This is a genomic window from Streptomyces sp. NPDC007983 (assembly GCF_042958345.1).
In the GTDB taxonomy this organism is placed as follows: Bacteria; Actinomycetota; Actinomycetes; order Streptomycetales; family Streptomycetaceae; genus Streptomyces.
Genome location: NZ_JBIBJI010000022.1, coordinates 57,672 through 108,051 on the forward strand (window position 1 = coordinate 57,672; position 50,380 = coordinate 108,051).

The following is a 50,380-nucleotide window of genomic DNA, read 5'->3' on the forward strand; positions in this document are numbered from 1 at the left end:
TCGAGGGCAGCGATGTCACCTGTCTCCTCAGCATCGACGACCAGATCTGCCGCATGTTCCAGCGGGTCGCTCCACGGGTCGTATCCGGTCTCATCGGCGAGCCGGGGCCACAGCTCACGCGGCACCCGTCGGTGATCGACCAGGTAAAGCAGACCGAATACACTGATCGCCGTCTCGAGGTCCCGGGCAGCGAAGGTGCCGCCCTCGTGCGCCAGGGACCGGGCCCAATAGAACGCGGCAATGGTGTGAAGGGCATCGGGGTCGGCTTCTTCGGGTCGCCCACCCACCGACGCGAAGAGTTCCGCCGCAACAGCCAAGGCGTCGTCTTCGAGTACGCGCCGCGGATCTCCGCCTTCGCCGAACTCCCGTACACGAGCGGCCAGCTCGCTAAGACGCGCATCCTCCACGAATCCCCTCCGTCCGTTGGAGTGCTCATCGTAGTGAAGGCGACACGAGCGACCGGACGAGGTTCGAAGCTTGTTGCCGGTGCCGGGATGGCTTGAGGGCAGGGGCGGGCAGCCGGAGGGCTACTGCCACCGGCAGATGATCGACGCCATCCGTTACCTCGTGGCCGGCGGCATCACGTGGCGGGCGATGCCGAGCGATTTCCCCGCGTGGGACCGCGTCTACGTCTTCTGGCGGCGCTGGGGGACAAGGGCTGGGCGCGCGAACTGCACGACCGACTTCGCGACCGGGTCCGCAAGGCCGAGGGACGGGACGCGGAGCCGACGGTCGCGGTCATCGACGCGCAGTCGGTGAAGGCCGCCGCATCGGTGCCTGTGGGTGTCGAAAACGGTGTCACCCTATGCGACCTGCGTGTATTCGTGGATGAGGCCGCCGAGTCGATCGAGTCGAAGGACGCGAGTGTGGTCGGTGGCGGTAGGTGGTCCGGGTTCGGTGAGTCGGTCCGGCGCCTGTTGTCCGAGGGATTGGTGTGGCCGGTGTTGGTTGTAGTGCTTCGCGTACTCATCGATGACGAGGCGTAGGTGGCGCTCTCCTGTGATCAGGATGCGGTCGGTCGCCTCGCGTCGGCATGATCCGATCCAGCGTTCCGCGATGGCGTTCATGCGCGGTACTCGGGGCAGTGTTGGAAGGACGTGCGCGCCGATCGCCTCGAAGACGGCGTCGAAGCTGTCGGTGAAGTAGGCGCCGCGATCCCGGATGAGGAACTTGATCGACTCGGCATGGTCGCCGAGGTCCATGAGGTAGTTCCGTGCTTGCTGGGTGATCCAGGGGCCGGTCGGGTGTCGGGTGATGCCGGCGATGTGCACCCGCCGGGTGCCGTGGTCGATGAAGAACAGCACGAACCAGCGCTGCAGGAGGACCGTATCGATGTGCGCCTTCATGGCCCGGACCGCCTCGGGGTCGTCCTCGTCGGCCACGGTGAAGTCGCGATCTATGCGCAGCACCGGAGCGTCCCCGGGCCCGCTCAGCAGCGCGACCTTCTCCCGGCCGTGCCGGGTGTCCGCGGGGGTGCTGTGCGACGGATCGGGATGGATGGTGAACCGCTTCTGCGCCAGGACGCGCACGACGTCCTGCGGCAGCGACGCGGGATCCGCGCACGACAAGGTCGTGGGAATGTCACCGCGGTCGCGCAGGCAGAACAGCCCGACGTGGTCGGCCCTGTTCTCCGAGAACGCGTCCTCCGTGTGCCACCCCAGCTCCCGTTCGCTGCTGGCGCTGACCAGGCTGTGTTCCAGCCCGCGCACCGGCAGCCCATCGGTGACGATCCTGCCGTCCTGCTGGGTCCGCCATCCGATCGGGTCGCCGAGCAGGGCCGCGTACAGCACGAGCAGAAAGCCGTACGGGCCGCTGGCCACGGTGTCCGCATCCCGCCAGAACGCCGGCGTGGGCTCCAGCCACGGTTCGACGGTGTTGCCGGACACGACGAACGCGTGCTTGCGGTCGTCGAGCCGTGCGGCGTTCGCCGCCCGGCGGACGGAGGGCGGCAGGTCGTGCGCCAGCACCGGCGCATCGGCGAGAAACCCTTCGTCGTGCGCGTTCGGGTAGGCCTCGGCACAGGCCTTCGCCAGCGCGAACGCCCCGGCCGCCTCGTCCGGGGTGAGACGGTGCCGCACGACACGGCCCCGGTCGGCGGACGGTCCGGACCGTCCGACGATGACGTCGAGTCCTCCGTGCCCCGGTCCTCAAAGACATCGACATGACTCACCATCTGGCAACTCCTCGGCTCGGCTGACACGGGCGCAGCCAGCGTGGCGACGGCGACTATCGATGTCCCTTCCGGCGCACATCGAACCGCCACCACGCAGGCCGGGCCGAGTACGGTCAGTAGGCTCGTGGTGCTGCTGATCGGTTCGAGCTGTGGGGGGCGGATGCGGGACCTGCTCTACTTTTCTCCGTTGAAACTCAGGCATTTCCACGGCGGCGGCCGACCGCGTCTCCTCGGGGGCCGCCCCGTCGAGGTCGAGACGACGGCGTTCGGCGCCTCGGCCCGTGTGGCGCTCGGCGGGGCCGAACCGCCCGGCACCGTTGAGCCCGAAGGCCCGGATCTGGAAACGGCCATCGCGCACCTGGAGAAGACCTGCACCGCACACACGGCGGTCCCGGCCTCGTGCCGCTCCGTCGGAATGGACGAGTGGGTGGAGTTCTCGGGCCCCTTCTACCGAGGACCCCGCCTCCGTGACTGGGGCCTGCACGACAAGGGCGTGTATACCTTCACCTCCCACGAAAGCCCCCTGCTCTGCCCCCGGTTCACCGAGGGAACCGAGTGTTCGGGCGTCGAGGTGCTGCTGTGCGGTTCCGCCCGGCACGTCATCGGTCAGGAGGACCAGCCCCCGACCCGGATGGGGTCCGGGTCGGACTGGCTGCACGACATGGCCGCCGAGCTGGTGGCCCTGGAGGAGCGTGGCGAGACCACGCTCCCCGAATCCCTCGTACGCACACGGCGCGGGATGCAGGAGTACGCGGCCCGAGTGGCCCACGACATGATGATCTCCTGGCGCCAGGGCCCCGCCCATGTGCACGGCCACGCCCGGGTCCTGTGCAATTTCGAACCGGTGGACGGACAGCACCGCCTGATCGTGGCGAGCCCGCTGTACGTCGAGACCGCCCCGCCGCCGAGGGAGGGAGCCCTGACCCCGCAGCCGACGCGGCGCCGGCGGCCCTGGAACTTCCGGGTCTACCCGCCGGCGCGCTGATCCACCCCGAGCCGGGCCACGAGCGCCCGGTGGCCGGGACGCGCGAAGCGGCTCCTGAAGGGTGTCTTTATTGCCGTAGGGTGGTTGACCTGGGGCTTTGCGATCGTCCAAGTATGGGCATGATCATTGATCGTGGGTCTGCGACTGCTCTACCTCGTCTTCTGCCGACTACTGGGCTGCCTCCTCTTGCTGGGCCGGTCGGTCGCCGCGAGAACGCCGAGATCCTCGTTCTCCGTCACGAGGTCGCTGTGCTGCGCCGGCAGATCGAGCGCCCGCGGCTCTCATGGGCTGATCGAGCCGTGCTCTCGGCTCTCGCACGGCACCTGCCACCCGCATTACGCCGCCATCGGCTGGTCACTCCAGGCACACTGCTGACCTGGCACCGCCGTCTGGTGCGCTGGAAATGGCGCCAAACCCCAACCGGGCCTGGCCGGCCACCGCTGGCGGAGAAGACTGCGGCGCTCATCCAGCGCCTGGCGCGAGAGAACCCCGCCTGGGGATACGTCAGAATCCAAGGCGAGCTCCGACGGCTCGGGCATAGGGTTGCCGCCGCCACGACCCGGCGCGTCCTGCGCCGTTCCGGTCTACCGCCCGCACCGCAGCGCGCCTCCCAGCAGACCTGGCGTTCCTTCTTGCGCTCCCAGGCCCACACGCTGCTCGCCGGCGACTTCATCCATGTGGAGACGGTCCTCCGCAAGCGTCTCTACGTCTTCTTCGCTATGGAGATTGCCACCCGGCGCGTCCATGTCCTGGGCGTCACCGCACGCCCTACCGGCGCATGGGTCACCCAACTCGCCCGCAACCTGCTCATGGACTTGGAGGACAGAGCCGGGCGTTTCCGGTTCCTCACCCGTGACCGGGACAGCAAGTTCACCGCCGCGTTCGACGGCGTCTTGGCCGGTTCACCAGGGTCGTCCAGGCTCGGAGCCGCACCCGAATCTGCGGATGTGCGGGGGAGACCACTCAGCGAAGGCAGCTGCGGCGGGTGCGTTTATGGGAGCACCGCGTTAACGCTTGACGACTGCCCTGTACGGCGTCGTAAGGAGCTTGACAGCGCGCCAGGGTCTGCGAGAGTATTAAAAAGGAGCATAAGAGGAAAATTGCCGCGCGACTGGGGGTCAAGGGGTCGCAGGTTCAAATCCTGTCGTCCCGACGGTGTTTACGCAGGTCAGAGCCGGTTTCCGTGGAAGTGGAAACCGGCTCGATCTATTTGTGGGGCGTGTTTTCTGGTCCCCAGCGTGGCGTCGATCGTGCTGCTCTCTCTTCAATCCTTTGGGCATGGCGGCAATGCCTCATGCTTTCAAAGGCGTTTCGCTCGTCTGCTCGGCGGAATCTATGCCTGGATGGTGCTGGTCCCATCGGTGAACGGTCAAGTGCGTTTGGGGCCGGTCAAGTGGGTTACGGCAGGCGATCCAGGGGATTCTCGGTGCGGGGTTGCGTGCTTTCTCGGCGGCGTTTCGTTGTGGGGTTTCCACAGCAGGGAGGGCGATCGGGGGCATGGTGACGTGTGGTCAGGTGATGGGCGAGTGTGGAGCTGGCGCGGGTGAGGTGGCGGATGTCCGGGTGGAGGTAGCGCTGGGTGGTGGTGATCTGGCGGTGTCCGGCGATGTGTTGGAGGACGTGGAGGGGGATTCCGGCATCGGCCATCCAGGTCAGTCCGGTGTGGCGGAGGTCGTGGCGGCGTAGGTGTTCGTAGCCGAGCTGGGCGACGACGTCGTTCCAGTGGGTGGCGTCGCGCAGGACGGCGGTGGTGATGCGGCCGCCGCGTGGTCCGGTGAAGAGCCAGGCGTGTGGATCGCCTCGGGCTGCCCGGAGGTGCCTGGTAACCAGGGGACGTAGTGGGGGAATGATGGGGACCTGGCGAGCGCGCCCGCCTTTGGTGTGTTTGTCGGTGAGGCCGCCGGGGGCGGGGGTGGTCTGGCGGCGGATGGTCCAAATCCACTGGTGGGTGTCGATGTCGCAGGTGCGGGCGGCGGAGACTTCGCCGATGCGGGCTGCGGTGCAGGCGTTGTAGATCACGGCAGCGCCCCAGCCGGGGTAGTGGTCGTGAGAGGCGTCGACGAGGGCTGCGGAGAGCTCGGTCAGGGCGGCCCAGTCGGGCAGGGCGAGGGCGCGGGGATCGTCGAGTTCGTCCTCGGCGGTCTGGTATTCGCGCTGCCAGTTGGTGATGTGGGCGGGGTTGTGGTCGAGGATGGCGTCGCGGACGGCTTGATCAAGAGTGCGGGTGAGCATGGCGAGGGTGTTCTTGACGGTGGATCGGCTGCAGCCGTCGGCGATCCAGCTGTGGACGGTCCGGTCGATGGTGCCGGTGGTGATCATGCTGAGGGGGAGGTGGCCGAGGTCAGGCACGACGCGCAGTCGCCATCCGGCGAGATAGGGGGCGTGGGTGGTGGTCTCCAGGCCGCGCAGGATGACAGCCATGTTTTGGTTGCCGTAATCAACCAGGTGAGTGGAGGCCAGGGCTGGGCGCAGGGTGCTGCCAGTTGCGTCGGCAAGCAGGTCCAGCCGATGGGCGACCAGAGCGGGATCGATCCCGTTGCGGGTCGCGTCCACCAGTAGAGAGGCCCACCTTTGCGCCTGCTCCGCCGTTGCCGGGGCAGAGGAGTGGCCCGGCTGGCTGCGAGAGGTGTGCGGGCGAGGTGGTCGCGCGTAGGAGGCTATGGATGGGAGGGAAGGGGACTCGGCGTCGCGGGTCATGTCGAGTGCGTCGCGAGGAGAAGTCGTCGACGGAAGGGTTCTGTAGTCTTCGGGAAAGAGCGGATATCTCACTGTTGCGCTATTCATGCCCTGGATATTCCCGCTCGGTGAAGCTATGCGTGGTCCACCCCTCCGCGGCACCCCCTTGGCCTGGATCCCTTATCGCGGCAATGAGCGAGGAGAGGGAAGCCGGTCCTTCGGTGATCGATGTCGAAAATAGTGTGCCAAGCAGCACTTACGCTCTGGCGACATCAAGCTAGCTTGCGTCATCGTTCCGATCATGCTGCTGAGCTGGGTGTTTCTAGTGGATGATGAGGCGGTTGGGTGGCGTGCAGTGGTACTCGTTGAGCAGTCCACCGAGTACCTGCTGTCGTCTGGCTGTGCTAGAGGCGACGTTCGAGGCGCCCTCTGGGGTCTGTAGGTGAGGCTGCGGTGGGCTCGTCTGTTGTTGTAGTGCTCGGCGTACCGTCTGCTGGGATGCACGCCGCGGTGCGGGCGGTAGACCAGGGCGACATGTGACGCGCCGGATCTCACGTTCCGTGAGCATGTCCATGCCTGAGTCATTGCAAAGTGCCTGGTCAGCCACTCTGCGATAGTAAAGAAGCCCTTCAGGGATTGAGGTACGACCCGAGCGCGGGGCGACAACCGGCCCGGCAGCGGCCAGCCCATCCCGCACTCCTTGGTCGGGAGTAAATTGACCGAGTCAACGCGTAGGCTTCGCTCGCCAGGTGCATCGCGCATCGGGTGCGTTGTTACCCCGCCCTACCCGGCCACACCATCCTTGAGACGAGACACCATGGAGCAGCAGGACGAACCGGTCACGCTCAGCCTTGCAGGGATCGCACGGCTCGCCGGGGTCGGTCGTGCCGCCGTGAGTAACTGGAGGCGGCGCCACAGCGACTTCCCGGATCCTGTTGGCGGCACAGATGCCAGCCCTCTGTTTTCCCTGACGGATGCGGAGTCCTGGCTGCTACGGCATGGCAAGATCGACGAGTCCTCCAGTGGCTGGGACCGTCTTTGGCCACGGATCGAGGACCTCGGTGACCGGGACGGGATGGCCCATCTGGTGGCCTCGGCGGGGGAGCGTCTGGCAATCCCGACGATGGAGCCGCTGCCCGGAGCCCCGGAACTCGGCACTGCCGATCGGAGGCTTGCGGACGAGGTCGTGCGGCTGGCCCGGCGTCAGTCACCTGAGGAAGCCTTCTCCGTGCTGCTGGATCGTTGGCACGCCGCCCACGTACGCCAGTTGACCGTCAGCCCTCGCCGATTGGCTGACACCATGGTGGCCCTGGCCACCGAGCTACGTGACGGCAGCGCGCCGGTACGTCGAGTGTTGGACCCTGCATGCGGGATGGGCTCGCTGCTGGCCGCGTCCGGTCGGCAGTGGTCGGGGCAGGTACCTCCCCCTGTGCTGACAGGCGTTGACAACGACGCCGCCGTGGCCCGCCTGGCCCGGGCCAGGCTGGCTCTGGAGTTCCCGGACTGTGAGCGCCGTGTGCAGTCCGCGGATACGCTGCGTGACGCACCCCTGAGGCACGCCTCCCGCGCCGATGTCGTTCTGAGCTATCCACCGTCCAACGAACGTTCCTGGGGTCACAGCGAGCTGGCGACCGACCCTCGCTGGGTGTACGGCGTGCCACCGCGGACCGAGCCTGAGCTGGCGTGGGTGCAGCACTGTCTGTCCGTACTGGAACCTGGGGGCGTTGCAGTGCTGGTCCTACCGCCCGGCGTCGCTTCGCGACGGGCCGGACGGCGAATCCGGGCGGGGCTGGTGCGCGCCGGAGCTGTCCGCGCCGTAATTGGGCTGCCGCCCGGGAGCGCGCCGCCGCACGGGGTGGGGCTGCACCTGTGGTTGCTGGCAAGGCCCCGTGAACTCCCCGGGGACGAGGTGACCTTTGTCGACGCTGCAGGCTGCCGGACGACCGCGCTCACCGGCCGGGGCACGGCTGTCGACTGGGATGGTCTGCGTGAGCGCACCGTGGCGGCCTTGCGCGGCAGTGACGTACCAGGCGTCACGCGGGTGTCGGCCATGGAACTGCTCAGCGACGAGACCGAACTGACGCCCTCTCGGCACACCGTGACTGAGCGGCCCGTGGGGCCAGTGGAACTGCGCCGTGCCTGGACTGGCTGGGATAAGGCGGTGATGGACGTGGAGGACGCAGCCAAGGCCGTTCGCGAACACGAGGCGGGTGCCGCGGCGCCGGACGAGTTCGGCTACACCTTCGTGGGTGACTTGGAACGTTCCGGTGCTCTGGACGTGACGGCCGGAAAGGCCCTCGCCGACGATCTAATTCAGCAGGGAGGGCGGGCCGAGGACGCCCTGTACGTCGTTACCCCTTGGGCCGTCCGGGGCGAGGAACTCTGGGTTCCCGCGGCGCAGGCCGCCGGGCTGGAGGCTGAGGGGCAGGGGGTTCTGACATCGTTCGGTGATGTCGTGGTCGTGACCGCAGCCGGCGGCTTCGACGTCTGGGTCGAGACGGCCAGCCCGCGCCTGCTCGGTTCCCACACTGTCCGGCTGCGGACCGACCCTGCACTGCTCGACCCGTTCTTCCTCGCCGCGTGTCTGGGGGCGCCAGGGAACGACCAGCGAGCTGGAACCCGCGCCTCCTCCGCCTCTCGGGTCGACGTACGCCGGCTGCGCGTCCTGCGCGCGCCAACGGTGCAGCAGCGGCGGATCGGGGAGATCTACCGGCAGCTCGTCCGGTTCCGAGAGGCGGTGGCCGACCTGGGCAGGCACGGTGAACAGCTCTCCGCCATGCTGTCAGGGCCGCTGGCCCAGGGCAGGTTGACGGGTAAGTGAGGGGAGGGGCTCGGCAGGGGGCAGGGCTCCAGTCCCAGCCGGGCTCGTCAAGCCGGCCCAGGCAGGCGGGCCAGTAGCTTGCGGATCGCTACGGGCAGCCCCGAGGCCACTTCTCCCGGCCCCCCATCCAAAGCGAGTTCCTCCACCTCGACGCCCACGTCCCGGCAGAGTTCCACGGTCTGACGGGATGGACCCGGCCCAGGCCAGGACGTGAGTCCCTCGGCCAGCTCCAGCCAGACGTCGGCCACCGCCTGGACCGAGCTCCCCTCCGCAGCCATCACCTGAACCGCCCCGAGCTGTGCCCGGACCAGCAGTTCACCCGTCTCCGTGCCCGCCGGTGCGTCCGCGAGCCGCCTGGCGACATCCCGGCAGGTGCGGCCGACGGCGGCCGTCTCCCCGCGCAGCAGCTGAGCACGGGCCACGATGAGGCGTGCGCCTTGCACTTCACGAACCGCCCCAGGTAGGCACTGCTCGGCGCGCACCAGCATCGTGTTCAGCTCGTCGACGGCCTTATCCGGCTCGCCGCGTTCGACTTCGAGTTCGGCCTGGGTGCACAGATTCCGCAGAGCGGACCGGGTGGGGCCGCCGACGGGACGGCGATGCACCCGAGGGCGGCGCACGCCCGCAGGCGGCACAGCTGCGCGCAGGGCCGCAGTGGCGTCCGGGCCGCGGTGGGGCAGTGTTGGGTCAGGGTCGAGGGCGGGACGCGGGGCCGGATCGCCCAGCTCGGGCAGCAATAGCCGCCAGATTCCGAGGGCCAGCTCCAAAGGTGGCCGGTCGGCCGGCGACTTGGCGAGCATGCGGTCTGTGATGTCCACGACCTCGGACGGCAGCCCGGGGATATCGTCGCTGAGCAGCGGCGGCCGCTCCTCGCAGTGCAGGCGTGCCAGGTCGTAGTCGGAGTGGTCGGCCTCGAAAACCAGCCGCCCGGTCACCATCTGGAACGCGATGCAGGCGACGCCGTAGAGGTCGGCCTCCGGGCCCGGGTTACGTTCGCCGCGGTGGATCTCCGGGGCCATGTAGCCGATGGTGCCCGGCGTCCGGCCGTTGGTGTATCGGGTAGCCGCGGGATCTGTGGGCAGGGCGATGCCGAAGTCGGTGAGGTACAGGATGCCGTCTCGCCGTGCCAGCAGGACATTGGCAGGCTTGACGTCCCGGTGCACTACGCCCGCTCCGTGCACCCGCCCGAGTACCTCCAGCAGCGGGACAACCACACACGCCGCAGCCGACAGCGTGGGTCTGTTCCGAGTGAGGAAAGCATGCAGGTCATCGCCATCGACGTACTCCGTGACGATGTACGGGCGCGGCGGGGAGAGATCCGCATGGACGAAGGTCGGCACGCCCTGGCCGCCGAAGCGCTGGTGCATTTCGCACTCGCGGTCGAAACGCTGTAGCTCCTGGGGGGTCGGCGCCCGATACCCGCGCAGGGCAGCCTCCGGGTCTCGCGGCCACAGGAACTTCACTGCGACCGCCCGCCCGGCGTGGCTGTCATCGGTCGCCCGGTAGACGACGCCCATGCCGCCCCAAGCCCCTTCCCCAGCCCGGCTGAATCTGCCCGCGAGCTTCTTCCCCGCCGGCCATGGCTCCACTACCCACACTCCTTGGATCCTCTGGCGAACCGTCAGGCGACAAGTTACAGGAGATCATTGTGTGCCTTGACTTAGTTCACAGAGTTCTGTCACGGTGATGCACCTCACCGTCGAGACCGCGAGGAGTCTGCATCGTGCAGTCTTGGGTTAATCCCCCCGGTACAGTCGGCGCCGGGCACCTGGCCCGCATCCCGGTCCGTCACCTGCGCGACGAGGAGCGCGAGTGTCCGATGAGCCGTGCTCTCAGCGTCCGCCGCGATGTGTTCGCTGTAAACCGGGTCTCGTCCAAGACGCCGCGCGAGGAGTTCCCGTTCGCGCTCACGCAGGAACTGCTCGACCAGCTGGAGTCCGGCGCGGCGCAGAACATCGAACAGGCCCTGGAGCAATGTCGTGGGACACGGTCTCGGTGCCTGCCGCAGCACGTGGCCTGGTCGGCGGCGGCCACCGAGCGTTACCTCGACGCACGCCGTCAGGATCAGGAAAGCCGGAACGGAGCCAACCTCCCCCTCTCGTTCCACGCGCCCGACGCATGGATCGCGTTCCGTGCAGTGGAGGAACCCGACGTGCGCGGCATTACCCACTATGAGCGCACTGTCTGGGGGCGGCAGTACGTATCTGCCGACGCAACGCTTCGCGAACTCGTCATTCCGGCCAAAGGGAATGCGAAGGAGTATCTCCCTCTGCCCGAACTCGCCGCTGTCGCCTCTGTCCTGTACTACGGGATCCCGGCACGCATCCCCCCTTTCGAGCACCAGTACCCGGCCCACCGGCATCCGGCGCCTCCGCCGCGGCCAGAACGCGTCCGGGTCTACTCTGCCGGCCTCACCGAAGGCCGTATCCGGCTTCTGCGTGCAACCGAGACCGACGCCTCCGCAGACTGGAGCGCCACAGAGATCCGGGACTTGCACGAGCAACATGTCGTGCCCCGGCTCGGCCGCGTCCTCGACAGCCGCGAACGCATCGCCGGTGCTCACTGTGCGGGTTGCAAGGTGCTACCCGAGTGCTCCGCCGTACCGCGGGCGCCCGCTCTCCTCGCGGTTCCACCTCCCACGCGGCCCCGCAAGCGGCGCACGGTATCGGTGAGCGACCTGAGGGCACATCACGACTGTCCCGCCCGCTACCACCTGACCCGCGTACTCAAACTGCCGAATTCCGTTCCGGAGAGCGAGGCTGTGCGCAGAGGCCGGGCCGTCGACAGCTGGCTCAACGCCCGGCACGCCTCAGCGGACGCCCCACCGTGCCACGAGGTGCCCCTGCCCGCACACTTGCCGGGTCTTACGGACGACGAGCTGGCTCCCGCTCTCGGGATGCTCCGGACTCACCGGGCCCGGTGCCCGCTCGACAACCCGGCGGCGACACAGTTCCGTCCGCAGCACCGGGTGGCGGTCCACGATCCACAGGCCGACGCCATGGTCGTCGCCTCCTGCGACCTGGTCTACGAGGAACGCGGCGGCATCGTCGTTCGCGAGACGAAGACCAGCGCGTTTCCACCGGGCGGCCGAACCATCCTGCTGGAGAAGCATCCGCAGCTCGCCCTCTCGGTACTGCTCCTGGCGTCCGGCGTACTCGGCGGCGATCCGCGACGGTCCCGCGTGGAGCTGGAAATCTTGCGTCCGGAAGGGGTGACCCTTGAGGAGTTCGACCCGGGCGACGAGACCACGGTCGAGCACGCCCGTACCGTCCTTGCCTCGTACACGCTGCCCTGGTCTGCCGAGACCCGCTTCGACGCGGCGCCGCGGCCCGGCTACGACTGCACTGGTTGCGAGGCGCTGTCGTGGTGTGCCACCGGCAAGGAGCGTGTGGCTGCCGCAGGTTGAGGGAAGTTCCCGTCGCCTCCGCCAAGTTGTTGCGTCGCACTACCTGGAGTCAAAGCCGTGCCCGCGAATCTCCACCCTACTCGCGATCCGTCCGCCGATGCGCTCGATGACTGGGCCGCCCACGACGGCGTCCCTCTGCTGGCCACTGTGGCCCGAGCCCTCTGCGTCCTGGACCACACCACTGGGTTGGACGCCTTCTCCCTGCCATATCCTCCCGTCGTCCAACTCGCCTTGGACCGATCGGTCGTCGCCTGGATGTGCCGCGGACTCCGACCGCCCGCCTCGCTCACGGAACTAGTCCAGCGGTGTGCCGACATCCCGCTGGAGGACTGGCCGCTGTCGCTGCCGTCGGACGCCGTCGGCCCGGACGACGTCCTGCTCGACCCGTACTCACATCGCCCCACGCAGCTGTGCCACGAGTGGAGCGAATGGGAGCGCTTGGCGCCCGACCCGGCTGTGCGGCACCGCGACGAACAGGTGATGCGGGCCGCCCTGGACCGGTGCCGCAGCCATGGGGAGGAGGACGCGTACACCGAGTTCCGCGGCCTGCTGGTGCGGCGACCCGTGCTGACGACCCAGGAACTCTTCGCCTTACATGGCGACTTCACACTGGAGCCGGTCTGGGAGCTCATCGACCTGATCTACCCGGAGGTCCCTCTTTCCTGGAGCCGGGACGGTTGTTACGCGGTGTGCGGCCGCTGCAGAACGCTGCTGACGCCGCTTGCGGGCGGAGAGTGGTGGTGCGAGCGAGATCGCTGCCGCCGACAGGGAGACCCGCCGGTCGGCCGTCTGATCGAAGCGGCCCACACCGGCACCGTGTATCAGCTGGAGCGCCCGTTGCGCCGGCATGTCACCGGGCCCGGACTGGCCGAGGTGGAACTGGAGGACCGCCTCACAGATCTGGGCCTCGACGTCACCATGTGGCCTGGCTTCGACGCTTACGACCTGCTGGTCGTCTTCCCCGATGGCCACCGCTGGGCCGTCGACGTCAAAGATTGGGCACACCCGGCCTTCCTCGGCCGCGCCGCCCGCCCCGTGCGGCCCGACCCTCCGTACGACAAGGCGTTCTGGGTGGTACCTACCTACCGGGTGCGCGAACGCCCCGGATATCAGCAGGCGTTTCAGCGCGCCCGACCCGCAGCGGCTGCTGCCGTACAGCTGCTTACCGATGACGAACTGCTCCGGGCCGCCCGGCAACGGCTGGCCGAGTCGCGCCGTGGCACTCGCGCCGACACCCGGGAGGGCACAGATGCGTGACGCGAAAGCCTGGTGCGAGTCCGTAGCGGAGGAGCTGAGGGACGAGTGGTCCGTGGCCGGTGCCCCAGATGGGTTCGGCCCGGTCGAGTTGTGCCGCGTCGAGCTGGGGCTTCGGCTGCTCGAACTGCTTGCTCCTACGGCGGACGCCGCGGATGCCTATGTGTTGTTCGGTGGCTATCCGTTCGCGCAACGCGCGGGGTCGGCGCAGGAGCCGTGGCAGCGCGTGGCCCTCGCCGCCGCCCGGCATCTCCTGTGGCCGCTGCGGCGGCGCGCCTGGCGGCAGGCGCTGGACGCCTACCGGTTGGCTTCCACCAGGCTGCGGGCTTACGAGCTGCCGCCTGTTGGAACCACCGGCGGTCCTCGACCCGTGGTGCCGATGGTGGCGGGGCGTCGGATGGACGTCTACGACCAGTCCCTCGCCCAGTTGCCGGGCCTGGTGACCCGCGCACTGAAACCGGCCCCTGCAGGGACGAGTTCTTTCCAGGAACGCCGCCGCAACGCCTCGGTCACCATTCCCGAGGACCTTGTCTTCGCCAACCCGCCCGGTCACGACCTCGGCGCGGGCCGACCTGGTGGCGGCGAACCTCTCACCGTGCGGCGCGATGAACTGCGTACGACAGCCCGCTGGATGGACGAGCGCGAGCGCGAGGCGGAGGTCCCATATCCCGGCCACTGGGAACAGCGGCTGGAGAAGGTTAAGTTCGCGCCCCGAGATACTGCGGGAACGGATTACGCCGAGGCCGACGAGGTCGAACTGGACGGCATGGTCCACCTGGTCGGCATGGTCGGTGCCGGTAAGAGCACCTTCATGGTCCTTGTGGCTATCTGGGCCGCTCGGCGCAAGACCCCGCTTCGCACGACGCTCGTCGTCGGCGACGTCGCCGAACAGCTGCGGCTGTGCGCTCTCTTCGACGTGCTCGGTATCGCTGCCGCGCCCGTCCTCGGCACCACCACACGCGAGCAGCACCTCCAGCGGCTGCACCGGCGACTTGCCGCCCGCGGGCTCGACAACCTCCTCGACCACGACGATCCCGGCTTCGACCTGCTGAGTACCGCCTGCCCGGTGAGCGGCCTGCGCGGCACCGAGGGCGATCCGCTGGAGTACCGCGACGCGCCGTGCACCCGGTTGCACCCGGAGCCACGGCGCGGCACGGCGGAACCGGAAACGGTCGTTCTGGAGGAGTGGGCTCCTGACCGGAGGGCCGACGCACCCCGCCTGCCCGACACTCCGGGCCGTCTGCCCGGCCGCCCGCACGGTTGCCCCCTGTGGGCCGAGTGCCCGCGACACGCGGCTGCCCGCGCGCAGGTCGACGCTCTGATCTGGGTGGCCAACCCGGCCAGCCTCGTGCAGAGCCAGGTGCCCGCGCACCTCAACGACGAGCGGCTGCGCCAGCTGGAACTGGCCTGCCTGCGCAGCGACCTGATCTTCGTGGACGAGGCGGACAGTGTCCAGATGGCACTGGACCGTCTCTTCACCCCGTCCGGCACACTGGTCCGCCCCGACACCGACTCCTGGCTCGACCAGCTCAACCGCTACAAGATCGAAGAGTTGAGCAGACGAGCCCGCCTGCCGCTGACCGACGGCCAGGTCGCCCAGTGGAACCGGGCCTTGGGAACCGTCACCCTTGCCGTCGACCCGCTTTGCGCTCTGCTGATCAAGGACGAAGACCTTCGGAAGTGGGCTGACCCCGCCTACTTCAGCCCGTGGACGCTCCAGCAGAACCTGCTCGACGACCTGTTCCGCGACGTGACCCGGCGCCACCGCGAAGGGTCGGCCGTACAGGAAGCGTCCGCCGCTGACGACACCGCCGTCGACAGCGCTGAACTCTACGAGGGCTACGACGACGTGGCGCATGAGCCCGGCCCTTCCCCGCACATTGCGCTCTCTCCGGCCCGGCGCCTGCTCGAGGAAGCCTGGGACGCCTTCCGCGACGACCCCTTCGGTGAAGGTGATGCCCTCGGCCGACTCACCCGCAACCTCGCCGACACGGCCGACGCCCTCCTGCACCACATGGCAGCGGGCCGCACTAAGGAGCGAGTGAGCGAGCTGGCCGGTCAGCTTGTCGACCAGGTGACGGAGGAGGTACGGGCGGAACAGCCCGCATCCGCCATGCCCCCGCCCGAGCCAACGAAGGACTGGTGGGACGCCCTGTGCCTGCGGCTCTCCTTCCTCCTGCTGCTCAGCACCCTGCATCACCGGCTGGAGCGGCTTACGTTCCTATGGCCACACGTGGAGGCCGCCCTGCGGCTGGACTCCCAAGGCAAAGAGCTGGCCCGGCGCGTCCCGCTGGACTACGCCCCGCTAGTGCCCGAGGCGCCCATGGGTAACATCCTCGGCTACCAGTACCTCCCGGACGGCGAGGAACGCGACGACGCCGGCCGCCGTGGCGGCACCCTGCGTTTCTTCCGCTGCGCGGGAGTCGGGCGGGAGCTCCTGCTGAACCTGCACAGCCTCGGCGCAGATCCGGCCACCGGCCGTGGCGGCCCGCACGTCGTGTTGATGTCCGGCACCAGCTGGGCCGGCGAGTCCAGCCGGGCTCACGTCCGTGTCCCGGTGAGCCTCGTCCTCAAGCCCACGGACGCGTCCCTGGCCGCTGTGGCCCAAACCTCGTTCGCCACCCGATTCCTCTACGACCGCGACGGGCGCCCGATGAGCCTCTCCGGCACACCGCCGCGCGACCGGCTCGCCCAAGCGGTCGCGATGGCCCGGCGGCTCGGCGAACCGGGCCTGGGCGGCACATCGGTGCTGGGCCAGGAGATCAGCCGTATCCCTGAGGCGACCCGGCGCCGAGCGCTGATCCTCGTCGGCAGCTACCGGGAAGCCGCGGCGGTGGCCGAGGCACTGCACCGGTTCGATGCCTGGCGCGGCAAGGTGAGCGCGTTGATCCCGGACGACGAAGCCCGCGGCAGCGGCGGCCCAACCGGCACTGCCCCCGGGCAACCGGACGAGACTCCGGGGACGCTACGGCGTGGTGACGTCGCCCGCTTCGCCGACGATGACACAGCAGAAGTTCTGGTCGCTCCGCTGCTGGCCGTCGAGCGCGGCCACAACATCCTCAACGAGGAGGGCAAGGCCGCCTTCGGTACCGCCCTGTTCCTCGTCCGCCCGCACCCGCGCCCCGACGACCTCGACCTGTCCGTCTTCGCCGTCAACGACTGGCTGAGCGGCATGCTGCGCGACGAGCCGCGCAGCGACAGCCTCGACGGCCCGCACACGCTCACCGAACTCTGGGAGAAGGAGGGATCGCTGGACGAGGCGGCCCGAGCCCTGCGCCACCTTGGCCGCCGTGAATGGCGCCGGCTGCTCAACCGCCGGTATGCCTACAGCTCACTGCCCGCCTGGGAGAAGCGCGCCTTCGCCTGGGACCAGCTCGTCACGCTGTGGCAGGTCATCGGCCGTCTGGTGCGCGGCGGAGTGCCCGCCCGGGTGGTATTCGTCGACGCCGCCTTCTCGCCACGTTTGGCGAGGCAGCTCGCACCCGGCAGCACAGGCGAGCCGTCCTGTGTGACCGATGTGCCAGGAACCGACGGCCTGCTCCATGCCCTCGGCGGCATCCTCGACCCCTACCTGACGGACCGGCCTCGCGCCGAACGGGCCGAGCCCGCCGCTCCGCCCCACCCTGACCGGGCGGCTCGCGCTCTGGTCCGTCTCCTGTACCAGCCGTTCTACAACGCCCTCCGCACGATGACCCACCGCTGACCGCCCACCGTCCGACTCTCCTTGTGAGGAGCTGTCCCGTGCCATCCGTCTACCGCTCCGCCCGCACCACAGCTTGGCGTCCGGCTGACGCCTCTGCCTCCCATACGGCGCCCTACCGTGTCCTGCCCTTTCCTGAGCAGTGGCGGGACGCCGTTTTGACCCTGTGCAACGCGCCTCGGGTGGCAGCGGGCAAAGAGCCGTGGCGCACGGCACCGACCTGGCGCTTGGAACAGGTCCTGCAGGCGTTCGCGCCCGACGTCCTCGCGTTGCCGCGCCCCTTCCACGACCGCGACCCGGGCGCGCCGGCTCACTGGCTGTGCGCGCCCGCCGACCTCCCCGACCCGCTCCCCGGTCCGGTCCTGGACACCGTCCTCAAGCACTGGCTGCGCGACCTGCGGCCCGAGCCCGAGCATCGCGGCCTGCTGAAGGAGACCATCGCCGAACTGGCCGCCCATCCACCGCGCTGGGAGACCGTCCACCACGAGCTCCTGCCGCGCGACACGACCCAAGGTGGCACCGCGCGCCCGCTGCCCCACCAGTACAGCCTCAGCCCCGACTGGCTGGCCCGCCGGATCCTCGCCCTGGGCCCGTACCCGTACGACGGTGGGCAGCTCACCTTCCGGGCCATGCCGCGCGGACCGCGTGACCAGGGTGCCCAGCTCGTCTCTGAGCCGATCCGGTTCCCCGGGCCTGATGAGAAGCAGGACTCCTGGTGGTCGGTTACGCTGTCGATCACGCTGCAGACCGTGCCGTTCGATTCACTGCCGCGCTTCAACCTCCGCTGGTCGGTGCGCCGCTGGGCAACTCGCACCAGCCCCAAGACGGGCCGACTGCACCTCCCGTGGGGCGCGAGCACCACCGTCCTGCTGCGACCGCGCCGACCGTTCCTGCCGGGCACGCCGCGCAGCGAGCGATTCGCCATCGCCCGTATGGAGCGCTACTGGGACAAGGACCTGGGCGAGAAGGGCGACTTCGCCGACCGGTGGCGCGCGGGCGGCCCCGCAGCGATGCTCGCCGGGCTGCCCCTGGGCGAGCCATTCCCGGACGCCGACGCGATCCTGACCGACCCGGCGTCCTGGCTCCGCGACGACGCTCGGGCCGGTGTCCTGCACCGCACTGCGATGGGTCGGCACGACGTGGGCACCGGCTTCATGGCACACCAGCTCTCGCAGCTCACCGCCTGGGCGGAGGGTGCCCTTACGCCCGAGCTGCGCCGCGCCCCGGACCTCTCGTTGCTCGACCGGGGTGCGCCCGCGAACGTCCCCAAGGGAGACAAGGAGACGGTCGACGCGGAACGGTGCACTCAGCGGCGGCTGGCGACGGCGTACGCGCTGGACGCCCTCGACGGCGTGACGCGCCAGTGCGGCGCTCCCGTGCTGGAGGCACGACTGCTGTGGCAGTCGCCGCGGCTGCGCGACGCCGCCTTGGCCTCTCTCGCCGAGCATCTGGGCCTCAAGGGCGACGGCGGGTCCTTCACCGCACAGCAGTACGACAACGCCACGGCCGGCGCACCGGTCGTGCACGAATGGTCCGCCCCGGAGCTGACCGTGCGGGTCCACTGTCTGCGCCCGCTCGTCGCGATCGGTGACCGTACCGCCGACAGCCTCCTTGCCCCCCTCGACCTGCCCGTCGGCACCCGCATCAAGGACGCCCAGGTCACCGCCGCAACCGCAGCCCGCCGCGACTGCGCTGCGCAGTGGCTGGCTGCGGAACGCACCACTGAGGCGCCGGCCCTCGCCCTCGTGGAGATCGGCCGCGCCGCGTCCTACCCGAGCAAACTGCACGACCCGAAGTTCGCCATGCGACTGGGCTGCGCCAAGGCCAGCTTCGTCACACAGTTCACCACGGTGCCCGTGGCGGGCGACGAGAACGGCAAGGGCGCGGAGACAGCATCCAGCCTGAGGCACCGCACACTCAAAGCCTGGAACGACGGCCTGCGGCAGCTCGGCGCGCGTACCGTCCCCCGGCATGCCGCAGACGAAGAACTACCCGACGGACTGCGGCACGCTGCACTGTGGATGGTCCGCAAGAACCGCACGACCCGGAATCGCTGGGCTGCCCATGTCCCGGTCGGCGTCATGGTCACCCCCGACCCGGCGGGCACCGGCGCGGCCCGCGTCGAAGGCTGGGACCCCGAGGCGCGCGACGGCGCAGGCGGCTGGGTCCCATACCCCGAACTGCTGCTGAGGCTCACCACGAAGGCCGAGGTCAAGCCCGTTGTGCCCGGCCAGCGCGGACCACTGGACGACGCCGCCGACACATCGGAGGCGGAGACGGGAAGTGAGACGGAGCGCCCGAAGCTCTACCAAGAACGCGAACGGCAGCGCCGTGCGGCAGCCGAGTGGCTCCAGGGCCTGCGCGCGTCCCTTCGTACCGCGCCGACCGTCCTGTTCGCCGAGGCGCACAACGCCCGCTCGCACTGGACCTGGCTCCAGGACGGCAGGATTGAACGGGATCGCATCCAAGACGGCCTCGCCCCTGCTCGTCGCCTCGACCCCGACCTGCGGCTGGTCCGGGTCCGGGCTGGGGCCCGGAACGAGACACCGCAGTGGTGGGGGAAAGCCCCGGAGGGCAAGGTGAACGGCATCCAGCCGGGCCTGTGGGTGCCGGAGGGCGCCGCTGATGACGTCCGCGTCTTCTTCAGCACGACGGCCAAGCCCGCGCAGGCCAAGCACGCGGCGGTGAGCGCCGACAAGCTTGCGCCCCGGCCGATCGCCCAGGGAGAGCGCAAGGGCGAACCCACCATCGATACCGGCCAGGCAGCCTGGATGCCGGGTCTGCTGGAGATCGCCGTCCTCGGTTGCCACCCGGACGACGGCGACGACCCGAGATCCTTCGCGCTCCTCACCCATGTTCTGCGCCAGCCCTCGGACTACGACCAAGCCCTTGCCCTGCCCCTCCCCCTCCACTTGGCCGGCCTGGCGCAGGAGTATGTCTTGCCGACACCGAAGGGCGACGAGTCGGAGGAGGCGGAAATGGCAGCGGCGGAGACGGCGGGCCAACCCGGTGCTTCGGAGCCTCTGGACGACGCGCAGGACGCATCGCCGGTGGAACAGCCGGTGCCGAACCTGGAATCGGAGGCAGCGGACGCCGACACTGATGGGCAACTGCAACTGTTCGACGCGTAACGCCTGGACGGGATGTCGCTGCGGTGCGTAATTCAACGATGCGTGCCCGGAGGCTGGAGTACGAGAAGCATCCGACGATGGAGCGCCGTTGTCGTTGAGCGTTTGAGGGCAAGGGGCCGCAGATTCAACCCCTGTCGTTCAGCCAGCATTTTCGCATGTCGGAGCTCGCTTCCTTGAAGTGAGGGAACGCGTGCCCGCGAGGCCGCACTACAGGCCGCGAGTCCAGCGTTCTTCGCAGGGTTGGCCCGGGGAAGCGTCTCTTCCGGCTCACAGCGAGCAGACCGACTCCGCTGTCCGCGGTCGCAAGCATCTTCCATGCTGCATGAGACAGATCCGTCGAGTAGCGGGCGTGGCTCACCCATCCTGGATCTTGCGACATCGGAATACCGTCCCGCGTGATTCGTAGTATCTTGTCTACCTTGGTGTCAGGAATGAGCCGCGAGGCGCTTCGGCCTGGAGCGGCTCATGTGGTGAGCACTGTGGGGGGAAATGTCGTGAGTACCGCTCCGCGGTTCATGGCTGCGAAGGCCCGTCCGTTACCGGTACTTGTGCTGGCGGACGTGAGCGGAAGCATGGGGGAGCCCCAAGAGAAGATCGATGTGCTCAACGAGTGCATCCGCCGCATGCTCGGCGACTTCGCGACGGCCGACATCGGGCGAGGCGTCATTCACGTCGGCGTCATCGCCTTCAGTCAGGATCGCGCGGCCGTGCATCAGGAACTGGTGCCCGCGGCCCAGGCTTCCTGGACCGACATGGAGGCCCGAGGCGGCACCCCGCTGGGCGCGGCCCTCGAGCTCGCTGACGTGGTCCTGCGCGACGAGTCGGCTGTCCCGGCCCGGGCCTTCTCTCCCACCATCGTTCTCGTATCCGACGGGATGCCCACCGATGAGTGGGAAGAGGGCCTCGGCCGTTTGCTCGACTCTCCGAAGGGCGCCAAGGCCAACCGGCTGGCGATCGCCATCGGCCCCGACATGGCCGAGCAGGCGAAGGCCGTGCTGCGCCGCTTCGTCAGCGACGAGGCCAACGGTGTCTTCGAGGCACAGGATGTCGGGCGCATCCAGCAGTACTTCCGCTGGGTCACGGTCACTGTCACTCAGCGCGCCCAGAGCACCCGCCCGGACCGGGCACCGGCGCTGAGCCCCGAGGATCTGTCCGACTTCGGCGCCTGAGCCGACGGAAGCACGCTGCGAGAGGAACCCGATCCGTGGCATCGCGCTGGGATCTCGGCGGCCTTCTGCGGCCCGTCGAGGACGAATATCACCAACTGTGGTCACTGTCCCACTCGATCGGAGCCGGTGGTCAGGGCGAGGTGTGGCTGGCCCGAGGCGGACGCACCGCCGTCAAGATGATCACTGCTCCCACACAGGAAGCGGCAGAGGCCGTTCACGCTCGGCTGCGCCGAATCCAGCGCCTTCCGCTGGACGATGTCCCGCTGGCCGGCGTACTCGCCCTGCTTGCCCCGCCGAAACTGGGCTACGTCATGGAACTCGCCGACGAGATGGTCCCGTTGGACACGTTATGTGTTCCTGACGAGGAGGACCTGGCGGCCTGGTACCTGCGAACCGGAGGGCTGGAACGCCGACTGCGACTGCTGGCCGGACTCTCAGACGTCATCGCCCGGCTCCATGCTCGCGCCATTGTGTACCAGGACCTGTCGCCGTCGAACGTTCTGGTGTCCGCCTCCCCCGAGCAGCGGGAGGTCCGGCTCATCGATGTGGACAATCTCGGTCTGGTCTCGGCAGTCGAATCCGCGCCGGTGCACACCCCGGGATACGGAGCACCGGAGATCGTGTCGGGGCGCAGCGGGGCGACGACGCTGGCTGACGCGCACGCACTGGGTGTACTCATCTTCGAGACCCTCACGGCGAGCCACCCGTTTCGAGGCGATGAGGTCCTGGACTCCGACCCCGCCTATCAACAGGAGTACGCGGACCGCTTCCGCCTCCCCTGGATCGATCATCCCACCGACCGCACTAACGAGTGCACTCTGGGTATCACGCCTCGAGGGGAACTTCTGTCCGCTCAGCTGTGGAAGCTGGCCACGCGGTGCTTCGTGGACGCCGTGGACGATCCTCTGCTCCGGCCGCCCGCTGCTCAGTGGGCCGCGGCCCTGCACTCCGCGGCAGAGCAGACGGTGGAGTGCCCGGAGTGCGGATGGACCTATCGTGCTTCCGCGCCATCCTGTCTCGCATGCCGGAAGCCCAGAGACCGAGTCTGGGTGCTGCGCCACGGACTGACCGGTCCGGTCGGTACCGAGCTGGAAGGCCAGACGGGGAGCGGTGACGACGTCCCTGGTGTGGAGCTGTCGGAAGTACCTCTGCCCGACTTCACCGTGCTGCGCCCCGGTGGCAAGACGGCACTGACCGCCCGGCATACCTCCCCTGCCCCTGACCGGCCCGACGCGGTGGTCGCTCAGATGCTGCTCCACGGCGAGGACGCCACCGTGCTGAACCTTTCGCGCACCAGCCTCTGGCTGGACCATCAGGACGGGCGGCCCTGGCGGGAGATTGGCCAGGGAAGTCAGGCAACGGTGCCCGTCGACGGCCGCCCGTGGACGCTCCACTTCGGGAAGCGAGGTGTCATCCACCGCTGGGTACGTCTGATGGCTCTGGAGGCGAGTAGGTGAGCGTTCGTCCCAAGGCACCGGTGATGCCGGCCCGTATGCCGGGAGAGCCCGTCTTCGTGTCATTCCTCTGGCACCGAGTGCCGCAAGGATTCACGGGCCAGACTCTTTCCGACGGCACCGAGGTACGCCTCTATCGGCGGCCCACGGGGCAACTCGACCTGGTCACCGACTCCGCCACATTCGGAATCAGACCGGCGAGTCCGGAGGACCAGCGGAAGTTCGACGAAGTCGAGGCAGCCGGGACCAGCTGTGTGACGGTGACCGCTCATCCGGTCCGGCCGAGACCGCCCGCAGCCACCACGCCACACCGGCCCCGTGCCGGGAAGTCCCATGCGTCCGCGCCGGGTGCCGACGAACCGTTCACCGTGCGGGTGCACATCTACGCGCCCGCCGTAGGGCTCGCAGTGCCGCTCAGCTCCGGACTGCTGCTCGATGTCAACGACGCCGTCCTGGAGGATGCCGCGAAGTACGCGGATCGGGCGGACACGGCCAACGTCGGCTCCATCATGGAGTTCATGAGACGCGAGCTCTTCCTGGGGCCGCGCCCCGGGGCTCCCGCCGACGCCAGGCGCATGGTGGTTTCGGCCGGGCCGGCCGGGAGTTTCGAGGCCGGATTCCGCGTGCACGGGCCGGGGCTCATGGGCGATGTCGAGAAACACAGTGCCGGCTACCGCGTCGTCCGCCTGCTGAGCTCGGTCCACGATCAGCGCGGAGCCGGTCAGAAGTCGCTGGCCGTCGGTGCCATCGAGTTCCGCGATATGACTGCCCGGCAGCGCGACAGGGAGCGAATCCAGCAGGGACTCGACCTGGTGGCCAGCCAGAACGGCTACTTGGCCATGTGGGACAGGTACCAGGAACTGGAAGCCCGCCACATACGCGGCCGCCTCCGCGACTTCGGAACCATCCGCTACACCGACGTCAAGGTCGAGTCCGATGGCCGCTGCGCCTTCACCGTGGACCTCACCCGGGCACTGCCCCGCACCCGAGCCGCCGTGGAGAACACGACAGCGGCCGAGCGCGTCGAGATCGAGGCGGCGGTGGAGGTGCCGGCCTCCGTGACGGACACCGCGATGACCGATCGGGAGTGGCTGGATGCGTCCCGCGCACAGAAGGTGCGGGCCTGGGTCGGCGAACCGCTCGGATACGACAGCGTCACCGAGACCCTGCGCCTCGCCGCAACCCTCAACGACCAGAAGGACCCACCGCCCCAAGGATGGCTCTACCTGGCACACCGCGGTGATCAGCGGCGGCTCGACCGGCGCGAGAAGGCCATGCATAAGCTGCGCACGGACGGGACGCACATTCCCGCGCTGCCGACTCTGCTGGAGGGCCACTCCTGGCGGCAGCCGCCACGACGGCGGATCACGAAACTCTCCCCTTCCGCACTCGCGTGCTTCGCTCCTCACGGGCCCACACCGGCGCAGCGGGAAGCGGTACTGACCGCCCTGAACACTCCCGATGTGGCGATCATTCAAGGACCACCCGGCACGGGCAAGACGCAGGTGATCGCTGCGCTGGTCAACCAACTGGGCGACCTCGCCCAGGGCGGAGACGTCGCCGGAAGCACCCTGCTGACGAGTTTCCAGCACGCGGCGGTGGACCACCTGGTCACGCGTGGCTGGGTCTTCGGACTGCCTCCGCTGAAGGTGGATTCTCGCGGCCGGGGCAGTAAGGTCGCGCTGGACACCTGGCGCATCGAGGCAGCCCGCGCCGCCGACCTACGGCTGCGTGAGCGTCCGGCGGGACGTCATCTGGCCGCTCGGCGCGCCGCCGCCGAACTGGCCGCCACCTACAGGGCCGCACCGGTCCCTCCCGAATTTCTGCCTCAGTTCCTCGACCAGGTGCTCACCCAGCTCGACGACATCGCCGAACCGTCGCTCCTCGGGGAACTCCGCCGCCACAGAGATCGAGCCCAGAAGCAGCGCGTCCAGGCCGCCGCCGTGGCCGACCCCGAGACCCGCGCGGACCTCCTGCCGTACATCCGGTCGCTGCGCTGCACGGTGACCGGGTTCCAGGACGACGGGCCCCGCACGGCCAGAGCACTGCTGACGCGGCTCGAACTCGCGGACAGTCCGCTGCTGGACGGCATCGCGTACCAGGAACCGCTGCGTACGGCAGTCGGCGCCACCTCGCTGTCGTCCGAACTGCTCGACTCGCTTGCCGCGTTGCGCGATGCCCTGCTCGACCGTCTCACCGCGCGCATCCGGCTGCCCGAGGTCACCGTCGCCGATCCCGCGATAGTGGACCTCCTCGACCGGATCGCCGGACAACTCGCGGAGGCGGTGACCCGATCACCTGACGCCATAGCGGCGGCACTGCTCGATTTCCGGGACGATCTGCGCAGCGATCCGGAAGGCGTTGACGACACCCTCCGCGCCTACACGGTCTCGCTCGCCTCGACCTGCCAGCAGGCCGTATCCAAAGCCATGGCCGAGGCCGGCCGTCAGGATGGAGCGTTCGAATCTGTCGTCGTCGACGAGGCGGCGCGGGCCAACCCACTGGATCTACTCATCCCCCTCGCCCAGGCCCGCCGCCGGATCGTGCTGGTCGGGGACCACGAACAGCTTCCGCACATGCTGGAACCCGATGTTGAGCGCGAACTGGCCTCGCTCGGCGACGACGTCCGCGACCGCTTGCAGGAAAGTCTGTTCCAGCGCCTGGCCCGGCAGTGGGAGCACGGCTCGTCCGACGGACATCCCCGGTTCGTCCGCCTGGACACTCAGTTCCGCATGCACCCGGTCCTCGGCAGCTTCGTCAGCGACAACTTCTACGACCGAAAGCTGCGGAACGGCCGTGACGGGGCCGAGTTCGTGCATGGGATCGACCGGTACGGGGAGGTCCCTGCGGTGTGGCTTCCAGTGCCGCTCTCCGCCGGCGGCGAAACACCACGGGGAACAAGCCGCGCCCGTCATGCCGAGGCCGTCGTCATCGCAGCGGAGATAGCCGCTCTGATCGAGCGGCACCCACGGATGACCTTCGGGGTCATCTCGTTCTACGCGGCACAGGTCGCCGAGGTCTGGAAGGAACTGAAGAAGGCCGGGCTCGCCGAGTTCACCGATGCGGGCGGATGGCGCCCCGCGCCCCGTCTCTGCCGTGACGAGGACGGAGCACCGCTCGACCGATTGCGGGTCGGCACTGTCGACGCCTTCCAGGGGATGGAGTTCTCCGTCACCTATCTGTCCACGGTGCGCAGCTGCGCACCGGCCGCGCGCACCGATGCCAGGCGTGCCTACGGGCACCTGATCGTCACCAATCGACTGTGCGTGGCGATGAGCCGCCAGCAGCGACTGCTGGCCGTGGTCGGCGACGACGACATGTTCGGGTCCGGGAGCCCCGAGGCGGTCAAGCCCCTCGCGGCGTTTCTGGAACTGTGCCGGAAGGGGGTGGACGGCCGTGTCATTCGACCGTGAGACCCCAGTCTTTCAACTGGCCATCCCGACGCGGCAACGATACCGGCCCGTCCTGATGCCCGTGTGGGTCCACCAGGTGACGGCTCCGACTGGCTACTCCCGCACACTGGACGTCTTCCAGACCGTGGTGCTGCGCCTGTGCGCTGCCGGAGTCCGGGATATTGGCGACCTGTCACGGCTGATCGGTCTGGACACGGCCCTGTGCCGCACGGTGATCGCCCGGCTCATAGAAGGCCGGCTGATGGAACCCGGTCTGAAGCTGACCGAGGCGGGGCGCCGGACCGTGGCCGAGGGAGAAGTGGCGGAGACCGACTCCCGGCTCGTGCGTGTCTTCCAGGACCCGGCCAGTGGGGCCCTGTTGCCCCGCATTCTGGTGGCTGATCCGGTACGCGCAGATCTTCGGGAGCACCGCGGCCGTTGGGTCACCATCCAGTTCGGCACCGCTGGTGCCTCCCGGGAGGTCAGCGCGCTGACGCTCCGGGCCGACGGTTCTTCGATGCGCCCGTCGGAACGTGATGTGCTCGAAGCGTGCAGAAGCCACGACCTCGCGGCCCGGGGTCTCCGCGGAGCTTCCCGTGACGACACCATGGCGGCGGCTCGGCGGATCGGGTTCCACGGCACGGCGAACCCGGCCTACCTGGTGTGTTACGTCGTCGAGGGCGACGACGGGTCCGGACGTATGTGGACCGTGGACGATCCGTTCGCGGTGGGCGACGGACGCGTCTTCGCCGATGCGGTGGCCGCCCGCACCGAGGGCGATGAGCAGTTGAGCCGACTGGTTGACAACGTCATCGGAAAGACTCGCCGAGATCGGACCATAGCCGCCCGCAAGGTCGACCGAGAACTCGCTGAGGACGCCCGTGCCGAGGTCGTGCGCATTCTCGGCGAGGAGATCCGAGAACATCCGGAGGTGTTCGCCCACCTCGCGGACATAGAGCTGGCGCTCGTCAAGGACACTGCGCGGGAGCGCGAGAACGCGGCGCGCAACGCGATCCGTGTCTTCGAGTGCATACTTCCCGGACTCAACGCAAGGTTCCCTGCCCAACTGCCGATGTCCACAGTGCCAGGGGTGCGCGAGCGTGCGTTCGTGTTGACTGCCGAGCGCTTGGGCGCCACCGCGGTGCCGCCGAGTATGCGCAAATACTGCGCCAAACCGGCCAACGGATTGGCCGGGGACATCATCAAGGCCGTATGGGCGGCCGGAGAGAACGCGCAACATCCCTTCACCGCGTTCATCCGGCTGTGCCCCACACTCCTGGAGGATCTGGACCGGTCACGCATTCTGCGTAACAACGCGACGCACGGATCAACCGGTGCGCCCGCGCCCGACGAGCTGGAGCACATCCGGACTCTCGCCTACGAAGCAGCCCGCCATTTGCTCGGTCTGAGCGGTGGCCGTTCCACAACAAGCAAGAAGGTGAACTGACGCCATGGGGAAGAGGCAGCCGCGAAGGAATGGCAAGGCGAAGGGAGCGGTGTGGCCGGGGCAGCCGCCAGCCTCCCAGCGCACCGCGGCCATCTCTGCTCGTCAGCCGGCTCCAGCGGCATCCACCACTGATCCGAAGGAGAGGGCGGCGCTGCTGACGGAGATTCAGCAGGTGGCGGCCGAGGCCCAGGTGGTCTCCGCCGCGGGCGACGAACCCGGCAGCGATGTCTCCGAACTCGAGCAGGCCTGGCATCTCTACCGCAAGCTCGCCAAGCGTCAGGTAGAAGCAGCAGATGCCCTGGTGGTGCAGGGGGAGCGGCTCCGTGCCGACCGAGAGGAGCTCGATTCGGCAGTCACCTCCCAGACCGAGGAGACCGCAGCCCTCCAGGAACAGCGGGCGACATTCGACGTCCGCACGCAACACCTCGACCGCAGGGAGCGTGAACTGTCCGACCGCGAGCAGGCGGCCGAAGCACAGTTCGCCGAACGCCGCCTGGAGGCGGGCCGAGAGCTGGAAACCTGGGTGGCGGACCAGCGCCGGACGGCAGCGGACGCCCTCGACACCGAACGCCAGGCCTGGCAGAACCGGTGGAGCGAGGCGCAACGTCGCCTTGCCGACGCCCAGGCAGTTTTGGACCAACGTGAGAGCGAACTCGCCCGACAGGAGAGGGACCTGCGATCCGCCCAGCTACGGCTGGAAGACGAACGTGAGGATGTCACGCAGCTCAAAATCGCGCTCAGGGAGCAGCAAGCCGGCCGCGCGGAACGGTTCGAGCGCGAGGTGACAACCCGCACCGACCAACTGCTCCAGCAGATGGACGAGGATCGGCGCAGGCTGGCCATCCTCACCGAGGGAAACGATCGCCTGAGTGCTCGGCTCGCCGAGTACGAGAGCGCACTGGCAGCTCTCGGCGGCATGACCCTCGAGCAGATCGTTGAGCGCATGGACGAACTCCGCGCGGAGAACGCACGCCTGCTGGAGGAGAACGCCACCGCACCACACGCCGATGCGCGCACGCTCGAGCAACTGGGGCAGCAGGTGAGGCAGCTCGCCGCCGACAACGAAGAACTGGTGAGGGAACGGGGAGAACTGGAGTCCGCGCTGCAGCGTGATCGCATCGCGGTCAACGAACGCCAGAACTATCTGGAAGTCAACAACTGGCTGAGCGCTGCAAACAGCCAACTCCAGCAACTCCTCAATGAGGAAGCAGCCAAGCTCAAGGCCACGGCCCAGGCCGGTAAAGAGGGCCATCCCTTCCCGACATGCTCACTCATGGACCGGGAATTCGGAACCCCGCGGCCGGCCGACGAGCGCACGCCGGACCTGCCCGCACTCGTGCGCCAGATGCAGGCGGTCATCCGGCAGAAGGCCGGCCTCTCCTATGGTCTGTCGGAACTGCGCTTGGTTCTGGCAGGCATGGCGATGAGCCACCTCCATCTCTTCCAGGGCATCAGCGGTATCGGCAAGACCGGGCTGGCCCGTGCGCTCGCCACTGCCTTCGGCAGTGACACCAATGTGGCCGTGGTCCCTGTCCAAGCCGGCTGGCGCGACCCGCAGGACCTCATGGGCTACTACAACAGCTTTGATCGGATCTTCTACGAATCCGAGTTCACCAAGGCCCTCTACCGCGCACAATGCCCCGCGTACAGGGACAGGCCCTTCTTCATCGTCCTCGACGAGATGAACCTTTCCCATCCCGAGCAGTACTTCAGCGGTGTGTTGTCGGCGCTAGCCATCAAGGACCGGCCCAGGCTGGCTCTGACCACGGCGCCGGTCAGGAATGCTCCCGACCTGCTCATCGATGGAACGCATATCGCCGTTCCGGACAACGTCTGGTTCATCGGAACCGCCAACCACGACGAGACGACCGTCGGCTTCGCCGACAAGACCTATGACCGGGCTTTCGTCCTGGAACTGCCGTGGCAGCACCCGGATCTCCCGGAGACGGCGACTTCACCGCCGGAAGCCCTCGCGTATCGAGGGCTCCGCCGGGCCTTCACCGAAGCGCAGGCCACCTACCGCACGCAAGCCGCCGACATCATCGACTTCCTCGACACCCGCTGGCGTAGTCGTTTCGCGGAGGAAATGCGCATCGGCTGGGGCAACCGGCTGGAGTTGCAGATCAAGGAGTTCGCGCCCGTCGTCATCGCGGCCGAGGGCAGTCCGGGGGAGGCGCTGGACCACCTCCTGGCCACGCGCATCCTGCGCTCCATCCGAGGGCGGTACGACATCCATGCCGACACCCTCGACAAGTTGCGCACCGAGCTCGTCGAAAGCCTGTTGCGGTTCGACGACGCTCACGAACCCGTAGCAACGCAACGACTGCTGGACGACGAGATCCGCTCGCGTGGTCGGCGATGAACCGGGAAGCGACCGAGCCGGATCCCGACTCTCTCATCGTCCGTCACCTGCTGGCATTGTCGGGCCGTCTCGCCGAGGAGGCCGCTGCGCTCGATGACTGGCTGGCCATGCCGCCGATCATTCTCGACGTCTCCGACGAGACGGAAGCACTGCCTGTGGAAGAGGTCTTCGCGCGTGAGTCCGGCGCGCTGCGTACTGTGTGCCACCGCCCGTACACCCGCCTGGGTACGGTGGAGGAGATCTTGCCGACGTCCCGGGTGCGTTCCATCGCCGCCGGCGCGACGGCACGTCTGGCTGCCCACCCGGAGGACTGGGTCTCGCAGACGCTCGCCGGTGTCCGGCCACGCCGTCTGCTGGCCCGGCGGAGCGAGGAGGACGCCGACATCTATGAGAACCGGGTGGCTGTCGCCGTCCTCAATGTGATGCGATCGCATCTGCAGCAGCGGATCGCCAAGCTGAGGGACCTGAGCAGGATGGTGGGCGATGTACACGGCCTGCTGATGTCCTCCGAGGAGAGTTCCTGGCGGGCTCGACGGGACCTGACCGGACTGCTGAGGAACATCGAGGATTCCAGCAGGTACCGGGCGGCCGCGGAAGTGCGCCTGCAGAGACTCGAATCGTCCCTCGCGGCAGTGGAAATCATGCTGAGCTCGCCGCTGACACGCATGGTCGACCACCGCTCCGTACCAGCCCGCGAGCTGCATCCGACGAATCTGCTGAGCAGCGACCCGCACTACCGGAGGGTGGCTCTGCTCTGGCAAGCCTGCACCGCGATCGAGGACGTGCGCCCCGGAGCGGCCGAAATGGCTCGCCGTCAACAGGAAGTCCGGGTCGCCTTCGAACGTTTCACGGGACTTCTGCTCTTCCTCGCCTGCAAGCTGCTCCAGGCAGTCCCCGAGGCCGACCAGCCGGCTCCTGCCCCTGGACGCACCTCCCGCTTCCGCATGCGGGGGGCGCCGTTGACGGTCACCTGGTTCCGGACAGGCGAATTCACCCTCCACTGGCGTGAGCGGCAAGCGCTGCGCGTGGTGCCGATCACGACCGACCTGTGCACAGCTCCCGACGCGGCCTCGGTTGCTGCGGTGATCGCAGACGTTCGCCGTAAACGACCGCCTGCCGAGTACGACCACGACCTCATCGTCTATCCAGGTCCACTCCAGTCGCGGCAGAACGCGGAACCCGACGTTGTCCAGGCCGCGTATGGGATCGGGCACCGCAACCGTGATGCGCCCGGGCAGCCTGCCGACATCGCTCCAGTATCCCCTTTGGACATTTTCAGTGTCAGCCGTCTGGTACGGGCAATCCAGTGGGCGACTCTGGGCGCCGACGCGCGCCACTACCCGCACACCGTATCCATGCCGGCGGGCGAGCGGTCCTCTCTCGCGGACTGCGGATGGCTCGAACCCCGGCCTGACGGCGTCGCGGTCGTGCGCGCCCCGCACCCGGAGGAGCTAGACCGGCTTCCCACCTTGCTGGGGGAGACCCGGGGGCGGCGCGGCGGCGGCCAGGTAGCCAGGTACGAAGCCCAGCGGTTGGGCACCGTGCGTGCGGCGTTGGAAGACGCGGCCACCACGACCGAGCTTCTCGAAGTGTGCCCGATGTGTGCCAAGCCCGGAGCGCAGCGCCAGACCGTGTTCGAGCTCCGCGAGGGGGGCCTGTTCGCGGCAGCCTGCTCCTCATGCCGCACCCGGTGGGAGCTTCGCCGTTGCCTAGCCTGTGACCATACCTTTCCGTTGCTCGATCCGGACGGCCTCGCCGCTGCCGGCGCCCCCGAACCCGACCTTGACCGCCGTGTGGGCGGCACCTTCCTCGCGGTCCCGTGTTGGGTCGCAGGCCGCACCAGTCAGGCCATTTGCCCAGCCTGCGGCACCTGCGGTCAAGAGGCTCGAGTCACTTCTTGCCCACGCGGATGTTCAGCTCGGGCGCCGTTCTGAGGTCACACATGGTGGGCTGATGCTCTAGGGACAGACTCTTTGCAGAGGCTTACACCGGGCCGTTTACGCCCGGCCTTCGGGTAGTGCCTTATTTCTGGGCTCAGTGAGAGCCGTTGCTGTAACGCGGCAGGCCGGTGGTGAGCTCGAATAGCAATGGGGATCTCCGTACCGGCGTCCCTCTGGCGGTATCTCTCTCCTTAGGTAGGTTCTTGTCGGATGTCGCCAAGCGGTGCATGATGGAAGTGGAAGCGAAGCTGGCTTATGGAGGCGTAGTCGTGGGGACCATTTGGGGACCACACGGTGTTGCGCGACCCCGCACAACTCAGGCGTTACCGCACGTATTTCGCCTGTGGAAAGCGCCGTAATTCCGGGTAATTCGGCGTCTGGGGGTCAAGGGGTCGCAGGTTCAAATCCTGTCGTCCCGACGGCGTTATTGCAGGTCGGAGGCCGTTTCCGCCGGAAGGCGGGGCGGCCTTTTCCGTTGGTGGTCGTTGGGTGGTCGTAGATCGGGTACGGGCACGCTTTCGGCGCTGATGCTGTTTCATGCCGCTTGTGTGTACTGGTCGCTGTGGGGCTGGCTTCGTGGGGTGGGCGGGCTGGTGGTCGTTTTGTGGTCGTAGCGCTTTTCCTCGCGGTCGAGCTGTTTGGCGATGGCGTCGACGGCTCGGCGGGCCGCGGGTTTGGTGAGGTGGCCGTAGATGTTTGCCGTGGTGGAGATCGTGGAGTGGCGCAGGGTCTTGGACACGATGGTCAGCTCGACGCCGTGGGTCAGCGCCAGTGTTGCGGCGAGGTGGCGCAGGTCGTGGACGCTGGTGCGCGGAACGTCTGCCTGGCGGGCGAGGTAGTGGAAGTGGTTGAGGACGTACTCCGGGTGCAGGGGACGTCCGTCTTCGCGGTGGAAGACGAATCCGCCGCCCGGGTCGCTGGGCGAGTTGGGCGGGGTTTTGCGGCGGGTGAGGATGGCGTGGATGCGGGGTGACAGGGCGACCCAGTCGCTGCTCTTACGGGTCTTCGGGACGGTCAGGACGAGCTTATTGTTGTCGATCGCCGAGAGGGTCCAGCGGACGTAGAGGGTGCGTGCGTGGAGGTGGACGTCGTCCCAGTGCAGGCCGAGGGCTTCGCCTTTGCGGAGGCCGGTGCCGATGAGGAACTCGATCAGGTCGGCGAAGTCCGGATCGTTCGCATGGCAGTGGCGCAGGAAGCGGATGGCCTGGGCTGGGGTCCAGATGGTGCGCTCTCCGGAGGCGGGGCGGGGGATCACGGTGGGCCGGACGACGTTGGTGGGGAGTCGGTGCTGGCGGACGGCGTCGCCGATCGCGCTGGAGAGGGTGGCGAGGATGTGCCACACGGTGGGGCGTCCGCGGCCGGCGGCGAGCTGGGCCAGTACGTAGTGGTGGATGTGTTCGTAGGCGAGCTCGTCCAGGCGGATCGGACCGAGGGCCGGGATCAGGTCGTGGTGGACGTAGTCGCGGTAGCGGACCCATGTGGTGGGCTTGAGCCGCAGCCGCTTGGCTGCGAGCCACTGGGTCAGGTAGTCGGCGACGGTCTGGTTCGGGTCGGCGCTGACGCCGATCCGACGGCCGGCGCGGTAGCGGTGCAGGGCGGTGCGGGCCTCGTCCTCGGTGGGGAAGCCGCCGCGGCGCACGGTGCGGTTGTGCCCACCGGGCTCGGCGGCGGGAAGGTCGACGGCGAAGGTCCACGTCCCGTGGGCAGGATCGGACATCAGCTGGGGGCAGTGGGCGCCGAGCTGGCGGCGCTGCTCGTCGCGGCAGCCGCAGCGGCGGTAGACGCGCCCCACGGTCTCGTGGGCGCGCATGACGATCACCTTCTACGGCGACGTGGAATTGTTGCGGCATTTTCATTGTGAATCGCGGCTAAGGAGAATGAAAATTCCTTACGACCACAATCCGACCACCACGGTCCTGCCCCCTTGCCTGACCAGTGGCGATCCCTTTACTTTCCCGCCAAGTGGACCCGCCTGCTCATTTCGGGGGCTGCCACATCGGCGGTGTGGAGCAGGCTGGAAGTATGAACTACGCGGTCACCGTGAACTCGCCGGACTCGATGCCCGGGCGCGCGATGCGCGGGATGAGTCCTCGTGAGTGGACCCAGGTCAGGTGTTGGGCGGAGAAGTACGCCTTGTCCGCGCGGACCCAGACCGGTCGTTGTCGTGGCCCGCGCCGGCGCGTATAGCGGAGAGGCCCAGGAGCAGCGGCTTGAACGCCTGGCTGTCGTGCACGTTCGCGCCGGAGATCGCGACGGCCAGTGGGATGCCCTGTGCTTCGGGATAGCCATGCAGCTTGCTGCCCTACTTGCCGCGATCGACCGGGTCTGGTCAGCGAGCCCCTCTTCGCACGGACGGACGCGGCGTCGATGATCGCTGAGGTACAGTCCAGCTCACTCTTGGCACCGAGTTCGTCCAGGGCCGCCCGGTGGAGCCGACGCCAGGGGCTGGCCTTGATCCACGCCGCGAACCGGCGATGCGCGGTGGTAGGCGAGGTGCCGAACGTCATCGGCAGGTATCGCCAGGCGCAACCGTTGGTTAGCACGTACACCACCGCCGTGAACACCTTCCGATCCGCCACCGGCACCGTCCCGCCACCCTGCTGTCTGGGCCTGAGCGGCGGTATCAGGCAGCGCGGCTACCTTCCACGGCCCATCAGGGACCAGGTCCCCCGCAAGATCCACAGCTATAGCGGACGATCATGCCTCAAGTGGCGCCTGCGGCCCGTCCCCGGCGCAGTGTGGGGATAGCAGTTGGTTATCGAGTCCCACGACTTCTAACCTGCTCGAATGATCGAAGATGGCCCCGCGGTACGCGTGGGAGACTCCGGACCGCGACCAGTCCACCTGCTCTTCTCCGAGCCGACAAGACCGTTCGGGGACGACCCCACACTCGACTTCCTCGTGAATGCTCGCGGACAATGGGTGAGCATCGAGACCCTGGTGCGGACGTGGAACGGTGACGGCCTCGACACCTTCCTCTCCTCGCTGGCCGAGGATTTCCGCGGCTGGGAAGGAACCCGCGCCTGGCGCTCTCTGGAACGCGACCTGACTATCTCGGCGGAACACCGCCCGGGCGGTTACGTCCACCTGACGTGGGGCATCCACGACCGGCCTCCGTCCGAGGAGTGGCACTTCGAGACCACCACCGTGCACGCGGCCGGCGAGGAGATGCGAAACCTCGCCGCCGAGCTCCACAGGTTTCTCACAAGCACGGTTGAGTAGCTGAAGCACCACCACTGAGACAGCCACTAAGTGTGTTCTGAGCCACGGAGCAGCTTCTTACCCGAAGGAATTGTCACCCTGCGCTTGGACTCCGGCGGTGGCCGCGGCCAGGTAAGCGGCGTATGTCTCCCGTTGGTTCCACGTGAACAGAACGGTACGAGAGTTGTTCACGATAGCCTTTTGCGCCTCAGCGGTCGCGATACGGAGCTGTCCCCGATCCTGCTCTGTGGCGAGCTGTACGTACCCGTTCACAAGGCGGGTGGGTTCCCTGGACCGAATCTTGATGACTTGGTCAAGGGGGATCACAGAATCTTTGGCACCCGCGACCTTCCCCATGAGCTTGCGCCTGATCTCGGCTCTATCTGCGTAGAGCGTCACGGTCGCGACGTAGCCCTTGAAGACCTGTGGCCGGGGCTGGTGTGCAGGGGCCCCCTTGAGCTGTGCGCTGCAGTGGGCAACTACGGCGAGGATCTCCTCTTGGCTTACGAAGGCGCCCTGGATGCGGGTCGGCTTGTTCGCTCCCCTGGGCAGGAACAGCCCGTCGCCCTTGCCGATCAGCTTCTCGGCGCCAGGCTGGTCGAGGACGATGAGCGAGTCGGCGCGGGAGGTAGTAGTGAACGCCAGCCGCGAGGGCACGTTCGCGTTGAACAGAGCGGTAACGACATCAGCCGATGGACGCTGCGTGGCGACTACCAGATGAATACCGACCGTGTGTGCAAGCCGCGTGATGCGCACGAGGGCGTCCTCTGTCTCGCGCGGCGCGACCATCATCAGATCGGCGAACTCGTCGACGATCACCAACAGGTACGGGTAGGGCTGCAGCCTGAGCTCACTTCCCTCAGGCGCTGTGATGATCCCCTCGCGCACAGCCTGGTTGAAAGCATCGATGTGCCGGTAGCCGTACGCCGCCAGGTCGTCGTAGCGAAGGTCCATCTCTCGTACGACCCACTGGAGCGCCTCGACGGCCTGGTTCGGGTTGGTGATGATCGGCGTGATCAGGTGCGAGATGCTCCTGTACGCCATCAACTCGACACGCTTTGGATCCACGAGCACCATGCGGACGTCCTCGGGCGTTGCGCGCATCATGATCGATGTAATCAAGCAGTCGAAGAATGACGTCTTCCCTGAACCCGTGGCACCAGCGATGAGAAGGTGCTGCAGCTTCGCGATGTTGGCCATCACATAGGCGCCCTCGACATCCATGCCGAGCGCAACCAGCATCGGGTGGTCGTCCTCCGCGGCCGCGGCCAGTCGCAAGACGTCCCCCACGTTGACCGTTTCCCGGTCGGCGTTCGGGACCTCGATACCGACCGCCAACTTGCCGGGGATCGGGAAAACGATTTCTACGTCAGGGCTGGCGACGGCGTATGCGATGTTCTTAGCCAGCGCGGTGATCCGCTCCACCTCGACGGCTTGACCGAGCTCGACCTCGTAGCGGGTCACAGTCGGCCCGATTGTAAAGCCGGTGACGGCGGCGTCGATACTGAAGTCGAAGAAGACCTTCATGAGTGCCGCGATCGCCGCCTCGTTGGCCGGACTGGGCGCCTTGCTCTGGCCGCCACCGCCACGTGCGAGGAGGTCCAGTGAGGGGAGCGTAGACCTGATGTCGCCGGAGAGCTGGGCCTGTTCGGGGTGCGGCAGATCGCAGATTTCATCGGGCGAGGCTTCGATCAGGTCAGCGATGGTCGGCGAACCGGGGGTGCCTCGCAGCACGGCACCGTCGAGGGTCGTAGCGGCAGCCGTGGCGGTATCCCCAAAGCCGGTTTCGAGCGATGACGCATCGAGTATCTGCTCATCGCCGACCGACGGTTGCGAGGTGATCGTCTCCGGGACGACGCTGACGTCACCGTGAACGATGGGCGCGGGAAGCCATGCAGTGGTAGGGGGCGAGGTATCAGCTGCCCGCATCAGCTGGTCCCTAGCGGTTTTGGCGATGTCCACCCGGTATTCGAGCTCAGCCCAGATCTGTGGCCTCTGCTTCACACCGGCGGCGAGTATTCGCTCGTAGACATAGTCGTAGAGCTCATGGACACTGATGATTCCGTCCCGGTCCCGGTCCGCCTCTCCGGTCCGAAGACCCTCGATGATGGCCCCGGTGAATCGAGAAGGTTCGGGCACCAGTTCAGTGAGGTGATCGCCTTCCCAAGCGTACTCGGTGCGGTTCGTAGCTGTGAGAATGGCCCGACCATGGCCGGCTAATTCTTCCCTCACGTGTACCGTTGCATCTCCCTTAGCGCCCGGCAGAAACGCACCGCTGTAGCAGCAGTCGAGAAGTATGACGATCGACTTGGCTCGACAGCGGCGCATCTGGTCATGCACAAATTCCGCCGATATCGCAGTGGACGCCAGAAGCCTCCTGTCAGTGTCTTTGGTGGCGAAGTAGAGCCGCCCGCTGTCATCCTTGACGCCATGACATGAAATGTGAAGGAGTAACAGGTCGTCCCGGCGTCGGTCCAGGAAGAAGGTCTCCAGGAGTCGATTTACTTCATACTGGGGTCGATCGATAACCTGAGTGACGTCGAATGCTCCAACGTGCGGATCTTGAAGCACCTCAGCTAGCCCAGCGACATCGCGCGCCGGTGATCGGAGCTCTTTCAGGGACGAATTCTCGTACTCGCCTGTGGCAATAAGCAGTGCGTTGCGGCTACCGGACACAGCCGCCAGCCATGGGACTCTTCATAAGGAAGCGGCCTGCCTCAGGCACCCGACGGCCCTGCTTCATCCTCTGGGCCGACAGGCTCATGGGACACGATGAAGGCATCGACAAGCCGTCGTTGGTCTGCCGCCGAAGCCTGTTCCAACTCGATGCTGTCGTTGCCGAACACAACCCGTACCCTTCGAATGGGACGGTTTGTCATCCACGTTTCCAGTAGGCGAAACACCCCTCGCAGGACGACGGGTGACAGGGCCACAGCGAGCACCCCGAGGGCGATCACGTCGCCGGGTTTAGATCCTGTGGGGGTGTCCTCGGTACGCAACTGTTCTACGCGATCAACTTCAAGTTCGAGCAGATGGGATCGTAACTCGACCGTGAGTTCGTCGAGTTCTACCAGGTCGCTGTCAGATGTTCCCTCAAGCGTGATGGTCATCAAGTCTGTGCTGGTCACAACACCCCCAGAAAGCTGCCTGCGAAAACTAGCGTACCGTTAACGCCACCGAGGTTTTGTGGCGTTGAACCGCGAACGCGAAGCGCCACGTGACGGACCGATGACGAGGCCGTCGTCGAAACGATCCGGCTCAGGGACAAGCCGCAGGATAGCGCGATCGGGTGGCGTTCGGCCGGTCGCCAGGTCCGCTGCCCGGGCAGGTTGATAATGGGGCTGACTTGAGGTACATCGCGATCTTCTCCGGGCCGAAATGGTAGTTCTGCCGCAGGTAGATGATCTTCCCGGCCACCTCGACGTGCGTGGCGTTCGGCGACGTCTTTGGGGCCTTGGAGCGGGTGCGCAGGCCCTCGACACCCTCGGCCTGGTAACGGCGGTACCAGGTGTAGTACGCCTGCCGGCTGATCCCGAAGTACCGGCAGGACATCGCGACATTCCCGGTGACCTCTTCGACATGGCGTATCACCGCCAGGCGCCGCTTGGCCTCACGGTCAAGCGGCGGGGTGGTGGGAGTGGACTTCGGCATGTGGATCTCCGTAGTGATCAGAGACCCAGGTGTCAACGGTGATCGTCAGTTTTAGACCACCCCGTTCCCACAAGCTGCCTCGTGCCGTTTCCCGCGGCCGCCCGCGTCGGCCGTCGAGCGGGTTGAACATCTCTCAGCGTCGAGGCGGTCGGGACCACGCCAGCAGGGCGTGGGCATCGTCTCAGGAGCCCGGGCCCACAGGTCGGGTGGGCCCGGGCGTCTGCCCCGATCACCGTTCCATCACGCCCCTCGCGCGCCACCCCCACCAGGCCGCATGATGCACCCCTACACCATCCTTGGGGGGATTCATGCACGTCCGTACCACCACTGTCACCGTGCTGCTCGCCGCAGCCATGCTCACCGCATGCGGAAGCAGCGACGACACCAACGCCAAGACCAAGACCAGCCCCAGCGCGGCCAAGCCGACAGCATCCGAGTCCACCGCCGAAACATCGCCCGAGACCGACGAGCCCTACTCGTTCGGCACCCCGATGGACTGGGGCAACGACGCGGGCAGCCTCACCGGCACCACCACCGTCCTCGGCTACGAACAGCCGATCAGCAGCGTCGGGTCGGCCGCGGAAGAGACCGGCGAGAAAGGCTATGTGTGGGGCGCCCTGGAGGTGAAGGTCTGCACCGACAAGGGCAAGCTCCTGGTCACGAACACCGACATGACCCTGGCGTACAAGGACGGCGCTCGCGTCGAGGCGTCCTCGTCGACGTGGGACGACTTCCCGAAGCCGGAGTTCCCCATCGAGACCGAGGTCCGCGCCGGGGACTGCGTCCGGGGGAAGACCGTGTTCCCGGTGCCGAGCGACCAGCGGCCCGAGAAGGCGATGTACGCGCCGGGCGGCGCCAGCGAGATGATCGCTGAGTGGACTGTGCCCGCGAAGGATTAAGGCAATAAGCGGCGGGCCGGCCCCATGGCCCGGCCCGCCATCACCCGGATAGCCTCTGGTGATGGACGACGTACGCGGAGCAGTCTGCGTGACCCTCTACGGCCCTGCGGAAGACTTCGACCGGGCCCTTAGCGCTATACAGCAAGCAGGCATCACCGCCCAGCAGGACAACTTCGAGCCGAACGCGATCGCTGCGTTCTTCCACACGGGGGCCGGACAGCCCTCATCGGAGTTCGTCGCCGAATGCGAAGCCCGTACGCGTGCAGCCGCCCAAGGGTCAGGCTTCACCGTTGACCGAGCTGGCGTGTGGCAGAGTAACGCGGCAACTCGCATGCTCGCCTACAACCGCAAGACCGGCGAGTGGCTAGGCGCCTTCATCGACACCGAGCTGCCGATGCTGTTCCGGCTTGAACTGATGAATGACATCGCGGAGTCCCACGGGATCGACCTGAACGACATCGAGCTGCGAGACCCGCCCGAACTCCAGATCCCTGAAAGATGAGGCGAGGCAGCCGCCCCTTCGAGCCGATGGACGGCGATCACTACACGCCGGGCTCGCAGCCACGCCACTCGATCAGCTTTCGGTCATCCAGCCGCACGTCCTCGGAGACGCCGACGCGACGTAGGAACTCGCGGAGATCCCGCGTGACTCCAGGGTCCGCTCGCACAGGCCCACGTGTATCACGGTATGGATATTAGGCTAATTGCCAGGCATGCCTGTTGGGGGCAGGTGCCGGGCAGTAGCTTTTTCTCCTAGCTCCCACGCAGCGAAGACCCGGCGGTGACACCACAGTCCCGGCTTGGCCAAGTCCTGGAAGCAGAGAAGGACCAGCAGGTGATCCCCTTCCGCATCCGCAATCTCCCGCAACCGCAACGCGATCCGCGCAAGGGCCGAGCTGATCGAGGTCAGTCCGGTACACGCGGGTGAACATGGAGGACACCATGAGTGACGTTCGGCCCGCCTGGACTGCCATCGCTCACTGGCTGGCGGTGCACGCGCCTGCCTCGCACGCCACCTTACGGCCGGGCGCTGCCGTGGCAGACGTTCGATCCGCAGAGAACGAGTTGGGGATGGGTCTTCCCGCCGACCTGGTGACGCTGCTTTTGGTGTGCGACGGAACGGTCGATGTCTCAGCCCTTGACCGCGACCCCGACGAGCATGATCCGGGCCTGTTTCTCGCCCAGCACCATCTGCTGCCGCTTGAGGAGATCGCGCACGTCCGGGGTAGCGGAGGGACCACCGATCAGTACTGGGGTTCCTGGGTGCCTTTCGCCGTCACCGACTACTCCCTGCCTCCGTGGGGCGGCCTGGCAATCGACGCCGAAGGCCGCCTCGCCACCTTCAGCCAGGACGGCGGTGAGCCGCCGTCGGCACCGCTCACCTCCCCCGGGCACGGATCCCTCAGCGAGTTCTTGGACACCGTGGCCGAAGCCCTCACCCAAGGCACCGGCCCGTTGATGGCCGAGGCCACACCCGGCATCCACCGGGGCGCGCTCGTGTGGGGGCCGTTGCCAGGTGACGGCGCTCCGTGGACGCCGGCGCACCCGGAGCACGGCTCCACAGGCTGAAGGACAGCCTCCAGACGGGCGGCGGCGGATGAGAAGCGCAGGTCGGAGAGTACGGGGCAGCCGCTCTTTCACTCCCAGGGACGTCGAGCGGTTCGTGCTACGCCACGCGAATGCTGTGCTGCGCGGCAGTGCCCCCGAGGCCACCCCTGGACTGGGCCGACCGCGCAATCTTGCGGGGCTTGAATATCCGTCCCTGCACCTCAGGCGGCGCACGGCTACTCGTCGCCACGGCCCGGGGTGCGCCCGCACATTCCTCTCTCGGGTGGACTTTTGTCGAATGTTGCCAAGCGGTGCATGATGGAAGTGCAAGCGAAGGTGGCTTTTGGAGGCACTGTGGTGGGGACCATTTGGGGACCACACGGTGTGCGCGACCCCGCACAACTCAGTTGTTACCGCACGTATTTCGCCTGCGGAAAGCGCCGTAATTCCGGGGAATTCTGCGTTCGCACTTGACTGGGGGTCAAGGGGGCGCAGGTTCAAATCCTGTCGTCCCGACGGTGCAGAGGGTCTTCGCAGGTCAACACCTGTGAGGGCCCTCTTTTCGCGCTCCCGTTTCCCGCGTCGAGGTCGAGCACGCCGCTCACCGACACCTTGGCTCGGAGGCTTTTCTTCATGCCGCTTCTGGACCTGGACAAGATCACCGCAGGGGTCTCCAAGACCTGGGAAGGGTTCCTGCGTGACTGGGACCGCTCGCTGCGGGCGGGCAACTACCCGGAGACCACCCGCTACAACTACCTCCTCGCCGCCGCCCAGGTCGCCCGCTACCTGAACGAGAACGCCACGCCCGACCTCGAGGCGGAGGACGCGGCCGAGGACCCTACCGAGGTCACCCGCGCGCATGTCGAAGCCTTCCAGGGCTGGATGATCGAGACGCGGTCGGCGTCGACCGCGCTGAACAAGCACAAGGGGCTGCAGCAGTTCTTCAAGTGGCTGATGCTGGACGAGGAGGAGATCGACCGCTCGCCGATGGGCGTGTCCGCCAGCCCAAGACGGTGAAGAAGCTGATCCCGGTCATGCGGGACGACGACACCAAGAAGGTGCTGGCCGCCTGCAAGGGCAAGGCGTTCCTCCAGCTGCGGGACGAGGCCATCATCCGCCTCTACTACAACACCGGCGCCCGCCTGTCCGAGGTCGGCAACCTTACCCTGGAGGACATCGACCTGACCACCGACTCGGTGCACTACCACGGCAAGGGTAGCCGCGACAGCGTGCGGTTCGGACCGAAGACCGCCCGGGCGGTGAGCCGGTATCTGCGGGCCCGCGCCAAGCGCAAGGGCGCCGAACTGCCGGACCTGTGGCTGGCCGAGCGCGGCGGGCGACGGCTGGCGCCGAACGGCATCAAGATCATGATCAAGCGGCGCGGCCTGTCCGCCGGGGTGAAGGGCGTGCACGCGCACCGGTGGCGGCACAACTTCGCCCACGAGTGGAAACGGGCCGGCGGTGACTCCGGTGACCTGATGCTGCTGATGGGCTGGATCTCCGAAGACATGCCCCGCCACTACGGCGCCAGCGCGGCCGCCGAGCGCGCGCAGGAGACCCACCAGCGGATGGGAATCGGCGAGAATGTTTGACCCCGTCAACTACAACACAGGGCCTGACGGAACATCGGACGGCGCGGCCACGGTGAGGGCGGTGACCGGCATGATGGCGGCCGTCGTCAGCCTGACCTTCCTCTTCGGCTTCGGCAACGTATGGAACCTGGCGCTGCGACTGGGCGTCCCGGCATGGGTGGCCCCGCTGGTCGCCCCGGCGGTCGACCTGTCCATCCTCGGCCTGCTGCTCGGTATCCGGTACCTCGCCCTGCACGGTGCACCGGTGGAGCAGTTGCGTCCGGCCCGGCGGCTGCTGGTGCTCTCCAGTGGCATGACCCTGGCCTTGAACACCGCCGACCCGCTGATCGCGGGAGACCTGGGCAAGGCCGCCTTCGACGCGGTCGGCCCCGTCCTTCTGATCGGATGGGCCGAGGTCGGACCCGGACTCCTCCACGCACTCGCCACCAGCCAACCCAGGCCGGCACCACACCCATCCGCGACGCCGCAGTACGAACAAGCCTCCGCTCAGGCAGCGGTGCCCCAGAACGATGGCCACGTCACAAGCGCTTATTCCCCATCTGTGGCAGGGGCGGAACGACATTGTGATGGTGATGAGTTGCTGGAGCGCGCCCGGCAGGAAGACGCTCGTCACTGGGAGACCTACCAGCGGCCGATCTCCGCGGAATCACTCCGCAAGCGGCTGCACGTCGGCGCGGCACGGTCACGCATGCTGGTGGCGATGATCCGTTCCGACACCTCCTCCAGGCGCGCTGATCAGACGCATGGCCTTGAGGGAGTACCTGGGCGGCGGGAAGCGTGAACGTCGGTGGGCGGGCTTTTACTTCTCGGCTCGCTTGGCTGACAAGTGGAGGAGGATGTCGCGGAAGACGGCTGTCTGAACCTTCGCGATCTCCTCGCCAAGCTGGCCGGAAGCCAGCTCGACCTTGAACTCCATCCTGAGAGGATCGCTGCGCCCCTCGCCTGTGACCATGCACGTGGTGAGGGGCGCGCCGTCCGCGGCCCCCTCAGGACGCGAACCGTGCTCGCGAGTGCGTTCGTTTCTGTGGTGCTGATCCGTTTCTGCCATACCCACCGCTTACCGGGCGGCAGAACACCGCGCGCGGCAACCGGGAGGAACGCCAGTCGATGTAGTGAACAACTCGATTAAGGCAGACGCATGTCGCAAGAAAATAGTGTGCCAAGCGACTCTATGCAGCCAGGGCAAGATCGCAGCGGCGCATCTCCGCAGCCGAGCCCCACGTCATCGGCTTCGTCGACGACCTCTTTGAAGGCGGTCGGATGTTAGCGCCCCCGGCAGGGCGCCACACAGAAGGATGGCGGCCCTGACCTGCGGAATTCCGTCGGAAGGTTGGTGATCAAGGGAAGTTTTGAGCCCTCGGTGCAGGCTGGGGCGCGCTGATGGCGGACGAGAGGGCGACGAGTGCCAGCAGTGGGAGGGCTTCCCCCGAGCGGAGGATCACCCTCCGGGCAGTGACAATAATCATGACTGCGGTCGTAGGGCTGACCTTTTTGTTCGGTTTCGGAAATGTGTGGACCCTTGCGTTGCGGTTGGGGGTGCCGCCGTGGGTTGCGCCACTGGTGGCTCCGGCGGTGGACCTCTCCGTGCTGGGGCTGTTGCTGGGGACCCGGTATCTCGCCCTCCAGGGAGCGGGCCGGGAGCAGCTTCGACCGGCGCGTCGGCTGCTGGTCTTCTCCAGCCTGATGACCTTGGCGCTGAATGTGACGGACCCGCTGCTGGCCGGGCAGAAGGGTAAAGCTGCCTTCGATGCGGTCGGGCCGTTGCTGCTGATCGGTTGGGCAGAGGTGGGTCCGGGGCTGCTGCAAGCCATCAGCGGCGCCAGTAGTGAGGTGGCGTCAGAGTCCGAGAGGGGTGGCCTGCTGGAGGGTCCCGTGGAGCGCGTTGCGGCGGCTTGCGGGCCGACGGGCACCAGTGTTGGTCAACCGCATGTACCTTCTCCCGGCGAGGAGGGCCAGGATCGTCAGTCCGAGTCAGAAGAGGACGATCTTCTGGAGCGCGCGCTGGCGGAGGACGCCTGGCATTGGGAAACGTATCAACGGCCGATTTCTGCTGAGACGCTGCGGAAGCGACTGCGTGTGGGGGCGGGGAGATCCAGGACGCTGGTGGCTGCGGTGCGCGCAACAAGGGCCGGTGATTTGGCGATCGAGGCATCGTCGGCGAAGGTCGGGCCTGAGTTTTCTCGGCCTCGTCGGTGGGTTGACGGTTCGGGCGAGGAAGGCCAGGCAGGCGACTGATCCTCCGCGTGACGCCGCGCGGGGCATCCATGAACTCATTCATCCAGTGGATGGCCCGGAGGCTGCTGTGTGGGGACGTGTTCGTTCTCGAAGGTCTCGACGGAGAGAATGTACTTCGTGTTGTTCGCCTCACGGCGGGGCGCTATTGGCTTGCCGTCCTGTGAAGTGCTTTGGATGGGGCGAAGCATGCACGGTGTGGATCGCGGAAGAGGCGGGCATGTCTGAAATGCCGGACTTTGGGAAAGTGCTTTGCGTGCTGCCTACTGGCAGGTAGACATGCAGGTCAGGCTGCTCCCCGCACCCGCGGGGATGGTCCCCAGCGCGAGGCGTCCGGCAAGGGCCTCTCCGACTGCTCCCCGCACCCGCGGGGATGGTCCCTCGATTCGAGGAAATCCGCTCTGTCCTCGTCTCTGCTCCCCGGACCCGCGGGGATGGTCCCGACCGGCTGATGAACAACGCGCTCCCCGCCGACTGCTCCCCGCACCCGCGGGGATGGCCCCGAGGTCGCCGGCCGTGTGGGGTGCGGACTGGCCTGCTCCCCGCGCGGAGATGGTCCCCAAGCCGAAGAAGTCCGGCCGGATGATCGTGATCTGCTCCCCGGATCCGCGGGGATGGCCCCGGGTGCTCCCGTGGTACTGGGTCAGGTGGGCGCTGCTCCCCGCACCCGCGGGGATGGTCCCTCGATGTCGATGTTGAACGTGGTGGTGGCGTCCTGCTCCCCGCACTCGCAGGGATGGCCCCGCCGCTCACAAGCTGGTCCTCGGCAGCGGCCCCCGGGGATGTTCCCGCGCGTCTTGAGGCGTACACCGCCCAACTCGTCTGTCCCCCCGCACTCGCGGGGATGTTCCCATGGGGCCCGAGGTCGGTACGCCTACGCCTCCTGCTCCCCGCACCCCCGGGGATGTTCCCACAAGGGGAGCCGGGGCTGGAGGAATCGGGTCGCTGCTCCCCACACCTGTGGGGATGGTCCCGACATGGACGGGCTGAAGTACGCCGGAGAGATCTGCTCCCCGCGCGCGCGGGGATGGTCCCGACAGGGGCAACGTCACCTCGCTCGACGAGGCCTGCTCCCCGCGCCCGCGGGGATGGTCCCCGCACCGCGCACCACGACCTCACGCTGGGCCACTGCTCTCCGCGCCCGCGGGGATGGTCCCTCGTCCAGGAAATCGGCCCGGTCCTCGGCGTCCTGCTCCCCGCGCCCGCGGTGATGGTCCCGCGGGCTGCTGCGCGGCAAGGGTCTGGGTCATCTGCTCCCCGCGCCCGCGGGGATGGTCCCCATCCGTGAAGGGTGTCAATATTCCGATCAGGCTGCTGAGCTGGGCGCTTCCTGTGGATGGTGAGTCAGTCGGAGTGGCGTGGTGTGGTACTCGTTGAGCAGTCCGCCAAGTACCTGTCGGCGCCTGACTGTGCCAGCAGGTAGGGGGATGATGTGCGGGTCGTCGTCTGGGGCACGTAGGCCCAGGCTGCGGTGTGCTCGTCCGGCGTTGTAGTGCTCGGCGTATGCGGTGAGGACCGTACGCAGGTGTCGCTCACCGGTGATGAGGAGCCGGTCGGTGCATTCGGCGCGGGCTGTGCGTATCCAACGTTCGGCGAACGCGTTGGACCGCGGGCTCTGCGGCGGAGTCGGAATGACGGCTGTCCCGTTGCCCGCGAAGACGGCGTCGAACGCGGCGGTGAACTTGCTGTCCCGGTCACGGATGAGGAACCGGAAGCCCCCAGCCCTCTCCTCGAGGTCCATAAGCAGATTGCGGGCGAGTTGGGCGACCCACGCCCCAGTGGGACGTGTGGTGACGCCCAGAACATGGACGCGCCGGGTGGCAATCTCCATGACGAAGAAGACGTAGAGATGCTTGAGGAAAACGGTGTCCACGTGCATGAAATCGCAAGCGAGCAGCGTGTGGGCCTGTGCGCGGAGGAAGGAGCGCCAGGTCTGCTGGGATGCACGTCACGGTGCGGGCGGCAGACCGGAGCGGCGCAGAACGCGCCGGATCGTGGCAGCGGCAACCCGATGACCGAGCCGGCGCAACTCGCCTTGGATCCTGACGTACCCCCAGGCCGGGTTCTCCCTCGCCAAGCGCTGGATGAGCGCGACAATCTCTTCCGGCAGCGGCGGCCGGCCGACTCTGACCGGTGCTTGGCGCCACTTCCAGCGCACCAGACGGCGGTGTCAGACCAGCAGCGTGCCCGGGGTGACCACCCGATGGCGGCGTAAAGCGGGTGGCAGGTGCCGTGCAAGAGCGGAGAGCACGGCACGATCGGCCCACGAGATCCGCGGCCGCTCAACCTGTCGGCGCAGCACAGCGACCTCATGACGAAGCGCGAGGATCTCGGCGTTGCTCGCTGCGGACGAACGGCCCAGCAGGAGAAGACAGCCCAGTAGCCGACAGAAGATCAGATAGAGCAGTCGCAGGCCCACGATCAATAATCATGCCCAACCCAAGCGATCGCAAAGCCCCTGGTCAGCCACCGTACGGCAATAAAGACACCCTTCAGGGCTTGCCTGGGCAAATTCGTCCCTAGTGCTTCGCGGTCCTCCCCCAGCTGCTCAGTCCTTTTACCCGCGGCGTAGGTCGTTGACGGTTTCGCCGAACTCGCGTTTCAGGGCCCTGCCAAGGTGTTTGGGGTCATGTACTCCCCATCGCGCTGCGATCGTGGCCGTGGAGATGCCCGAGGATGCGGGGTCGAGGAGATCCCGGCGGATCCGTAGCAGGCGTTCGTGCCGGACCCATGCGGCGAAGGTCAGGTCGCTGCCTTTGAAGAGCGCGTGCAGGTGCCGGATGGAGATGTGGTGCTGGCGCGCGGCTTGCTCCGCACTAAGCCGGGAGTCGCCGAGGTGGGCCAGTGCGTAGGTGCGGATACGGTCGACAAGGTCGCTAGCGACGGAGGCCCGCTCGGGGGTGATGTCGGCGAAAGCGGCGAGGAGGAGAGCGATGAGCGCGTCGGCCAGATGCGTACGCGCCACACCTTGACGGGGGAGGTCCTCGTTGGCTGCGGACAGTGCGTGGCCGAGGAGTCCGCCGATCCCGCCCAGAGTGGATAGGGGGAGCGCCGTACGTCGGCTGATGGCGTTCGCGTGCCTGCCGAGACTTGCCCGGGGAACGCAGAGCACGGTCATGTCACTGGGGTCGGCACCGATGAGCCGATAAGGCCGGGTGTTGTCACAGGCGAACAGTTCACCGGGTTTCACCGTCGTGATCCGGTCATCCTGGATCGCCGTGACCAGACCGTGGTGGTGCTGATTGAAATGCATCCACTCCACGTCGCTGGAGGTGATGTTGTGGTTGTCTCGCGTCACCGTTGCGGCGGTGGCCTGGACGCGAGCGACGACCACGGGTCCGACGGCTGTGTGGTCGACCACGGCTTCAAATCCGTGCGGGCCGGGATCGGTCACCCGCAACGGGGCGAACAAGGCCGAGGCTACTGCCTCGAACGACTCGGTTCCTCTTAATCGGGAACCCTTGCGGTCTGTCATGCCGATGCGCCCCCAGCCCCCTGTTCGCACGGGAATCCTACAGCCGGATCGTGCACTGTGCACGAAATGGGGAGTCACGGTGCGCGTATTGGTGCTCTTCGGGCGCAGCGTGCGCCTACGGTCGTCGATGACCGATGCACAACCTGAGTCTGCAGGTCAGGGATGACCGACACGCCTGCCGAATGAACGCCGTTGGCCCCGTTCAGCCTCCTACGCCGCCGATGAGGCGGCCTCGAACATGGGATGACACATGCGCCTTCGCAAAGGCCACACCTTCACCGCCCTCGCCGCGATGGCCCTCGTGGTGTCGGGCGCCGGTACTAGCACCGCCGCGCCGACGGACGTGGTCAACACGTTTCAAAATCAGGCGACGGGAGGCTGTCTCGACTCCAGCTACGTCAACGCCAACCGGACCAATGCATGCGGAACTCCGGAGCAGAACTGGAACGTGCACAAGTACAACGACGGAACGGTCGAGTTGCGGGCCATCACCAACTGGGACTTCTGCCTCGGGCACGACGGCATCGCGTTACGCATGCAGTACTGCAACAACAGCAAGGGGCAGAGCTGGATTGTGAAGCACTGGCTCGACCACACGATCAGGTTCGAGAACCAGGAGGCCGCCGGCACCTGCATCGACGACAATCAGATCCAGGGCATGCGCCTGATGCCCTGCAGCAGCGCCACCTACCAAAGCTGGTACTGACCTTGACTCTGTCGGGGATCTTGGAGTTTCGCGGCGCGACAGCATGATCAACGGGCTGCTCGGATGGTTTCGATAACCGATGCAGCCGTCGAGATGCCCGTTGTCCCTCCGTCCCTGTTCCGGTGAGCAAGTCCACCTCTGACCGCGCAGATCGCGCGGGCGAGCAACCCGGATGGCACGACGGCGGTATGGGTGCGCGACCGGCTCGATGGGCTGTGGCGCGACGAGGACTTTGCCGACTGGTACCCGCGCGACGGGCGCCCCGGCCTCTCGCCCGCCCAGCTGGCCACCGTCTGCGTGCTGCAGTTCCTGCTCGGTCTGTCGGACCGGCAGGCCGCCAAGGCGGTCCGCTGCCGCATCGACTTCAAGTACGCCATGGCCATAGAGCTGGACGACCCCGGCTTCCACCACAGCGTGCTGGCCGACTTCCGTGACCGTCTCACCGAGGGCGACCGCGCCGACCGCCTCCTCGCCCTCGCGCTGGCCCGTCTCAAGGAGGCCGGGCTGGTGCGTGAGCGCACCACGCAGCGCACCGACTCCACCCACGTCCTGGCCGCGTTCGCGCCCTGACCCGCCTGGAGCTGATCACCGAGACGGTCCGCGCGGCGCTGGAAGGAGTCGCTGGCACCGCCAGTCATCTGCTGGACGACCTGGTCGATGAGGACTGGGGGCGTCGCTACGGCCGGCCGGTCCGTCTGGGCAAGAACCCCACCAAGCCCAAGACCAGGATCCTGGCCACTGGCAACGACGCCGTCCGCTCCGGCTCCTGGAACATCTCTACCGGCACGGGACGGACCGGGCGTTCGGCCCTCGCGTCCAGGCTCTGCGCCAGGTAGTGATGCAGAACTACTACCGCGACGCTGCGGGCCGCTTGCTCTGGCGCACCGACGAGGACAGCGGGCCCGGGCTGCCGCCCTCGTCCCGGGCGATCGTCTCTCCCTACGACACGTCGGCCCGCTACGCGCGCCACGGACACATCATCAGCTGGAAGTGGTTCAGCCGCTCATCTGACCGAGACCTGTGCCCCCGACGGCCCAAACGCGCGGGATCTGGGCGTGAGCCCGGAGAGTGTGCGTGGCTGGGTGAAGCGTGACCGGGTCGACCAAGGCGGGGGCACGTCGGGCGAACTGACGAGCGCGGAGCGCGAGGAGCTGAAGCGGCTGCGC

37 protein-coding genes, 1 tRNA gene and 1 CRISPR repeat array (1 of these 39 running past the window's edge) are annotated in these 50,380 nt (G+C 67.6%); of the genes, 25 read left to right on the forward strand and 13 right to left on the reverse strand.

The annotated features are described in order from the left end of the window. Window positions 1-407: the beginning of a CHAT domain-containing protein gene (locus ACFZCY_RS39085; protein ID WP_391184680.1), read on the reverse strand. Its footprint begins 3,709 nt before the window's first position; only the first 407 of its 4,116 coding nucleotides appear in the window; the start codon lies at window positions 405-407; its stop codon lies off the left edge, out of view. Between the two features lie 79 nt (window positions 408-486). Here ACFZCY_RS39085 and ACFZCY_RS39090 point away from each other — a divergent pair, with 79 nt between their 5' ends. Further along, window positions 487-759 carry a transposase gene (locus tag ACFZCY_RS39090; RefSeq protein WP_391184683.1) on the forward strand — a complete coding sequence of 91 codons (273 nt, stop codon included), beginning with the start codon at window positions 487-489 and terminating at the stop codon, window positions 757-759. 44 nt (window positions 760-803) lie between these two features. Here the strand turns inward: ACFZCY_RS39090 and ACFZCY_RS39095 are convergent, their stop codons facing one another. After that, window positions 804-2,078: an integrase core domain-containing protein gene (locus ACFZCY_RS39095; protein WP_391184686.1), complete on the reverse strand. Its 1,275-nt coding sequence runs from the start codon at window positions 2,076-2,078 to the stop codon at window positions 804-806. Window positions 2,079-2,333: 255 nt separating this feature from the next. Here ACFZCY_RS39095 and ACFZCY_RS39100 point away from each other — a divergent pair, with 255 nt between their 5' ends. Continuing rightward, window positions 2,334-3,158 carry an SAVMC3_10250 family protein gene (locus tag ACFZCY_RS39100; RefSeq protein WP_391184783.1) on the forward strand — a complete coding sequence of 275 codons (825 nt, stop codon included), beginning with the start codon at window positions 2,334-2,336 and terminating at the stop codon, window positions 3,156-3,158. A gap of 1,398 nt (window positions 3,159-4,556) precedes the next feature. Here the strand turns inward: ACFZCY_RS39100 and ACFZCY_RS39105 are convergent. Then, window positions 4,557-5,711, reverse strand: coding sequence for a tyrosine-type recombinase/integrase (locus ACFZCY_RS39105; protein WP_391184689.1), 1,155 nt, complete (start codon window positions 5,709-5,711; stop codon window positions 4,557-4,559). A gap of 940 nt (window positions 5,712-6,651) precedes the next feature. Here ACFZCY_RS39105 and ACFZCY_RS39110 point away from each other — a divergent pair. Next, on the forward strand, window positions 6,652-8,655 hold the full coding sequence (locus ACFZCY_RS39110; RefSeq protein ID WP_391184692.1) for an N-6 DNA methylase: 2,004 nt from the start codon (window positions 6,652-6,654) through the stop codon (window positions 8,653-8,655). Between the two features lie 47 nt (window positions 8,656-8,702). Here the strand turns inward: ACFZCY_RS39110 and ACFZCY_RS39115 are convergent, their stop codons facing one another. Continuing rightward, a complete protein-coding gene (locus tag ACFZCY_RS39115) occupies window positions 8,703-10,172 on the reverse strand; it encodes a protein kinase (RefSeq protein WP_391184695.1) in 1,470 nt (489 codons plus the stop codon). A gap of 302 nt (window positions 10,173-10,474) precedes the next feature. Here ACFZCY_RS39115 and ACFZCY_RS39120 point away from each other — a divergent pair, with 302 nt between their 5' ends. The 10 genes from ACFZCY_RS39120 (at window position 10,475) to ACFZCY_RS39165 (ending at window position 31,904) form a co-directional block, all read left to right on the forward strand. After that, complete coding sequence (locus ACFZCY_RS39120) at window positions 10,475-12,061, forward strand: PD-(D/E)XK nuclease family protein (protein ID WP_391184698.1); 1,587 nt, start codon at window positions 10,475-10,477, stop codon at window positions 12,059-12,061. Window positions 12,062-12,118: 57 nt separating this feature from the next. Beyond that, on the forward strand, window positions 12,119-13,318 hold the full coding sequence (locus ACFZCY_RS39125) for a hypothetical protein (RefSeq protein WP_391184701.1): 1,200 nt from the start codon (window positions 12,119-12,121) through the stop codon (window positions 13,316-13,318). After that, window positions 13,311-17,018 (forward strand): hypothetical protein, encoded by a 3,708-nt coding sequence (locus tag ACFZCY_RS39130; RefSeq protein ID WP_391184705.1) that lies wholly within the window; start codon window positions 13,311-13,313, stop codon window positions 17,016-17,018. The genes ACFZCY_RS39125 and ACFZCY_RS39130 overlap by 8 nt, the downstream gene beginning before the upstream one ends. 38 nt (window positions 17,019-17,056) lie before the next feature. After that, a complete protein-coding gene (locus ACFZCY_RS39135; protein ID WP_391184708.1) occupies window positions 17,057-20,146 on the forward strand; it encodes a pPIWI_RE module domain-containing protein in 3,090 nt (1,029 codons plus the stop codon). Between the two features lie 515 nt (window positions 20,147-20,661). Next, the gene (locus tag ACFZCY_RS39140; protein ID WP_391184711.1) at window positions 20,662-21,315 is read left to right on the forward strand and encodes a VWA domain-containing protein; all 654 of its coding nucleotides are present in this window, start codon (window positions 20,662-20,664) and stop codon (window positions 21,313-21,315) included. Between the two features lie 35 nt (window positions 21,316-21,350). Then, window positions 21,351-22,772, forward strand: a complete 1,422-nt coding sequence (locus ACFZCY_RS39145) for a hypothetical protein (RefSeq protein ID WP_391184713.1) — start codon at window positions 21,351-21,353, stop codon at window positions 22,770-22,772. Between the two features lie 365 nt (window positions 22,773-23,137). Continuing rightward, window positions 23,138-26,182 (forward strand): AAA domain-containing protein, encoded by a 3,045-nt coding sequence (locus ACFZCY_RS39150; RefSeq protein ID WP_391184716.1) that lies wholly within the window; start codon window positions 23,138-23,140, stop codon window positions 26,180-26,182. After that, window positions 26,166-27,608: a hypothetical protein gene (locus ACFZCY_RS39155; protein ID WP_391184719.1), complete on the forward strand. Its 1,443-nt coding sequence runs from the start codon at window positions 26,166-26,168 to the stop codon at window positions 27,606-27,608. Before ACFZCY_RS39150 ends, ACFZCY_RS39155 begins: the two co-directional genes overlap by 17 nt. Before the next feature lie 4 nt (window positions 27,609-27,612). Further along, window positions 27,613-29,970, forward strand: coding sequence for a hypothetical protein (locus ACFZCY_RS39160; protein WP_391184722.1), 2,358 nt, complete (start codon window positions 27,613-27,615; stop codon window positions 29,968-29,970). Further along, complete coding sequence (locus ACFZCY_RS39165) at window positions 29,967-31,904, forward strand: DUF2357 domain-containing protein (protein ID WP_391184725.1); 1,938 nt, start codon at window positions 29,967-29,969, stop codon at window positions 31,902-31,904. Before ACFZCY_RS39160 ends, ACFZCY_RS39165 begins: the two co-directional genes overlap by 4 nt. Before the next feature lie 541 nt (window positions 31,905-32,445). On the opposite strand, the gene xerC is transcribed toward ACFZCY_RS39165, so the two are convergent. Beyond that, window positions 32,446-33,720 carry a tyrosine-type recombinase/integrase gene (gene xerC, locus ACFZCY_RS39170; protein WP_391184730.1) on the reverse strand — a complete coding sequence of 425 codons (1,275 nt, stop codon included), beginning with the start codon at window positions 33,718-33,720 and terminating at the stop codon, window positions 32,446-32,448. On the opposite strand from xerC, the gene ACFZCY_RS39175 reads away from it, so the two are divergent. Continuing rightward, complete coding sequence (locus ACFZCY_RS39175) at window positions 33,719-34,006, forward strand: hypothetical protein (protein ID WP_391184733.1); 288 nt, start codon at window positions 33,719-33,721, stop codon at window positions 34,004-34,006. The genes xerC and ACFZCY_RS39175 overlap by 2 nt on opposite strands. On the opposite strand, the gene ACFZCY_RS39180 is transcribed toward ACFZCY_RS39175, so the two are convergent. Continuing rightward, a complete protein-coding gene (locus ACFZCY_RS39180; protein ID WP_391184786.1) occupies window positions 33,938-34,537 on the reverse strand; it encodes a transposase in 600 nt (199 codons plus the stop codon). The two genes, ACFZCY_RS39175 and ACFZCY_RS39180, sit on opposite strands and share 69 nt — an antisense overlap. A 160-nt stretch (window positions 34,538-34,697) precedes the next feature. Here ACFZCY_RS39180 and ACFZCY_RS39185 point away from each other — a divergent pair, with 160 nt between their 5' ends. After that, complete coding sequence (locus ACFZCY_RS39185) at window positions 34,698-35,132, forward strand: DUF6228 family protein (RefSeq protein WP_391184735.1); 435 nt, start codon at window positions 34,698-34,700, stop codon at window positions 35,130-35,132. Between the two features lie 57 nt (window positions 35,133-35,189). On the opposite strand, the gene ACFZCY_RS39190 is transcribed toward ACFZCY_RS39185, so the two are convergent. From ACFZCY_RS39190 to ACFZCY_RS39200, 3 genes are all read right to left on the reverse strand, one after another. Further along, on the reverse strand, window positions 35,190-37,787 hold the full coding sequence (locus ACFZCY_RS39190; RefSeq protein ID WP_391184739.1) for a DNA translocase FtsK: 2,598 nt from the start codon (window positions 37,785-37,787) through the stop codon (window positions 35,190-35,192). A 41-nt stretch (window positions 37,788-37,828) separates the two neighbouring features. Continuing rightward, window positions 37,829-38,221, reverse strand: coding sequence for a hypothetical protein (locus tag ACFZCY_RS39195; RefSeq protein ID WP_391184742.1), 393 nt, complete (start codon window positions 38,219-38,221; stop codon window positions 37,829-37,831). A gap of 148 nt (window positions 38,222-38,369) precedes the next feature. Continuing rightward, window positions 38,370-38,762, reverse strand: coding sequence for a helix-turn-helix domain-containing protein (locus tag ACFZCY_RS39200; RefSeq protein WP_391184745.1), 393 nt, complete (start codon window positions 38,760-38,762; stop codon window positions 38,370-38,372). Window positions 38,763-39,070: 308 nt separating this feature from the next. Between ACFZCY_RS39200 and ACFZCY_RS39205 the strand changes: the two genes are divergently transcribed. From ACFZCY_RS39205 to ACFZCY_RS39240, 8 genes are all read left to right on the forward strand, one after another. After that, window positions 39,071-39,661, forward strand: coding sequence for a hypothetical protein (locus tag ACFZCY_RS39205; RefSeq protein ID WP_123098885.1), 591 nt, complete (start codon window positions 39,071-39,073; stop codon window positions 39,659-39,661). A 61-nt stretch (window positions 39,662-39,722) separates the two neighbouring features. Next, window positions 39,723-40,163 carry a hypothetical protein gene (locus ACFZCY_RS39210; RefSeq protein ID WP_256651166.1) on the forward strand — a complete coding sequence of 147 codons (441 nt, stop codon included), beginning with the start codon at window positions 39,723-39,725 and terminating at the stop codon, window positions 40,161-40,163. A gap of 428 nt (window positions 40,164-40,591) precedes the next feature. Continuing rightward, window positions 40,592-41,230 carry a hypothetical protein gene (locus ACFZCY_RS39215; protein WP_391184750.1) on the forward strand — a complete coding sequence of 213 codons (639 nt, stop codon included), beginning with the start codon at window positions 40,592-40,594 and terminating at the stop codon, window positions 41,228-41,230. 410 nt (window positions 41,231-41,640) lie between these two features. Further along, window positions 41,641-41,725: transfer RNA gene (locus ACFZCY_RS39220), tRNA-Pro, on the forward strand. Between the two features lie 117 nt (window positions 41,726-41,842). Next, window positions 41,843-42,226, forward strand: coding sequence for a phage integrase N-terminal SAM-like domain-containing protein (locus ACFZCY_RS39225; RefSeq protein ID WP_391184753.1), 384 nt, complete (start codon window positions 41,843-41,845; stop codon window positions 42,224-42,226). After that, a complete protein-coding gene (locus tag ACFZCY_RS39230; protein ID WP_391184755.1) occupies window positions 42,223-42,801 on the forward strand; it encodes a tyrosine-type recombinase/integrase in 579 nt (192 codons plus the stop codon). Before ACFZCY_RS39225 ends, ACFZCY_RS39230 begins: the two co-directional genes overlap by 4 nt. Before the next feature lie 61 nt (window positions 42,802-42,862). Next, entirely contained in the window at window positions 42,863-43,582 is a 720-nt protein-coding gene (locus tag ACFZCY_RS39235) for a SpdA protein (protein ID WP_391184757.1), read from the forward strand. 671 nt (window positions 43,583-44,253) lie between these two features. Then, a complete protein-coding gene (locus ACFZCY_RS39240) occupies window positions 44,254-45,036 on the forward strand; it encodes a SpdA protein (protein ID WP_391184760.1) in 783 nt (260 codons plus the stop codon). Between the two features lie 288 nt (window positions 45,037-45,324). Beyond that, window positions 45,325-45,773: direct repeats of the CRISPR family, unit length 29 nt; unit sequence CTGCTCCCCGCACCCGCGGGGATGGTCCC. A gap of 566 nt (window positions 45,774-46,339) precedes the next feature. Here the strand turns inward: ACFZCY_RS39240 and ACFZCY_RS39245 are convergent. The 4 genes from ACFZCY_RS39245 to ACFZCY_RS39260 form a co-directional block, all read right to left on the reverse strand. Further along, window positions 46,340-46,912 carry an integrase core domain-containing protein gene (locus ACFZCY_RS39245; RefSeq protein ID WP_391184763.1) on the reverse strand — a complete coding sequence of 191 codons (573 nt, stop codon included), beginning with the start codon at window positions 46,910-46,912 and terminating at the stop codon, window positions 46,340-46,342. Window positions 46,913-46,981: 69 nt separating this feature from the next. Then, a complete protein-coding gene (locus ACFZCY_RS39250; RefSeq protein WP_391184767.1) occupies window positions 46,982-47,191 on the reverse strand; it encodes a helix-turn-helix domain-containing protein in 210 nt (69 codons plus the stop codon). Window positions 47,192-47,203: 12 nt separating this feature from the next. Next, entirely contained in the window at window positions 47,204-47,452 is a 249-nt protein-coding gene (locus ACFZCY_RS39255) for an integrase (RefSeq protein WP_391184770.1), read from the reverse strand. 138 nt (window positions 47,453-47,590) lie between these two features. Next, complete coding sequence (locus tag ACFZCY_RS39260; RefSeq protein ID WP_391184774.1) at window positions 47,591-48,508, reverse strand: helix-turn-helix domain-containing protein; 918 nt, start codon at window positions 48,506-48,508, stop codon at window positions 47,591-47,593. Window positions 48,509-48,758: 250 nt separating this feature from the next. On the opposite strand from ACFZCY_RS39260, the gene ACFZCY_RS39265 reads away from it, so the two are divergent. Next, on the forward strand, window positions 48,759-49,214 hold the full coding sequence (locus tag ACFZCY_RS39265; protein WP_391184777.1) for a hypothetical protein: 456 nt from the start codon (window positions 48,759-48,761) through the stop codon (window positions 49,212-49,214). 192 nt (window positions 49,215-49,406) lie between these two features. Next, a complete protein-coding gene (locus tag ACFZCY_RS39270; RefSeq protein WP_391184780.1) occupies window positions 49,407-49,784 on the forward strand; it encodes a transposase in 378 nt (125 codons plus the stop codon). Window positions 49,785-50,380: the final 596 nt, after the last annotated feature.

Coding starts and splice junctions, on each gene's coding strand:
- ACFZCY_RS39100 (WP_391184783.1), top strand. CDS start 2,334: ATGCGGGACCTGCTCTACTTTTCTCCGTTGAAACTCAGGCATTTCCAC.
- ACFZCY_RS39110 (WP_391184692.1), top strand. CDS start 6,652: ATGGAGCAGCAGGACGAACCGGTCACGCTCAGCCTTGCAGGGATCGCA.
- ACFZCY_RS39115 (WP_391184695.1), bottom strand. CDS start 10,172: ATGGGCGTCGTCTACCGGGCGACCGATGACAGCCACGCCGGGCGGGCG.
- ACFZCY_RS39120 (WP_391184698.1), top strand. CDS start 10,475: ATGAGCCGTGCTCTCAGCGTCCGCCGCGATGTGTTCGCTGTAAACCGG.
- ACFZCY_RS39130 (WP_391184705.1), top strand. CDS start 13,311: ATGCGTGACGCGAAAGCCTGGTGCGAGTCCGTAGCGGAGGAGCTGAGG.
- ACFZCY_RS39140 (WP_391184711.1), top strand. CDS start 20,662: ATGGCTGCGAAGGCCCGTCCGTTACCGGTACTTGTGCTGGCGGACGTG.
- ACFZCY_RS39160 (WP_391184722.1), top strand. CDS start 27,613: ATGGGGAAGAGGCAGCCGCGAAGGAATGGCAAGGCGAAGGGAGCGGTG.
- ACFZCY_RS39165 (WP_391184725.1), top strand. CDS start 29,967: ATGAACCGGGAAGCGACCGAGCCGGATCCCGACTCTCTCATCGTCCGT.
- ACFZCY_RS39175 (WP_391184733.1), top strand. CDS start 33,719: ATGACGATCACCTTCTACGGCGACGTGGAATTGTTGCGGCATTTTCAT.
- xerC (WP_391184730.1), bottom strand. CDS start 33,720: ATGCGCGCCCACGAGACCGTGGGGCGCGTCTACCGCCGCTGCGGCTGC.
- ACFZCY_RS39185 (WP_391184735.1), top strand. CDS start 34,698: ATGATCGAAGATGGCCCCGCGGTACGCGTGGGAGACTCCGGACCGCGA.
- ACFZCY_RS39195 (WP_391184742.1), bottom strand. CDS start 38,221: ATGACCATCACGCTTGAGGGAACATCTGACAGCGACCTGGTAGAACTC.
- ACFZCY_RS39200 (WP_391184745.1), bottom strand. CDS start 38,762: ATGCCGAAGTCCACTCCCACCACCCCGCCGCTTGACCGTGAGGCCAAG.
- ACFZCY_RS39205 (WP_123098885.1), top strand. CDS start 39,071: ATGCACGTCCGTACCACCACTGTCACCGTGCTGCTCGCCGCAGCCATG.
- ACFZCY_RS39210 (WP_256651166.1), top strand. CDS start 39,723: ATGGACGACGTACGCGGAGCAGTCTGCGTGACCCTCTACGGCCCTGCG.
- ACFZCY_RS39215 (WP_391184750.1), top strand. CDS start 40,592: ATGGAGGACACCATGAGTGACGTTCGGCCCGCCTGGACTGCCATCGCT.
- ACFZCY_RS39225 (WP_391184753.1), top strand. CDS start 41,843: ATGCCGCTTCTGGACCTGGACAAGATCACCGCAGGGGTCTCCAAGACC.
- ACFZCY_RS39245 (WP_391184763.1), bottom strand. CDS start 46,912: ATGCACGTGGACACCGTTTTCCTCAAGCATCTCTACGTCTTCTTCGTC.
- ACFZCY_RS39260 (WP_391184774.1), bottom strand. CDS start 48,508: ATGACAGACCGCAAGGGTTCCCGATTAAGAGGAACCGAGTCGTTCGAG.
- ACFZCY_RS39265 (WP_391184777.1), top strand. CDS start 48,759: ATGCGCCTTCGCAAAGGCCACACCTTCACCGCCCTCGCCGCGATGGCC.